Annotated in this window: 48 protein-coding genes (1 of these 48 running past the window's edge); 19 read left to right on the plus strand and 29 right to left on the minus strand. The window is 69.8% G+C overall.

Going from position 1 to position 55,868, the window contains the following annotated elements:
• Window positions 1-77 precede the first annotated feature (77 nt).
• The 4 genes from ACDP63_RS14890 to ACDP63_RS14905 all read right to left on the minus strand — a co-directional run bounded on the left by ACDP63_RS14890 (window position 78) and on the right by ACDP63_RS14905 (window position 3,060).
• Window positions 78-431, minus strand: a complete 354-nt coding sequence (locus ACDP63_RS14890; protein WP_409928199.1) for a zinc ribbon domain-containing protein YjdM — start codon at window positions 429-431, stop codon at window positions 78-80.
• 94 nt (window positions 432-525) lie between these two features.
• Window positions 526-1,164, minus strand: coding sequence for a response regulator transcription factor (locus ACDP63_RS14895; RefSeq protein WP_024843884.1), 639 nt, complete (start codon window positions 1,162-1,164; stop codon window positions 526-528).
• Entirely contained in the window at window positions 1,118-2,542 is a 1,425-nt protein-coding gene (locus tag ACDP63_RS14900; RefSeq protein WP_028710236.1) for a sensor histidine kinase, read from the minus strand. Before ACDP63_RS14900 ends, ACDP63_RS14895 begins: the two co-directional genes overlap by 47 nt.
• The gene (locus tag ACDP63_RS14905) at window positions 2,542-3,060 is read right to left on the minus strand and encodes a molybdopterin-dependent oxidoreductase (RefSeq protein WP_024843886.1); all 519 of its coding nucleotides are present in this window, start codon (window positions 3,058-3,060) and stop codon (window positions 2,542-2,544) included. Before ACDP63_RS14905 ends, ACDP63_RS14900 begins: the two co-directional genes overlap by 1 nt.
• 1,326 nt (window positions 3,061-4,386) lie before the next feature.
• Between ACDP63_RS14905 and ACDP63_RS14910 the strand changes: the two genes are divergently transcribed.
• On the plus strand, window positions 4,387-5,220 hold the full coding sequence (locus ACDP63_RS14910; protein WP_409928200.1) for a peptidoglycan-binding protein: 834 nt from the start codon (window positions 4,387-4,389) through the stop codon (window positions 5,218-5,220).
• A 9-nt stretch (window positions 5,221-5,229) separates the two neighbouring features.
• Here ACDP63_RS14910 and ACDP63_RS14915 read toward each other — a convergent pair whose 3' ends face one another.
• From ACDP63_RS14915 to ACDP63_RS14930, 4 genes are all read right to left on the minus strand, one after another.
• Window positions 5,230-6,465, minus strand: a complete 1,236-nt coding sequence (locus ACDP63_RS14915) for a hypothetical protein (protein WP_028710239.1) — start codon at window positions 6,463-6,465, stop codon at window positions 5,230-5,232.
• Entirely contained in the window at window positions 6,462-8,006 is a 1,545-nt protein-coding gene (locus ACDP63_RS14920; protein WP_024843888.1) for a sel1 repeat family protein, read from the minus strand. The genes ACDP63_RS14915 and ACDP63_RS14920 overlap by 4 nt, the downstream gene beginning before the upstream one ends.
• A gap of 81 nt (window positions 8,007-8,087) precedes the next feature.
• The gene (locus tag ACDP63_RS14925; protein ID WP_024843889.1) at window positions 8,088-8,435 is read right to left on the minus strand and encodes a hypothetical protein; all 348 of its coding nucleotides are present in this window, start codon (window positions 8,433-8,435) and stop codon (window positions 8,088-8,090) included.
• Window positions 8,436-8,984: 549 nt separating this feature from the next.
• Window positions 8,985-10,340, minus strand: a complete 1,356-nt coding sequence (locus tag ACDP63_RS14930) for an esterase-like activity of phytase family protein (protein ID WP_024843890.1) — start codon at window positions 10,338-10,340, stop codon at window positions 8,985-8,987.
• Window positions 10,341-10,603: 263 nt separating this feature from the next.
• Between ACDP63_RS14930 and ACDP63_RS14935 the strand changes: the two genes are divergently transcribed.
• Window positions 10,604-18,907, plus strand: a complete 8,304-nt coding sequence (locus ACDP63_RS14935; protein ID WP_409928201.1) for a GH36-type glycosyl hydrolase domain-containing protein — start codon at window positions 10,604-10,606, stop codon at window positions 18,905-18,907.
• Window positions 18,908-18,966: 59 nt separating this feature from the next.
• Here the strand turns inward: ACDP63_RS14935 and ACDP63_RS14940 are convergent, their stop codons facing one another.
• Window positions 18,967-19,464, minus strand: a complete 498-nt coding sequence (locus ACDP63_RS14940) for an Lrp/AsnC family transcriptional regulator (RefSeq protein WP_024843891.1) — start codon at window positions 19,462-19,464, stop codon at window positions 18,967-18,969.
• Between the two features lie 108 nt (window positions 19,465-19,572).
• Here ACDP63_RS14940 and ACDP63_RS14945 point away from each other — a divergent pair, with 108 nt between their 5' ends.
• The 7 genes from ACDP63_RS14945 (at window position 19,573) to ACDP63_RS14975 (ending at window position 26,660) form a co-directional block, all read left to right on the plus strand.
• Window positions 19,573-19,833, plus strand: coding sequence for a hypothetical protein (locus ACDP63_RS14945; protein WP_147277960.1), 261 nt, complete (start codon window positions 19,573-19,575; stop codon window positions 19,831-19,833).
• Window positions 19,811-21,064, plus strand: coding sequence for a 3-methyl-2-oxobutanoate dehydrogenase (2-methylpropanoyl-transferring) subunit alpha (locus tag ACDP63_RS14950; RefSeq protein WP_024843892.1), 1,254 nt, complete (start codon window positions 19,811-19,813; stop codon window positions 21,062-21,064). The genes ACDP63_RS14945 and ACDP63_RS14950 overlap by 23 nt, the downstream gene beginning before the upstream one ends.
• A 1-nt stretch (window position 21,065) precedes the next feature.
• The gene (locus ACDP63_RS14955; RefSeq protein ID WP_024843893.1) at window positions 21,066-22,082 is read left to right on the plus strand and encodes an alpha-ketoacid dehydrogenase subunit beta; all 1,017 of its coding nucleotides are present in this window, start codon (window positions 21,066-21,068) and stop codon (window positions 22,080-22,082) included.
• A gap of 1 nt (window position 22,083) precedes the next feature.
• On the plus strand, window positions 22,084-23,391 hold the full coding sequence (locus tag ACDP63_RS14960) for a dihydrolipoamide acetyltransferase family protein (RefSeq protein WP_024843894.1): 1,308 nt from the start codon (window positions 22,084-22,086) through the stop codon (window positions 23,389-23,391).
• Window positions 23,392-23,394: 3 nt separating this feature from the next.
• On the plus strand, window positions 23,395-24,783 hold the full coding sequence (lpdA, locus tag ACDP63_RS14965) for a dihydrolipoyl dehydrogenase (RefSeq protein ID WP_024843895.1): 1,389 nt from the start codon (window positions 23,395-23,397) through the stop codon (window positions 24,781-24,783).
• Window positions 24,784-24,829: 46 nt separating this feature from the next.
• Window positions 24,830-25,540, plus strand: a complete 711-nt coding sequence (locus ACDP63_RS14970; protein ID WP_051419602.1) for an adenosylcobinamide amidohydrolase — start codon at window positions 24,830-24,832, stop codon at window positions 25,538-25,540.
• Between the two features lie 103 nt (window positions 25,541-25,643).
• Window positions 25,644-26,660 (plus strand): GSU2403 family nucleotidyltransferase fold protein, encoded by a 1,017-nt coding sequence (locus ACDP63_RS14975; protein ID WP_024843897.1) that lies wholly within the window; start codon window positions 25,644-25,646, stop codon window positions 26,658-26,660.
• Here the strand turns inward: ACDP63_RS14975 and ACDP63_RS14980 are convergent.
• Window positions 26,657-28,003: a sigma-54-dependent transcriptional regulator gene (locus ACDP63_RS14980; protein WP_024843898.1), complete on the minus strand. Its 1,347-nt coding sequence runs from the start codon at window positions 28,001-28,003 to the stop codon at window positions 26,657-26,659. The two genes, ACDP63_RS14975 and ACDP63_RS14980, sit on opposite strands and share 4 nt — an antisense overlap.
• Window positions 28,000-29,685, minus strand: coding sequence for an ATP-binding protein (locus tag ACDP63_RS14985; protein ID WP_024843899.1), 1,686 nt, complete (start codon window positions 29,683-29,685; stop codon window positions 28,000-28,002). Before ACDP63_RS14985 ends, ACDP63_RS14980 begins: the two co-directional genes overlap by 4 nt.
• A 206-nt stretch (window positions 29,686-29,891) precedes the next feature.
• On the opposite strand from ACDP63_RS14985, the gene ACDP63_RS14990 reads away from it, so the two are divergent.
• Window positions 29,892-31,259 (plus strand): dicarboxylate/amino acid:cation symporter, encoded by a 1,368-nt coding sequence (locus ACDP63_RS14990; RefSeq protein WP_024843900.1) that lies wholly within the window; start codon window positions 29,892-29,894, stop codon window positions 31,257-31,259.
• Window positions 31,260-31,311: 52 nt separating this feature from the next.
• Here the strand turns inward: ACDP63_RS14990 and ACDP63_RS14995 are convergent, their stop codons facing one another.
• Window positions 31,312-32,322, minus strand: coding sequence for a LacI family DNA-binding transcriptional regulator (locus tag ACDP63_RS14995; protein WP_024843901.1), 1,011 nt, complete (start codon window positions 32,320-32,322; stop codon window positions 31,312-31,314).
• Between the two features lie 97 nt (window positions 32,323-32,419).
• Here ACDP63_RS14995 and ACDP63_RS15000 point away from each other — a divergent pair, with 97 nt between their 5' ends.
• Genes ACDP63_RS15000 through ACDP63_RS15020 form a run of 5 tightly spaced genes read left to right on the plus strand, consistent with a single transcriptional unit; the run spans window position 32,420 to window position 37,987 of the window.
• Window positions 32,420-33,472, plus strand: coding sequence for a sugar phosphate isomerase/epimerase family protein (locus tag ACDP63_RS15000; protein ID WP_024843902.1), 1,053 nt, complete (start codon window positions 32,420-32,422; stop codon window positions 33,470-33,472).
• Window positions 33,469-34,563 (plus strand): Gfo/Idh/MocA family protein, encoded by a 1,095-nt coding sequence (locus ACDP63_RS15005; RefSeq protein WP_024843903.1) that lies wholly within the window; start codon window positions 33,469-33,471, stop codon window positions 34,561-34,563. Before ACDP63_RS15000 ends, ACDP63_RS15005 begins: the two co-directional genes overlap by 4 nt.
• The gene (locus ACDP63_RS15010) at window positions 34,560-36,044 is read left to right on the plus strand and encodes a sugar ABC transporter ATP-binding protein (protein ID WP_024843904.1); all 1,485 of its coding nucleotides are present in this window, start codon (window positions 34,560-34,562) and stop codon (window positions 36,042-36,044) included. The genes ACDP63_RS15005 and ACDP63_RS15010 overlap by 4 nt, the downstream gene beginning before the upstream one ends.
• Complete coding sequence (locus ACDP63_RS15015) at window positions 36,041-37,009, plus strand: ABC transporter permease (RefSeq protein ID WP_024843905.1); 969 nt, start codon at window positions 36,041-36,043, stop codon at window positions 37,007-37,009. Before ACDP63_RS15010 ends, ACDP63_RS15015 begins: the two co-directional genes overlap by 4 nt.
• Window positions 37,010-37,027: 18 nt before the next feature.
• Complete coding sequence (locus ACDP63_RS15020) at window positions 37,028-37,987, plus strand: ABC transporter substrate-binding protein (protein ID WP_024843906.1); 960 nt, start codon at window positions 37,028-37,030, stop codon at window positions 37,985-37,987.
• Here ACDP63_RS15020 and ACDP63_RS15025 read toward each other — a convergent pair.
• The 3 genes from ACDP63_RS15025 to ACDP63_RS15035 all read right to left on the minus strand — a co-directional run bounded on the left by ACDP63_RS15025 (window position 37,966) and on the right by ACDP63_RS15035 (window position 40,556).
• Window positions 37,966-38,850 carry a sigma-70 family RNA polymerase sigma factor gene (locus ACDP63_RS15025; protein WP_024843907.1) on the minus strand — a complete coding sequence of 295 codons (885 nt, stop codon included), beginning with the start codon at window positions 38,848-38,850 and terminating at the stop codon, window positions 37,966-37,968. The two genes, ACDP63_RS15020 and ACDP63_RS15025, sit on opposite strands and share 22 nt — an antisense overlap.
• Window positions 38,840-39,313: a carboxymuconolactone decarboxylase family protein gene (locus ACDP63_RS15030; RefSeq protein ID WP_024843908.1), complete on the minus strand. Its 474-nt coding sequence runs from the start codon at window positions 39,311-39,313 to the stop codon at window positions 38,840-38,842. Before ACDP63_RS15030 ends, ACDP63_RS15025 begins: the two co-directional genes overlap by 11 nt.
• Before the next feature lie 100 nt (window positions 39,314-39,413).
• Window positions 39,414-40,556, minus strand: a complete 1,143-nt coding sequence (locus tag ACDP63_RS15035) for an alpha-D-ribose 1-methylphosphonate 5-triphosphate diphosphatase (RefSeq protein ID WP_024843909.1) — start codon at window positions 40,554-40,556, stop codon at window positions 39,414-39,416.
• Window positions 40,557-40,651: 95 nt separating this feature from the next.
• Between ACDP63_RS15035 and ACDP63_RS15040 the strand changes: the two genes are divergently transcribed.
• On the plus strand, window positions 40,652-41,332 hold the full coding sequence (locus tag ACDP63_RS15040; protein WP_409928202.1) for a DUF1045 domain-containing protein: 681 nt from the start codon (window positions 40,652-40,654) through the stop codon (window positions 41,330-41,332).
• Here ACDP63_RS15040 and phnN read toward each other — a convergent pair.
• Genes phnN through phnG form a run of 7 tightly spaced genes read right to left on the minus strand, consistent with a single transcriptional unit; the run spans window position 41,314 to window position 46,276 of the window.
• Window positions 41,314-41,847 carry a phosphonate metabolism protein/1,5-bisphosphokinase (PRPP-forming) PhnN gene (gene phnN / locus ACDP63_RS15045; protein ID WP_024843911.1) on the minus strand — a complete coding sequence of 178 codons (534 nt, stop codon included), beginning with the start codon at window positions 41,845-41,847 and terminating at the stop codon, window positions 41,314-41,316. The two genes, ACDP63_RS15040 and phnN, sit on opposite strands and share 19 nt — an antisense overlap.
• Window positions 41,844-42,527: a phosphonate C-P lyase system protein PhnL gene (phnL, locus tag ACDP63_RS15050; protein WP_024843912.1), complete on the minus strand. Its 684-nt coding sequence runs from the start codon at window positions 42,525-42,527 to the stop codon at window positions 41,844-41,846. The genes phnN and phnL overlap by 4 nt, the downstream gene beginning before the upstream one ends.
• 3 nt (window positions 42,528-42,530) lie before the next feature.
• A complete protein-coding gene (gene phnK, locus ACDP63_RS15055) occupies window positions 42,531-43,313 on the minus strand; it encodes a phosphonate C-P lyase system protein PhnK (RefSeq protein ID WP_028710243.1) in 783 nt (260 codons plus the stop codon).
• The gene (locus tag ACDP63_RS15060) at window positions 43,310-44,182 is read right to left on the minus strand and encodes an alpha-D-ribose 1-methylphosphonate 5-phosphate C-P-lyase PhnJ (RefSeq protein ID WP_024843914.1); all 873 of its coding nucleotides are present in this window, start codon (window positions 44,180-44,182) and stop codon (window positions 43,310-43,312) included. Before ACDP63_RS15060 ends, phnK begins: the two co-directional genes overlap by 4 nt.
• Complete coding sequence (locus ACDP63_RS15065; protein ID WP_024843915.1) at window positions 44,179-45,261, minus strand: carbon-phosphorus lyase complex subunit PhnI; 1,083 nt, start codon at window positions 45,259-45,261, stop codon at window positions 44,179-44,181. Before ACDP63_RS15065 ends, ACDP63_RS15060 begins: the two co-directional genes overlap by 4 nt.
• Window positions 45,261-45,827: a phosphonate C-P lyase system protein PhnH gene (gene phnH / locus ACDP63_RS15070; RefSeq protein ID WP_024843916.1), complete on the minus strand. Its 567-nt coding sequence runs from the start codon at window positions 45,825-45,827 to the stop codon at window positions 45,261-45,263. Before phnH ends, ACDP63_RS15065 begins: the two co-directional genes overlap by 1 nt.
• Window positions 45,824-46,276, minus strand: a complete 453-nt coding sequence (gene phnG / locus ACDP63_RS15075; RefSeq protein WP_024843917.1) for a phosphonate C-P lyase system protein PhnG — start codon at window positions 46,274-46,276, stop codon at window positions 45,824-45,826. The genes phnH and phnG overlap by 4 nt, the downstream gene beginning before the upstream one ends.
• A gap of 118 nt (window positions 46,277-46,394) precedes the next feature.
• Between phnG and phnF the strand changes: the two genes are divergently transcribed.
• Window positions 46,395-47,114 carry a phosphonate metabolism transcriptional regulator PhnF gene (gene phnF, locus ACDP63_RS15080; protein WP_024843918.1) on the plus strand — a complete coding sequence of 240 codons (720 nt, stop codon included), beginning with the start codon at window positions 46,395-46,397 and terminating at the stop codon, window positions 47,112-47,114.
• On the opposite strand, the gene phnE (ACDP63_RS15085) is transcribed toward phnF, so the two are convergent.
• The 4 genes from phnE (ACDP63_RS15085) to phnC all read right to left on the minus strand — a co-directional run bounded on the left by phnE (ACDP63_RS15085) (window position 47,111) and on the right by phnC (window position 51,114).
• Window positions 47,111-48,436, minus strand: coding sequence for a phosphonate ABC transporter, permease protein PhnE (gene phnE / locus ACDP63_RS15085; RefSeq protein ID WP_024843919.1), 1,326 nt, complete (start codon window positions 48,434-48,436; stop codon window positions 47,111-47,113). The two genes, phnF and phnE (ACDP63_RS15085), sit on opposite strands and share 4 nt — an antisense overlap.
• 3 nt (window positions 48,437-48,439) lie before the next feature.
• The gene (gene phnE / locus ACDP63_RS15090; protein ID WP_024843920.1) at window positions 48,440-49,285 is read right to left on the minus strand and encodes a phosphonate ABC transporter, permease protein PhnE; all 846 of its coding nucleotides are present in this window, start codon (window positions 49,283-49,285) and stop codon (window positions 48,440-48,442) included.
• A 65-nt stretch (window positions 49,286-49,350) separates the two neighbouring features.
• Window positions 49,351-50,262: a phosphonate ABC transporter substrate-binding protein gene (gene phnD / locus ACDP63_RS15095; protein WP_024843921.1), complete on the minus strand. Its 912-nt coding sequence runs from the start codon at window positions 50,260-50,262 to the stop codon at window positions 49,351-49,353.
• Between the two features lie 33 nt (window positions 50,263-50,295).
• Window positions 50,296-51,114 (minus strand): phosphonate ABC transporter ATP-binding protein, encoded by an 819-nt coding sequence (gene phnC / locus ACDP63_RS15100; RefSeq protein ID WP_024843922.1) that lies wholly within the window; start codon window positions 51,112-51,114, stop codon window positions 50,296-50,298.
• A gap of 309 nt (window positions 51,115-51,423) precedes the next feature.
• Here phnC and ACDP63_RS15105 point away from each other — a divergent pair, with 309 nt between their 5' ends.
• On the plus strand, window positions 51,424-51,621 hold the full coding sequence (locus ACDP63_RS15105; RefSeq protein ID WP_024843923.1) for a hypothetical protein: 198 nt from the start codon (window positions 51,424-51,426) through the stop codon (window positions 51,619-51,621).
• Window positions 51,622-51,684: 63 nt separating this feature from the next.
• On the opposite strand, the gene ACDP63_RS15110 is transcribed toward ACDP63_RS15105, so the two are convergent.
• Together ACDP63_RS15110 and ACDP63_RS15115 are read right to left on the minus strand one after the other, a co-directional pair.
• Window positions 51,685-52,227: an NADPH-dependent FMN reductase gene (locus ACDP63_RS15110; protein WP_024843924.1), complete on the minus strand. Its 543-nt coding sequence runs from the start codon at window positions 52,225-52,227 to the stop codon at window positions 51,685-51,687.
• A 91-nt stretch (window positions 52,228-52,318) separates the two neighbouring features.
• Entirely contained in the window at window positions 52,319-53,020 is a 702-nt protein-coding gene (locus ACDP63_RS15115) for a 5-formyltetrahydrofolate cyclo-ligase (RefSeq protein WP_024843925.1), read from the minus strand.
• Between the two features lie 270 nt (window positions 53,021-53,290).
• Here ACDP63_RS15115 and ACDP63_RS15120 point away from each other — a divergent pair, with 270 nt between their 5' ends.
• Entirely contained in the window at window positions 53,291-54,355 is a 1,065-nt protein-coding gene (locus ACDP63_RS15120) for a 3-deoxy-7-phosphoheptulonate synthase (RefSeq protein ID WP_409928203.1), read from the plus strand.
• A 98-nt stretch (window positions 54,356-54,453) separates the two neighbouring features.
• Here ACDP63_RS15120 and ACDP63_RS15125 read toward each other — a convergent pair whose 3' ends face one another.
• Window positions 54,454-55,868: the 3' portion of a 3-hydroxyacyl-CoA dehydrogenase NAD-binding domain-containing protein gene (locus ACDP63_RS15125; protein WP_024843927.1), read on the minus strand. The gene runs 526 nt beyond the window's last position; only the last 1,415 of its 1,941 coding nucleotides appear in the window; its start codon lies beyond the right edge, outside the window; it ends in the stop codon at window positions 54,454-54,456.

Raw genomic sequence — 55,868 nt, forward strand, 5'->3', positions numbered from 1 at the left:
CACATCTCGCCCCTCGGATGGGCGCACATCTTACTCACAGGGGAGTACAGGTGGCCGAAAAGAGCTTAGCGTAGGATTTAGCACCGTCCGGCAGCAGACCCCTTCTTCACGAATTGCGATTTCAGGCCCATCTGCCCGATGCCCGGAATCCGGCAGTCGATGTCGTGGTCGCCCTCGACCAGGCGGATGCCGCGCACCTTGGTGCCGACCTTGACCACCGAGGACGACCCCTTGACCTTCAGATCCTTGATCACCGTCACCGTATCGCCGTCCTTCAGGACGTTTCCGACGCTGTCGCGCACTTCGTCGGCAGGCTGGGGCCCCGCGTCCCGGGACCATTCATGCCCGCATTCCGGGCAGACAAGCAGGGCGTCCACCTGATAGGCATAGGTGGAGGAACATTCGGGGCACGGCGGCAGGCTCTGGGTCATGGCCGCCACTCTAGCCTTGGGCCTTGCGCTTGGCCATCGGGAAAACTGCGGCATTCCGGGGCCTTCCGCCGCAGGCGGCGTGCCACGGCAGCGCCTAGACCTTGCTCGTCGTGCCGAGCCCCAGCGCGATCGCCACGCGGGCGGCATCGGCACGGTTGTTGATGCCCAGCTTGCGGTAAAGTTCCTTGATATAGTGGCTGACCGTATGTTCGGAAATCGCCAGCCGCGAGGCGATGGCGCAGGTCCGCTCGCCCTGCCCCAGCAAGGACAGGACCTGCTCCTCGCGCCGGGAAAGCCGCACGTCCAGCGGCTCGCCCGCGGGAACCATGCCTTCGCGAAGCCGCTGCGCGAAAGCCAGGGTGTTCTCGATCTTGAGATGCAGCAGGTCCAGGTCGATCGGCTTGGCCAGGTAATCGTCGGCCCCGGCGCGCAGCCCGGCCAGATGCGGCTCGCGATCCGACAGCGCGGTCAGGAAGATGAAGGCGGTGCTTTCCGCCAGCTTGCCCGAGGCGCGCAGGTCGCTCAGCAGTTCGAAGCCGTTGCGGCCGGGCAGCATGACATCGCACAGCACGATGTCGGGCCGGTTTTGCGCCAGCAGAGCCTCGGCCTCGTCGCCGTTGCGCGCGCTCAGAACCTTGTAGCCCCTGGATGCGAGTTCTTCTTGCAGTTCCTCGAGGATGAACAGCTCATCCTCGACACAAAGAATGGTCGCCGGCCCGCGCTGCCGATTCATCGTCCTGTTCCCCCTTGGCAGGCACGGCAACGACGAACTCGGACCCCTCACCCAGGCGCGAGGTGAACGTGACCTCGCCGCCGTGCAGCGCAACAATATCACGAACCAGGCTCAGGCCAACCCCGACTCCGGGCAATCGGTGAACATTCGGCGCGCGGTAGAACCGGTCGAAAACCGCGCCCCGCGCCCCCGGCGGGATGCCGGCGCCGCGATCCTTGACGCGACAGAAGATCCGGCCGCCGTCCCGCCATGTCTCCAGGCTGACCGGCGACGGCGCCTCGGAATATTTCATCGCATTCGACAGCAGGTTCAGCACGGCCTGTTCCAGCAGCACGGGATCGGCATCCGCCTGCAGCGGCGTTTCCGACAGGGCGACCTCCAGCACCCTGCCGGGATTGGCCTGCCGCGTCTGCTCGGCGGCGATGCGGGCGATCTGGTTGAAATCGACGATGCGGCGCGACAGCGCGATGTCCTTGCCCTCGACGCTGGCCGAGGCGAGAAAGCCGCTCAGCAGCCGCTCCAGCCGTTCCGCCGCATCCAGGATCCGGCTGAACTTGCGCCTGAGCGTTTCGGAAAGCGGCGTTTCCTCGTCGCGCAACTGCCTCTGCGCGATCATGTGGATGATGGAAACCGGCGTGCGGAACTGGTGCGAGACGGTAACGATGAAGCTGCGATAGACCTCTTTGGCCCGGCGCTCGACCTCCAGCGCCTCCTGCAGCTCGGTCGTGCGCGCGGCGACCGTCCGTTCCAGTTCCGCGCGATGCTCTTGCAATTCCGCCTGCGCACGCATGGCACGGCGCATGTTGCGCCACAGCAGGCCGGCCATCACCACCCCGGTCAGGAAGGCGCCGCCGACCGCCAGCAGCAGCAATTGCATGACCCGCAACAGGGCTTCGCGGCGGACATGGCGGGCAAGCCTTTCCTCCAGCGCGGTGGCGTTGGTGATCTCGCGCAGGACCGAGGCAAGCACGACGACGCGCGGCATCAGCGCGGCGACATCGGTGGGGTCGAAATCCTGTGCCTGGAAAGCCGCGTCGAGTTCCTCCAGCAGGCTCCTGGCCTGGGCGACCAGGTCGCCGGCCCCGATCTCGCGGAAATAGTCGATCTGCGGCCGATCCGCCATCAGCGCGATGCGGCTGTAGAGAATGTCGAAGCGCAGCAACACGTCTTCGACATCCCGGTCCAGGCTGACGCGATACAGGGTCAGCATCAGGTTCTGCGCCTCGCGATCCGCCTGGTTCGCCGCCCACAGGTTGCGCTCGACAAGTTCCTCGCGAAAAGCGTGGTCGATATTGACCAATTGGAACAGAGAATAGACGAACAGCAGGACGAAGCTGGCAATCGTCAGCAGCGCGAAATGAGACCCGCGCAGGCGCATCAGAGGATGGTGATCTCGAACAGCTGCCAGACCCAGCGTTCGTCCATGACGGCGCGTTGCAGTTCCGGCCGCTGGTCGCGCGGATAGACCAGCCAGAGCGGCCCCTTGTCGCGCACGCGCATGGGCTTGCCGTTCATCTCGCGCGCCAGGATGGGCGCGTAGTCCCAGGCATCGCCGGCAGGAAGCACGATGCCGTAATCGTTCAGCGCCTTCACCAGGAGCTTGCGCCCGGCCAGGTCCGACCGCGACATCCCGCCGCCGGTCAGCACGTCCCGAAGGAAGGGGCCGCGAAAGGTCTGGACGCCCTCGGTCCAGCGGGTCCGCGTGGCGATCTGATGCCAGGGCAGCGCCGCGATGTCCTCGTCCTCCAATTCCCTGACGCGGCCCGAAGGCTCGGTGATCGTCAGCATCGGCCGGGCCGCGTGCGCGAAAAGCGGCGAGGCGGGCGCAAGGGCCGCGATCGAGGCGGACAGGACAAGGGTTCTTCTGCTGAGGAACGTCTCGGGCGCGCGATGCATGGGCTATCTCCAGGGCCAGAACATAGCAACGGAGTATGGCATGCGCGAACCGGGGTATAGCCCGCGCATGCCATTTCATCACCTCCGGCCCGCAGGCCGGCGTACTCGTTACGATAATGAATTTTATAAAAATAGCGTCCCCGAGCTTTCTCGCGACAATCACACGAGCCCGAATGGACACCGGCATTCCTGACAGTTCCGGCGGCATGGCGCCATTCCCCAAAATCGGGGAATGGCCCGCGCCTCGACCGGCTGGGGTGCGATTCGGCCGCGCCGGACGCCTCGGCGGAGCCCTGCCGAGCGCACGCGCTGCTCGCGCCCATGTGTCCTGCCTCGGCTTGTCCGGTCGCTGCCGCGCCGCTAACCGGGAACGAATCCGCTGTTCGGCGATTATGGCCGGGAGCATCGCGATAAAGGAGAAAGCCATGCGTCACCTGTCGCTCTTTCTGGCCGCCCTGCTTGTGGCGGGTCCGGCCCTGGCCGAGAACCGCGGCGTGGTGATCGCCAATGCGCGCTACCAGAACGCACCGGACCTGGCCGATGCCGATGCCGGCGCCGCCGCGGCCGCGATGAGGGCGGCCGGCTTTCGCACCGTGACCGGCGCCGACCTGGTGGTGCGTGACGTGCGCCAGGCGGTTGCCGACCTGCTGCGGCCCGACGATTCGCCCGGCGCGCGGATCGTGCTGCTGAACGGGCGTTTCCTGCATGGCGGCAACGACAGCTGGTATATGGGCACCGATGCCGACAAGCCCGACCTGGTCGGCGCCGGGGCGCAGGGCGTGCCGCTTTCCATGGTGCTGGACCTGATGAAAGAGGCGCGGCCGGGCGCGGTGCTGCTCCTGGGTTCGGACGAGGCCGAAATGGAACATGCGACCGGGCTGGAGAACGGCATCGGCCCGCTGACCCCGCCCGAGGGGGTAACGGTGATCTCGGGGCCGCCCGCGGCAACCAGTGCGGCGGCGGCGGCGCTGCTCGAGCCGGGCACCTCGGTCGGCACGGTGGTCGGCGCCGATGACCGGCTGGTCATGGCCGAGGGCGGCGATGCGCAGCTGGTGCTGGTCGCGGCCGGGCCGCAGGCCGATGCCCCGGCCGGGCCGCTGGAGGCCGACCGCGACCTTTGGGCCCAGGCCGCGGCCGAGGATACGGCGGCGGCCTATCGCGGCTATCTCGACCGCTATCCCGGCGGGCTCTACTCGGCGGCGGCCAAGGCGCGGCTGGATGCGCTGGGGGCGGCGCAGGCGGACCGCGATCTTTGGGCCGAGGCCGCGGCGGCCAATACGGTCGCGGCCTATCAGGATTACCTGGCCCGCTATCCGCAGGGCGAGTTTGCCCAGGCCGCGCAGAACCGGCTGGCCGAATTGCGCCCTGCCCCGGCCCCGGCGNGATCTTTGGGCCGAGGCCGCGGCGGCCAATACGGTCGCGGCCTATCAGGATTACCTGGCCCGCTATCCGCAGGGCGAGTTTGCCCAGGCCGCGCAGAACCGGCTGGCCGAATTGCGCCCTGCCCCGGCCCCGGCGCCGGCGCCGGCCCCCGAGATCCAGCAGCCGCGCCAGGTCACGCCGCCGCGCCAGGTCTCGCAGGCCGAACTGACCGAGAACCGGCTGAACCTGTCGCGGGGCGACCGGGTGGCGATCCAGCGCCGGCTGAACACGCTGGGCTATTCGACCGGCGGCGCGGACGGGATCTTCGGCTCGCGCTCGCGCTCGGCCATCCGCGGCTGGCAGCAGCGCAACGGCTATGCGGTGACGGGCTATCTGACCGGGCCGCAGGTGGACGCCATGCGGGCGCAGGCCAATGCAGCCGCCCCCAGCCGCGACCAGCAGGACCGCGCCTATTGGCAACAGACCGGCGCCAAGGGCGGGGTGCGCAACCTGCGCGCCTATCTGGACCGCTATCCCGACGGCATCTATGCCCAGACCGCCCGGCAGCGGCTGGCCCAGGCCGACCGGGACAACCCGCGCCGCGACCGCGAGGACCAGGCCTGGCAGCGCGCGCGGCAGGTCGATACCGTGCAATCCTATACGCAATACCTTCAGAACTTCCCGCGCGGCGAACATGCCGAGCAGGCCCGCCAGCGCCGCAACCGGCTGATCAACCAGGGCCAGATCGGCAATGGCGTCATCGGGCTGGACACGATCATCCGCGAACTGGTGAAGTGACCCGCCCGCTCAGTTCAGCATCACCATGGCCAGGAACGGCCCCGTCTCCAGCAGCATGTCCGAAAAGCGGCGGAAGCTTTCCGGGCTGACCGGCGGCGCGTCCGAAAAGTAATCGGCCAGCGCCCAGCCCTGGATCACCCCGTCCACCGGCAGCGGCGCCGGGTCTTCCAGCCAGGCGCCCAGGTCGATGCCCATCGGCCCGCGCCAGAACGGGATGGTCCTGTCGCCCGCCAGCAGCGCCTCGCCATCGGCCAGCACCGCCTGCCAGGCCGCGCCGGTGCCGGGCGGAAAGGCGATGCCGGTGGCCGAGATCTGGCGGTCGTTCGGGATCCATTCGCCGGCATTGTCGCTTTCCTGCCCGACCAGCGCCCAGAAGCGGCGGTTCTGGTCGATGGTCTGCTGCCAGTGCGCGCGGGCGGCGCGGGTGCGCCCGGCATCGGGCTGGCGGCGCAGCATGTCGATGGCGACGGCCAGCGGGTCGATGAAATCGTCCAGCATCGGCGGCAGCGCAGCCTCGCCCCCGGCCAGGCGGCTTTCGTCGATCCGGGCCCGCATGGCAAAGACCTTTTCCAGGCTGGGCGTCGGGTCGAAGGCCAGCAGCAGTTCGGCACCGCCCGAGACCAGGTGCGTATAGGCCGCAAGCCAGGCCGCATCGGCGCGGTCGAAGCGGATCACCGGCGGCGCGGGCGGCGGGGCCGCTTGGCCGGTCTCGGGGTCAAAGGCCGGCATGCCGGACCAGACGATGCCGGCCAGCAGTTCCGCCGCGCCCTCGCCCATCCCGCGCCGGCCGTCGGCATCCAGGTCGAACCACAGATCGCCCAGCGAGATCGCCAGCCCGAAATCCTCGTCCTCGGCCAGCCCCTCCAGCGCGGCGCGGCTGCGCGCCATCGCCTCCAGCGTGGCCTGGGTCTGCTCGGCCAGCGCCTCGGGCGGCATCGGCTGCGGCGGCACGGATTGCGGCAACTCGGCGGCCGAGCCGAAGATCATCCCGCCAAAGGGCGCGACGCCATAGGTCACGCGCCAGCGCCAGGCCGCCTCGACCGCGCCCAGGAACTCCAGCCCGGCAATGGCGAAACGCTCGTCGGGCGCCGGGTCGGACAGCGCGTGCAGCCGCGCCAGCGTGGGCGCGATGCCCTGCTGCGCGATCTCCCGCGACAGGGCCGAAGGATCGACCGGTTGCCGCGCCAGGGCGGGCGCGGCGGGCGCGGCAAGAACAAGCGCCAGCGAAAGAACCAGCCGCCTCATGGCCGGCCCTCCGCCAGGCGCTGCGCCAGCTTGCGCCGCGTCCAGTCCTCCAGCGCCAGTTCCTCTGCCCGGTCGCGGGCGCGCAGCCAGATCGGATCGGCGCCGAAGCGCGCCTCCAGCCGCGCCATCAGCGCCTGCGCCGGCCCGTCGCCCGCAGCCGCGGCCAGCGTGGCAAGCCGCCAGGCCAGCGCATAGCTGCGCGTCACGCCCTCGCCCCGCTCATGAGCCAGCGCCGCGTCGCGCAGCGCCTGGGTCGAGGCGAAGCTGCCCTCGGGCGGGGCGGTTTCGGCCGCCTCCTGCGCCGCCAGCAGATCGGCGGTGCCGAGCCGCGCCTCGATCCGCTCCAGCACCCCGGCCGCACCCGTCACCCCTTGCGCCGCCGCCCGCAGCGCATGGCCATAGGCAAGCGCGGGATCGGTGTCGGCCGTCAACCGCGCCAGGGCCAGCGCCACCTCGGCATCCTCGCGCAAGGGGGTCAGCAACTCGACGGCCCGGCGGCTGTTCTGCGGCACCCCCCTGCCCTCGGCCAGTGCCAGGCCCAGGGCGCGGTTGTCCTGATGCGTCGCGGGATCGGCGATCAGCGCCACCGGCGGCGTGGGCAACCCGTTCGAGAAGCGCGGCCGGAACAGCGTCGCCGCATCTTCGGGCCCCGCCCAAAGCGTCGTGTCGAAGGCTACCGGCTCGGCCGGGCGGATCTCGGCGGTGACACGGCCCGGCTCGGCCATGAAGGCGCGCAGGGCACGCACCAGCCCCTGCTGGGACTGGTGCAGGGCGCTGCCCGGCTCGGCGGTCAGCAGCGCCTGCAAGGCCTCGGGACTGCTGGCCTCGGGCGGCAAAAGCGGCTTCAGCCTTTCCCAGACACCCAGGTTCTCGACCGACAGATGCGCCGCGCGCAGCGTGCCGCGCAGGCCGATCTGCGGCGTCTCGTCCGTCTCGGCCCCGGCCTCGTCAGCCTGGCTCGCCGCCGTGATCTTTTCGAAGAAATCCGGAGAAAACAATGAAACATAATCGAAATCTGCGCTCGCCTCGATCCGGGCGATGCCGGGGCTGATCGCCCGGATGTCGGCGCTCAGCGCGCCGCTGCCCGCAGCCTGGCGCAGATCGACCGACAGCGCCGCCAGGGGGATGCTGGCCCCGCCCGTCACCACGCCGATCATGGCCGCGTCGGCGCCGAAGCAGTTGTTGGCGATCGACAGTTCGGCGGCATCCAGGCGCAGCCGCGATTCCGCGTCGCTCCAGAGGCTCAGGCCCGAGACCTGCAACCGCCCCAGCGCAACCCGGCAATTCCTGTGCCGGCCCAGCCCGGCGATTTGCAGGTCGCGCAACACCAGCCCGCCGCGGGCCGCGTCGATCTCCAGCCCGTCATAGCGGATGTCGGCCACCATCCGCGCATAGGAAATCGCCCCGCGCACCAGCCCCGCCGCGATATTTGCGGGGGAAAAGACGCTGGTCGTCGCCGGCGCAGGCTCGGCAGGGGCGGCGCCGGCCAGGGCCAGCGAAAGGACGGTGCCGGCGGCAAGGCGTCGGGCAAGCGGGCGCATGGTCTTTCTCCTCTTGCTGCTTGGGCAAGAAGGGAAAGCATCGGCGCGGAACTTGCAAGCCGCTTCGCCGCCGGGGCCGCCCTATTCGGTCAGCACGTGCCAGACGCCGCCCCGGCCGTCGCCGGTCGTCTCGCCCGCAGCCTTGTCACCGGCATAGTAATAGAGCGGCTTGCCGTCATAGGCCCATTGCAGCGCACCGTCGTTGCGCTCGACCAGGGTCCAGCCCTCGCCCTTGTCCTCGTCGCTGCTGCCCAGATAGGGCGGCCAGTTTCGGGCGCAATCGTCGTAGCAGGCGGATTTTCCCTCGGCATCCCGGTCGAAGGTGTAAAGCGTCATGCCGCCATCGCCCGTGACCACGGTCTGGGCCTGCGCCGCGCCAAAGGACAGCAGGGCAAGCCCCGCCGCCATGCAGATCGAAACCATCTTCATGATCGACACCCCGGAGCATCTTGCATCGGACAGCGGCCGGTCAGGCGCATGGCCCGCCTGCTCCCTTGCGGGACGCATGACTGCCGGCCGCGGACATGATAGGCGCGTCCCCGGCCGGCGTCGATGGGTTTTGCGCGGATCAGCCGGCGCGGCGCACCCGGCAGGATCGCATCGGCGCCCCTGGCGCAGGTGCCTTCGGCCGGGGCGATGGAATGGCACGGGTGCCGCCCTCCCCGCGCCCGGTGACGAAGCGCGCCAGAGCCAGCCGTCCCTCGGCCGTCCCGGCATGGTTCCCGCCGGTCCCGCCGCCGCCCGCCGCGCGACCAGATCGGTGCGCGCGTCGCAATCGATCGCGCCATCGGCCTGGAGGGGCGATGACAGGCGTTCGGATGCCATCCAGAACCCTGCGGGAGCGTCATGTCGCAGCCCTTCCCCACGGGTTTTTCCTGTCCCGTGGCAGGGCGGGGCACCCGCCCCGCCGCACAGGAGAATGTTCAGGCATGAGGCATCAGGAAGGCCGCGCCATCCGTCGCGCCGCCCTCTGCCCGGCTATTGCGCCGCCAGCAGTTCCGGCACCGACAGCAGGATGAATTCGTTATCCGCCGCCGTGCCGATCCGCCGCCCGCCCGAGAAGGGCAGGTTGTTGTCATTGGCCAGCATGATGTGGTTCTCGTCCACCCGCGCCACGTCCTCGATGGTGAAGAAGGGGAAGGTGAAATTCCCCTGCTCGGGCTTGTGGTCCGGCAGCGCCCTGCCCTCCGGGTCGGCGATGTCCAAGAGGTCGACATGGCCGATGCGGCGCAGATAGCCCTCGGCATCCGGGCTGGCGGTATCGACCAGCACCACCCGTTTCAGCCGCGCGGGCAGCGGATAGCAGGCCGACATGTCCACCGCGCCCTCGGGGCAGGCACGGGCGGCATCGCCCTCGCCATTGTCGCGTTCGATCACCAGGGCGCGGGTCTCGTCGATGAAGTTGAAATCGCCGATGGCCGTGGCGCCCTCGGACAGCCTGAAGCGGTAATGCTCGCCGGTCCAGTCGGCCTTGCCGGTGTCGAAACTCATCACCCGCAGGAAATCGCCCTCGGGCTGGCCGTCATCGCCCAGAAGCGGCTTTTCCAGCATCGCCCAAAGCAGGCCGGTGCCGGGTTGCAGGGCCATGCCCTCATAGCCGCCCGACCGCTGGACGCGGAAATCGCGGCCCGGCTGGGCGGGCACGGCGATGCCGGGCGTGTCGGGGCCGGCCAGCGCCTCGCCCTCCAGCCGGGTCGGATGCACCGACAGCACCCGCCCGTCCATGGCCACGCGCAGGATATAAGGGCCGAACTCGTCGCCGATCCAGATCTCGCCGTCCAGATACTGGATGCTTTCGGGGTCGAAATCGGCGCCGGTCAGATAGCGGCTTTCGGTCGTCTCGTTGGCGATGCGGAACGGCACCTTGCGGTCGGGGTCGCGCAGGAACACGGTCTCCAGCCGCTCGACGGTGCCGGCGGCGAAATCCGGCTGCATGCGGTGAAAGAACAGCATGGCGTCGGGGCTGTTGGCCTTGGAGCCGAAGCCGTTGTCGGTCAGGGTGAACCAGCTGCCGTCCGGGGCACGATTCATGGCAAAGCCCGACATGCCCTGGACCGGCTGGCCCAGGAAGGGCAGCGCGATGCCCGTCTTGTGGCTGCCATAGGTCGGGCCGGTATCGCCCTCGACCGACATCGGCGCATCGTTGCGCGCCGCGCCGGTGAAGCGGCCCGACAGCCACAGCTCGCGCGGCGCATCCGCCGGCGGCGGGACCATGGTAAAGGCGGGCAGCACCGCATGGCCCGCCAGCCGGGCCGGAAAGGTCTCTTCGGCAAGGGCAGCGGGGGCCATGGGGGCGGCGATGGAGCAGGCAAGCAAGGCAAGGCCAAGGCGCATGGTTCGAAATCCTTTGTCGTCGCGATGCCGCCGCTTTAGGCTGGGCAGGTGACAGCGATGCGGCAGGTCGGTGTCAGATCCGTGATGCCGTCCCGCCCGAATGCCGGGCAATGCCGGGTCACCGGGCGGTGCGTGCAGGTTTTTGGGAACCCTGCCGCCGCCCGGGCCCTTCCTTACCGGGAGGCGACAGCGAGAAGCGACGGGACGGAGACGGAACCATGCAGGCAGACGGCGCCGGTGTCGGGAGCCCGGAGGGCGGCGGAATGGGGGCGACCGCAGCGTCGATCTTCGAGGCGGCCGGGCGCGCGGTCCTGGAGCAGCAGCGGCTGCAAACGACCGGCTTCGACCCCCGCGCCGCGCGCTTCGACCTGGCGCAGGCGGCGCGGGACCAGCGCGTGCTGTATCAGGCCGCGCTGCGCGCCGATGCCGAGAGCGAGCATATCACCACCGCGACGCGCTGGCTGCTGGACAATTACCACACCATCGCCGAGACCTATCGCCACCTGACCCGCGACCTCAGCCCGGCCTTCCTGCGCTCGCTGCCGCGCGGGCAGTTCCAGCCGGTGGCCGAGCCGATCCCCCGCGTGCTGGCCCTGGCCTGGGACTATGTCACCATGACCGACGGCGACCTGCGCGAACGCAGCTTCGCCGATTTCATCGCCGGGGCGCAGCAGGTGGATTGGCTGACCATCGGCGAGCTGTGGTCGCTGCCCTCGATGCTGCGCTATGCGCTTTTGCTGCGCATGCTGCGGCTGAGCGAGGAGACCGAGCGCGCCCGCCGCGGCCGGCGCGAGGCCAATGCCGCCATGGACCGGCTGATGGCCATGGACGAGCCGGGGCCTGCGGATTTCGACCTGGCGGTGCCCGGTCCCGCCCTGCAGGACGCGGCCTTCGTCGCGCAGGTGATCTATCGCGTCCATGCCGGCCTCGACCGCACCCATGCCATCACCGAACAGCTCGCCCGCCGGCTTGCAGCGCAGGGCCGCACCGCCGAGCAGGTGATGGCCGGCGAACAGACGCGCCAGACCGCGAACAACGTCACCGCCGCCCATATCATCCGCGCGCTGAAGCGCCTGGACGAGATCAACTGGCGCGAATGGTTCGAGGCCACCAGCCGCACCGAGGCGATCCTGCGCGAGGATCCCGACCACCAGCGCCTTGCCCCCCAGACCCGCAACGCGATCCGCAACCGCATCGAGATGATCGCCCGCCATTCCGACCTGGCCGAGCCCGAGGTGGCCGAGCGCGCGCTGGCGGCGGCCGGGCGGCGGGACATCCCGGTCTCGGTCGTGCTGCTGGGCGACGACGCGCCGCGCTTCGAGGCCGATTGCGGCTATCGCCCGGTCTGGCGCGAGCGGCTGGCCCGGCTGGCCCGGCGCCACGGCATCCTCAGCCTGATCCTGCCGCTGGCGGCTCTGATGCTGCTGGCGGTGCTGCTGTGCCTGGCCTATGTGCCGGCACAGACCGGCGGCTTCCTGGCCGCCACGCTGATCGTGCTGTCGCTGGCGGCCTTTCTCGATGCGGGGCTGGCGCTCTTGCGCTTCATGGCCAGCCGGCTGATCGCGCCGGCGCAGCTGCCCGCCTATGAGTTCAAGGACGGCATCCCGCCCGACCATGCCACGCTGGTCGCCATCCCCTGCCTGCTGACCAGCCTCGACACCATCGACGACCTGCTGAGCAATCTCGAGGTGCATTACCTTGCGAACCCCGATCCGGCGCTCAGCTTCGCGCTGCTCACGGATTTCACCGATGCGCCCGAGGAGACGACGCCGCGCGACGCCGAACTCTTGGCCTATGCCCGCCAGGGCATCGCGGCGCTGTCCGAGAAATACGCCCATATCGGGCGGCGCTTCTACCTGCTGCACCGGCGCCGGCAATGGAACGAGGCCGAGGGCGCCTGGATGGGATGGGAGCGCAAGCGCGGCAAGCTGGTCGAGCTGAACGCGCTTCTGCGCGGCAGCCCCGACACCAGCTTCGTCGATACCGGCCCGCGCCCGCCCGAGGGCATCCGCTATGTGGTGACGCTGGACGCCGACACGCGGATGCCGCGCGACACGGTGCGGATGCTGGTCGGCATGATGGCGCATCCGGTCAACCGCCCGGTCTACGACCCGGCGCGGCAGCGCGTCATCCGCGGCCACGGGCTGATCCAGCCGCGCGTCACCTCGCTTCTGAAACACGGCAGCCAGACCTCGCCCTTCCAGCGCATCCTGTCGCAGGACAAGGGGATCGACCCCTATGTCTTCACCGTCTCGGACCTGTACCAGGATCTTTTCGGCCAGGGCACCTATACCGGCAAGGGCATCTATGACGTCGATGCCTTCGCCATCGCCGCCCAGGACGGCATCCGCGAGAACTCGGTCCTCAGCCACGACCTGATCGAGGGCGCCTGGTTGCGCGCGGCGCTGGCGACCGACGTGAACTTCATCGAGGAATACCCCAAGCGCTTCGACGTGGACCTGTCGCGCCAGCACCGCTGGGCGCGCGGGGACTGGCAGTTGCTGCCCTATCTGCTGGACCTGCGCAACGGGCTGGATGCGCTGGCACGGTTCCGCATCGTGGACAACCTGCGCCGCAGCCTGCTGCCGGTCTCGCTGATGCTGGCGGGGCTGGTGGCGGTGATCGGCCTGCCCCATGCCGATGCACTGTTCTGGCTGGGCCTGCTGGGCGTCTCGGTCGGGCTGTCGCAGTTGCTGGGCTGGCTGATGGGGCTGATGCCGCGCCAGTCCGGGGTGGCGCGGCTGCGGCACATGCTGGTCATCGGCAACGAGCTGATAGACCAGATCACCGCCTTCATGATGCGGCTGACGCTTTTGCCGCAGATGGCCTTCAGCATGGTCGATGCGATGGTGCGCAGCCTGTGCCGGGTCTATGTGTCGCGGCGGCACCTGCTGGAATGGACCACCGCCGACGCCATGGCCCGCCGCGCGCACGAGACGCTGCCCGGCCATTTCCTGCTGATGCGCGGCGGGCTGGCGCTGGCGCTTGGCTTCGTCGCGCTGGCGGCGCTGCTGCGCCCCGAGAACCTGGCGCCGGCGCTGGTGCTGGGCGTGCTGTGGCTGGGCGCGCCGCTGATCGCCTGGGTCAGTGCCCGCCCGATCGAGCATGAGGGCGCCCGCCCCCTGACCGCCGAGGAGCGGCTGGAATGGCGGGCCGAGGCGCGGCTGATCTGGCGCTTTTTCGAGACCTTCGTGGACGCGCGCACCAATCACCTGCCCCCCGACAACTACCAGGACCATCCGCAGCCCAAGCTGGCCGAGCGCACCTCGCCCACCAATATCGGGCTATACCTGCTTTCGACCGTGACCGCGCATGAGTTCCGCTGGATCACCCTGCGCGAGGCGCTGGACCGCATCGAGGCCACGCTGAGCACCATCGAGCGGCTGGAACGGCATCGCGGCCATCTCTACAACTGGTATGCGACCGATACCTTGCAGCCCCTGGGCACCCGCTATGTCTCGGCGGTGGACAGCGGCAATCTGGCGGGGCATCTGATCACGCTGTCCTCGACGCTCAAGGAGTGGACGCGCAACCCGGCGCTTTATCATCTGCCGGAACTGTCGGGCGCGGTGGACATCCTGTCGCTGATGCGCCGCCTGCATGCGGCCATCCCGCGCGAGCGGCGCAGCCTGAACCCGCTGCGCGACTGCATCGAGGAACGCATCGCCGGGCTGTGGCACAGCATGGCCAGCGCCCAGGCGCCGCATCTCGCGCCCCTGCATGTGCAAAGCTACGCCCGCGCCGCCGCGAACCTGCAGGTGCTGATCCAGGGCCTCGTGACCGAGATCCCCACCGCCGCCGCACGCGAGCTGGATTGGTGGACGAGCCGGCTGGTCTCGACCTGCGACGAGATGGAAAACCTGGGCCGCATCGACCCCGACGAGGTGGCCCTGTCGGCCCGGCGCATGGCGGCGCTGGCCGAACGCGCCCGCGCCTTCGCCTTCGAGATGGATTTCGCCTTCCTCCTGGACCCCGAGCGCCAGCTGCTCGCCATCGGCTACAATTGCGTCGAGGGCGCGCCGGACCAGTCCTTCTACGACCTCCTGGCCTCGGAGGCGCGGCTCGCCTCGCTTTTCGCCATCGCCAAGGGCGACCTGCCGACCGAGCACTGGAACCGGCTCGGCCGGCCGATGACGGTGATGCCCTATGGCTCGACGCTGGTCAGCTGGTCGGGCTCGATGTTCGAATACCTGATGGCGCCCCTGGTGATGGACGAACCGCCCGGCTCGATCCTGCACAGTTCCTGCGATGTCGCGGTCGAGGCGCAGATCCGCGACGGCTGGCGCGCCGGCCGGCCCTGGGGCGTGTCGGAAAGCGCCTATAACGCCCGCGACGCGCAGATGAACTATCAGTATTACGCCTTCGGCGTGCCGGAACTGGCGCTGCGGCGCTGGCTGCGCGACGACCAGGTGGTCGCACCCTATGCCAGCTTCATCGCCGCCGGCTTCCGCCCGCGCAGCGCGCTGAAGAACCTGCACCGGCTGGCGAATCTTGGCGCGCGCGGCGAATACGGCTTTTTCGACGCGGTGGACTTCACCCCCTCGCGCCTGCCGCAGGGGCATAAATGCGCCGTGGTGCGCAGCGTGATGGCCCATCACCAGGGCATGAGCCTGATCGCCATCGCCAATTGCCTGATGGACGGGCTGCACCGCAACCGCTTCAACGCCGATCCGGTGATCGAAAGCGTCTCGACGCTGTTGCAGCAGAAGACCCCGCGCGAGGTCTCGCCGCTCCTGCGCGAGACGATGCGCCGCCGCCTGCCCGGCCCGTCCGAACTGGGCCAGACCGAGATCGTCGAGGTGGCCGATGCCGCCGCCGCGCCCCATACCGTCGCGGTCATGTCGAACGGGCGGCTGTCGATGCTGCTGGATGCCAGTGGCGCCGGGCGGCTGCGCATGGACGGCACTGCCATCACCCGCTGGCGGCCCGACCCGGCGGCGGATGCCTGGGGCGAGTTCCTGTTCATCCGCGACCTGGCCTCGGGGCGCTGGTGGTCGGCCACCGCCGCGCCCGGCTTCGACCCCGAGATCGCCTATGCCGCCCGGCTGTTCGACTACAAGGCGAATTTCGCCGCCCTGGGCGAGGGCATCCATTGCGAGACCGAGGTGATCCTGTCCGACGACCTGGACGCGCGCGGCGCGCGGGTCAAGCTGCGCAACCTGTCGGACCGGCCGCGCCAGCTGGCGCTGACCAGCTATGGCGAGATCGTGCTGGACCAGAACGACGCCGACCGCGCCCATACCGCCTTCTCGCGCATGTTCGTCGCGACCGAGGCCCAGCCCGAGCGCGGCCGCATCTTCGCCCGCCGCAACAAGCGCAACCCGCATGACCCAGACCGCCACCTGATGCATCTGAGCGCCGGGGCCGGCGTGCCCGATGGCGCGGCCACCGACCGGCGGCTGTTCATCGGCCGCGGCCGCTCGATCCGCGCGCCGCAGGCGCTGGACGATCCCGACCTGCTGACCCAGGTCGCGCCGGGCGAAAGCTATACGCTGGACCCGATCTTCTCGCTCAGCCGGCGGCTGACCCTGGATCCTGGGAAAGAGGCGGTCGTGACCTTCTGGACCGTCGCCGCCGCCAGCCGCGAGGCGCTGGAAGAGGCGCATCTGCACCTGGCCGACGAAGCCAGCTATGACAACGAACACCAGATGGCCTGGACCCGCAGCCAGGTGCAGCTGCATCATGCCAGCATCACCCCCGAGGAGGCGGCGCTGTTCCGCCGCTATGCCGCGCTGCTGGTCTATCCCAACCAGATGCTGGCCTCGCAGGTGCGCCATGTCATGGGACCGCAATCGGCGCTCTGGCCGATGTCGGTCTCGGGCGACAATCCGATCATGGTGCTGCGCATCAACGACCCCGACCTGATGCCGGTGGCCCGCCAGGCGATCCGCATGCAGGAATACCTGCGCATGCGCGGCCTCGAATGCGACCTGGTGATCCTGAACGAGCAGCGCGTGAGCTATGCCGCCCATCTGCACGAGGCGCTGAACAACCTGTGCCACAGCATGCAGTTGCTGCATTCGCGCCCCTCGGTCTTTGCCGTCGATGCCAACGGGCTTTCGGCCGAGACGCGCGACACGCTGCTGGCCGTGGCGCGCGTGGTGATCCATGCCCAGAACGGCAGCCTGGCCGGGCAGATCCAGCGGCTGGAGGCGGCCGAGCTGCGCCGCGGCATCGCCCGTCCGCCGGCCCGGCCCCTGCAGCGCCCCGCGCTGCGCAGCGATTTCCCTCCCGAGGATCTGCATTTCTGGAACGGCACCGGCGGCTTCGACGCGCAGGGCAATTACGTCATCCGCCTGCGCCATGGCGAGGCGACGCCGAACCCCTGGATCAATGTTGTGGCCCGCAGCGATTTCGGCTTTCACATCTCGGCCGAGGGCGCGGGCTTTACCTGGTCGGCCAATTCGCGCGACCACCAGCTGACGCCCTGGTCGAACGACGCGGTCAGCAACCCGCCGGGCGAGGGCATCCTGATCCGCGACCTGGGCACCGGCGCGATCCACACCCCCTATGCGGCGCTGTCGAGCCAGCGCGAGGCACTTTACCAATGCCGCCACGGCGCCGGGTTTTCCGAATTCACCGCCTGGTCGGGCGAGCTGGAGATCACCGCGCTGCACAGCCTGACGCCCGATGCGGCCCTGCGGGTGATCGGGCTGCGGCTGACCAACCACGGCACGCGCCGGCTGACGCTGGACGTGGCACATTTCCTGGAGCCGGTGATGGGCGGCGCCCGCGCCAAGACCGCGCCCTATCTGCAGCTGCGCTACCTGCCCGAGGCGCGGGCGGTGGAATGCGAGAACCCCTATTCCATCGACTATGCCGGCCAGCGCATGATCCTGTCGGTGGACCGCGAGGTGACGGGGCTATGCCTGTCGCGGCTGATCTGGCAGGGCCGCAACCGCGACGCCGGCCTGCCGGCCTGGTTCGACGCCACGCTGAGCCGCCGCTTCGTGCATCGCCACGACGGCGACCCGGTGATGATGCTGGAAACCCGCATCGAGATCGAGCCGGGCGAAAGCCAGAACGTGACCTTCCGGCTGGCCGCCGCGCCCGGCGCCGCCGCAGCCCCGCTGCTGGCCCGCACCGACACCGCCCGGCAGGCCGCCACCGCCCAGACCGAGCATTGGCAGCACATCTTCGACCGCCTGCAGGTGCAGACCCCCGACCCGGCCTTCGACCTGATGGTGAACCGCTGGCTGCCCTATCAGGCCATCGCCTGCCGGATCCGGGCGCGCTCGGCCTTCTACCAGGCTTCTGGGGCCTACGGGTTCCGCGACCAGTTGCAGGACACCTCGGCCATGCTGGTCTATGATCCGGCGCTGGCCCGCGCCCAGTTGCTGGAAGCCGGCTCGCGCCAGTTCCCCGAAGGCGACGTGCAGCATTGGTGGCTGCCCGGCACCGGCGCGGGCGTGCGCACCCTGATCGCCGACGACGTGGTCTGGCTGGGCCATGCGCTGGCGCGCTATGTCGAGGTGACGGGCGACCGGAGCGTCCTGGACGAGCCCCTGCCCTTCATCCTGGGCCGCGCGCTGGAGCCGGGCGAACACGATGCCTTCTACCGGCCCGAGACCAGCGACCGCATGGCCCCGCTTTACGACCATGCCGCGCTGGCGCTGGAACTGGCCATCGCGCGCACCGGCGAACAGGGCCTGCCGCTGTTCCTGGGCGGCGACTGGAACGACGGCATGAACCGCGTCGGCGCGGCGGGGCGCGGCCAGTCGGTCTGGATGGGCTGGTTCCTGGCCCAGACCATCGCCATGATGGCCCCCCTGGCCGAGGCGCGCGGCGAGGACGGGCGCGCGAAACGCTGGCGCGCCCATGCCGCCAAGCTGTCCCGCGCGCTGGACCGGCACGGCTGGGACGGCGGCTGGTATCTGCGCGGCATTTATGACGACGGCACACCGCTGGGCTCGGCCGCGTCGCAGGAATGCCGCATCGATTCCATCGCGCAAAGCTGGTCGGTGATCTCGGGCGCCGGGCGCAGGGACCGCCGCGACCCGGCGCTGGACGCGGCGCTGGAGCATCTGCTGGACGAGGACGGCATGCTCTTGCGGCTGTTCACCCCGCCCTTTGCCCGCGCGCCGCAGGATCCCGGCTATATCAAGGGCTATCCGCCCGGCGTGCGCGAGAACGGCGGGCAATATACCCATGCCGCGATCTGGATGGTGCAGGCGCTGTGCATGGCGGGCCGCGCCGACGACGCCTGGCGGGTGTTCCGGCTGCTCAACCCGATCAGCCATGCCAGCGACACCGCCACCCTGCAGGTCTATCGCGGCGAGCCCTATGTCGTCGCCGCCGATGTCTATGGCGCCGAGGAAAAGACCGGCCGCGCCGGCTGGACCTGGTATACCGGCTCGGCCGGCTGGCTGCACCGCGTCGCGGTCGAGCATATCCTGGGCCTGCGCATCAAGGACGGCGAAAGGCTGGAGGTGGCGCCCGCCCTGCCCTCGCATTGGCCGGGCTTCCGCGCCAAGGTGATGATCGGCAATCGCCGGCACGAGGTCGAGGTGACGCGCGACCAGGCCGGCACCCCGCGTATCCGCATCGACGCCGAGGGGGCGGCATGACGGCCCGCTTCTGGCAGGCGACACGGCCCAAGGCCCGTCGCGGCGGTGCCCGCGCCGCGTCAATCCGTTTCGGCCAGCAGCGGCAGGATGCTGCCGCGTTCCTTCAGGCAGCGCAGGGTGAAGATCGAGCGGGCGTTGCGGATCCCCGGCACCCGGTAAAGCTTGCGGCGCAGAAACTCCTCGTAGCCGCGGGTGCCGCTGACCGCGACCTTCAGCAGGTAGTCGTATTCGCCGGTGGTCAGCCAGACCTCCTGCACCTCGGGGATGGCGGCCATGGCGCGGCCGAACTCCTCCAGCACCTTGTCGTCGTGCCGCTCCAGCGTGATCTCGATGATGACGGTTTCGGCGGCGCCCAGGCGCGACTGGTCCAGGATGGCGCTGTAGCCCTTGATGACGCCCTCGGCCTCCAGCCGGCGGGTGCGCTGCCAGCAGGGGCTGGGCGACAGGCCGACCTTTTCGGCAAGCTGGCTGTTGGACAGCCGCCCGTCGCGACTCAGCGCCCGCAGGATCCTGAGGTCGATCGCGTCAAGCTGGCGCGTGGCAGAAGGTCCACTCATGTCTTACCGGGTTTATCAGAAGAATCTTTTGCATTTTGGCTGATAGCCGGAAACAAAGAAAGAAGATTTTGCGACGATCTGTGGCATCATCCGCTTGGGAGGAACGGGATGGAACATCTTCACGTCGTCAGTTTTCCGACCGGCGCGCCGCCGGAACACCTGGCGCGCGCGCCGGGCGCATTGCACCGCAACGGCGACCGGCAATACAGCCGGGCGCTGCATAGGGCGTGCCGCTCTGCGGCGGGCATCCCGGCGCAGACCGGCCTGGCCCGGATACCCGGCATCCGCGACATCCGCGGCAGCGTGGCCCGATCCCATCCCGTTCCCCAAGGCAAAGGAGGTGCCGATGCAGAGGCCAGACCCGAATGACTATCCACCGCTTGGCCTTGTGGTGCCCGAGCCCGAGGTGCGGCCCGGCGGGCAGCCGGATTTCTCGCATGTCGCGATCCCGCGCGCCGGCACGGTGCGCCGCCCGCCGGTCGATGTCGATCCCGAGGAGATCCGCGACCTGGCCTTCACCATCATCCGCGTCCTGAACCGCGAGGGCCAGGCCGTCGGGCCCTGGGCCGAGGCGCTGGAGATCACCCCCGACGACCTGCTGGAGGGGCTGCGCCACATGATGACGCTGCGCATCTATGACGCGCGGATGCTGAACGCGCAGCGCCAGCAAAAGACCAGCTTCTACATGCAGCACCTGGGCGAGGAAGCGATTTCCTGCGCCTTCCAGCGGGCCCTGGCGCCGGGCGACATGAACTTCCCGACCTATCGCCAGGCCGGGCTGCTGATCACCGCCGGTTATCCGCTCAGCTCGATGATGAACCAGATCTTCTCGAATTCCGAGGATCCGATGCGCGGCCGGCAGTTGCCGGTCTGCTATTCCTCGCGCGAGCATGGCTTCTTCACCATCTCGGGCAACCTGGCCACGCAGTTCATCCAGGCGGTCGGCTGGGCCATGGCCTCGGCCATCTCGGGCGACCGCAAGATCTCGGCGGCCTGGATCGGCGACGGCTCGACGGCAGAGAGCGACTTCCATGCCGCGCTGGTCTTTGCCTCGACCTACAAGGCACCGGTGATCCTGAACATCGTCAACAACCAGTGGGCGATCTCGACCTTCCAGGGCATTGCGCGCGGAGGTTCGGGCACCTTTGCGGCGCGCGGGCACGGCTTCGGCATCCCCTCGCTGCGCGTCGACGGCAATGACTACCTGGCGGTGCTGGCGGTGGCGAAATGGGCGGCGGAACGCGCCCGGCGCAACCTGGGCCCGACGCTGATCGAATACGTCACCTATCGCGCTGGCGGGCATTCGACCTCGGACGATCCCTCGGCCTATCGCCCGGCCGAGGAAAGCGCGGCCTGGCCGCTGGGCGACCCGATCCTGCGGCTGAAAAACCACCTGATCGCGCTTGGCGTCTGGAGCGACGAACGCCACCAGCAGGCCGAGGCCCAGATCCTGGCCGAGATCACCGAACAGCAGAAGCGCGCCGAGGCCATCGGCACCCTGCACCACGGCCAGCACCCCAGCCCCGCGGACATGTTCGAGGATGTCTATGCCGAGATGCCGCCGCATCTTCTGAAGCAACGTCACGAGGCGGGGTTCTGACATGGCACGCATGACGATGATCGAGGCCATCCGCGACGCGCTGGACGTGGCCATGGGCGCCGACCCCTCCGTCGTGGTCTTCGGCGAGGATGTGGGCTATTTCGGCGGCGTCTTCCGCTGCACCGCCGGCTTGCAGGCGAAATACGGCAAGACCCGCTGCTTCGACACGCCGATCAACGAATCCGGCATCGTCGGCGCCGGCATCGGCATGGCCGCATACGGGCTGAAGCCGGTGGTCGAGATCCAGTTCGCCGACTACATGTATCCCGCCTATGACCAGATCGTGTCCGAGGCGGCGCGGCTGCGCTATCGCTCGGCCGGGCAGTTCACCTGCCCGATGGTGGTCAGGATGCCCACCGGCGGCGGCATCTTCGGCGGCCAGACCCACAGCCAGAGCCCCGAGGCGCTGTTCACCCATGTCACGGGGCTCAAGACCGTGGTGCCCTCGAACCCGCGCGACGCCAAGGGGCTGCTGCTGGCCGCCATCGAGGATCCCGACCCGGTGATCTTCATGGAGCCGAAGCGGCTTTACAACGGGCCCTTCGACGGCCATCACGACCGGCCGGTCACGGCCTGGAAAAGCCATGAGCTGGGCGAGGTGCCCGAGGGGCATTACACCGTCCCGCTGGGCAAGGCGGTGCTGCGTCGGCAGGGCCGGGCGGCCACGGTGCTGACCTATGGCACCATGGTCCATGTCGCGCTGGCCGCAGCCGAGGAATCCGGCGTCGATGCCGAGGTGATCGACCTGCGCACCCTGCTGCCCTTGGACATGGAAACCATCCTGGCCTCGGTCAACAAGACCGGCCGCTGCCTGGTGCTGCACGAGGCGACGCTGACCTCGGGCTATGGCGCGGAGCTGGCGGCGCTGGTGCAGGCGGAGTGCTTCTGGCACTTGGAAGCGCCGGTCCGGCGGGTGGCGGGCTGGGACACGCCCTATCCGCATACGCATGAATGGAGCTATTTCCCCGGCCCCGCACGGGTGGCCGAGGCATTGCGTCAACTGGTCGAGGTGGCCTGAGATGGGTATTCACGCAATCCGCATGCCCGATATCGGCGAAGGCATTGCCGAGGCCGAGATTTCCGAATGGCTGGTCAAGCCCGGCGATGTCCTGCGCGAGGACGACCCGATGGTCGCCGTGATGACTGACAAGGCGACGGTGGAAATCCCCTCGCCCGTCACCGGCACGGTGGTCTGGCAGGCCGGGCAGCCCGGCGACGTGATCGCCGTCGGCGCCGAGCTGATCCGGCTGGAGGTGGACGGGCCGGGCAACGTGGCCGGCGACGCGACCGGCGACGCCGCCCCCCCGGCACCGGCGACGGCCGAAGCATCGGGCCCATCGCGACAGGCCGAGACAGCGCCGCCCGATCCAGAGCCGGCGGAGGCGAAGGCCGAAGCCGCGACAGAGCAGCCCGCCCCGAAACCGGCAGCACGCCCCGCCGCCACCGCCGCGCCCCTGCGCCCCGAGGGCGAAAGGCCCATCGCCTCGCCCGCCGTGCGGGCGCGGGCCCGCGAGGCGGGGGTGGACCTGCGGCTGGTGCGCGGCTCGGGTCCGGCGGGCCGGATCGGGCACGAGGATCTGGACGCCTTCATCGCCTCGGGCGGCATCCCCGCCCCCTCGGGTCCGCAGCCCGACAATTCGGTCGAGGAGATCCGCGTCATCGGCCTGCGCCGCAAGATCGCCGAGCGGATGGAGGCCGCGAACAGCATCCCGCAGATCACCATCGTCGAGGAAATCGACGCCACGGCGGTCGAGGATCTGCGCGGCCGGATGAATGCGCAGGCCAAGGGCGCGCGGCTGACGCTGCTGCCCTTCATCGCCCGCGCCATCGTGCGCGCCGTGCACGACCAGCCGCTGATGAACGCGCATTACGATGCCGCGGCCGGGCTGATCCGCCGCTTTGGCGGGGTGCATATCGGCATCGCCGCGCAGACGCCCTCGGGGCTGATGGTGCCGGTGGTCCGCCATGCCGAGGCGCTGGACCTGCGCAGCCTCGCCTCCGAGATCGGGCGGCTGGGCACGGCCGCCAAGGAGGGCACGGCAAAACGCGACGAGTTGGCCGGCTCGACCATCACCATCACCTCGCTGGGGCCATTGGGCGCCATCGCCTCGACCCCGATCCTGAACGTGCCCGAGGTCGCCATCGTCGGCGTCAACCGGCTGGCGGTCCGGCCCCACTGGAACGGCGCCGCCTTCGAGCCGCGCAAGATGATGAACCTGTCGTGCAGCTTCGACCACCGGGTGATCGACGGCTGGGACGCCGCCGTCTTCGTGGCGCGGCTGAAAGAACTGCTGGAAACCCCGGCGCTGATCTTCGTGGAGGGCTGAGCGATGCGCGAGATCCAATGCAGGCTGCTGGTAATCGGCGCCGGTCCGGGCGGCTATGTCTGCGCCATCCGCGCCGGGCAACTGGGCGTCGATACGGTGGTGGTTGATGCCGAGCCGCCCGGGGGAACCTGCCTGAATGTGGGCTGCATCCCCTCGAAGGCGCTGATCCATGCGGCCGAGGAGTTTCATCGTCTTGCGCAGCTTTCCTCGGCGCCTTCGATGGGAATTTCGGCCGGTCCGGCCCGGCTGGACCTGGGGGCGACGATGGCCTGGAAGGACGGCATCGTCGAGCGGCTGACCGGCGGGGTCGCCACGCTCTTGCGCAAGGCCAAGGTGCGGCTGGTGACGGGCCGGGCGACGGTGCGCGACGGCAAGACCGTGCTGGTCGAGACGCCCGAAGGTCCGGTGCAGATCCGCACCGAGGTGCTGGTCATCGCCACCGGCTCGGAGCCGATCGAGATCCCGGCGCTGCCTTTCGGCGGCAAGGTCATCTCCTCGACCGACGCGCTGGCGCTGACCGAGGTGCCGGGCCGGCTGGCCGTGGTCGGCGGTGGCTATATCGGGCTGGAGCTGGGCATCGCCTATGCCAAGCTGGGCGCCGAAGTGACGGTGGTCGAGGCCGCGCCGCGCATCCTGCCGCAATACGATGCCGAACTGACGCGGCCGGTGGCGCAACGCCTGACCCAGCTGGGCGTGCGGGTGCTGACCGGGGCGCGGGCCGGGGGGCTGTCGGACAGCGGCGCGCTGCGCGTCGCCGGCGTGGACGGGGCCGAGGACATCCAGGCCGACAAGGTGCTGGTGACGGTGGGCCGCCGCCCGCGCGCGACCGGTGCGGGGGTGGCGGGGCTGCGGCTGGAGATGGCCGGCCCCTTCATCCGCATCGACGAGCGCTGCCGCACCTCGATGACCGGCGTGCTGGCCATCGGCGACGTGACCGGCGAGCCGATGCTGGCCCATCGCGCCATGGCCCAGGGCGAGATGGTGGCCGAGCTGGTCGCCGGCCAGCGCCGCGCCTGGGACAAGCGGGCGATCCCGGCGGTCTGCTTTACCGACCCCGAGATCGTCAGCGTCGGCATTTCCCCCGAGGAGGCCGCGGCGGCCGGGCGCGAGGTCGTGACCGGCCTTTTCCCCTTTGCTGCCAACGGCCGGGCGATGACGGCGGGCGACGAGGCGGGCTTCATCCGCGTCACCGCCCGGCCCGATACGCATGAGGTGCTGGGCATCCAGGCGGTCGGCGCCGGCGTGGCCGAGATGGCCGGCGGCTTTGCCCTGGCGCTGGAGATGGGCGCCCGGCTGGAGGACATCGCCGGCACCATCCACGCCCATCCGACCCGCGGCGAGGCGCTGCACGAAGCCTGCCTGCGCGCGCTTGGCCACGCGCTGCATATCTGAAAGGGGCATTGATCGCCGCCCCGCGATGGCGCAAACCCCTGCCGGCATGGGCACAGGAGGGATTGCGGTGGCACGGGTGGATTTGCGGGTCACGCTGGCCTCGCCCTGGCTGGGGGCCGATCTGGGACGGGTGCGGCGCGTGCTGTCCTTTGCCCCGCATCGCCCCGGCTTTCGCAGCGCCCGGCATATCCTGATCCGCCAGGTCCGCGACGCCGACCTGGCCCCGGACCTGGATGCCATGGGCTGGCTGGGGGCCGAGATGGCGCGGATCGGCCATGGCGGCGACGTGGGCATGATGACCTCGCGCGGCTTGCACCATCACCGGCTGGCCCATGCCGGGCCGGTGGCCTGCCTGGCCACCGTCGGCCTGGGCAATGCCGAGCGGGTGGGCCGGCGCCGCATGGTTTCGCCCGGCGGCTACGGCACGATCAACATCGCCCTGCTGGTCGAGGAGGGGCTGACCGATGCCGCCATGATCGAGGCGCTGAGCATCGCGGCCGAGGCCCGCACCGCCGCGGTGATGGATGCCGGGATCGCGTTGCCGACCGGGCGTGCGACCGGCACCGGCACGGATTGCATCGCGGTCGCCTGCGATGCGGGCGGTGTCGCATTCGCCGGGCTGCACACCGCCTTGGGCGAGGCCATCGGCGCCGCGGTGCACGAGGCCGTGCTGGCAGGCGCCCTGGCCTGGGTTGCCGAGCATGGCGCCGAGCCGGCCCTGGCAGTGCCAGGTTGCACGGGAGCATTGGGTATTTAAGGAACGAAGAAGATGGGCTTGACTACCCCACATATTTTTTCTTGTGGGGCAGGTTTTGGGGCGCTATCCTGCCCCACGGGAAAAAATCCGTGGGGTAGCCTTCATGGCGCAGCATCTTTCGCCGGTGGCGGTGGCGGCCTGGACCGATCTGCTGCGGCATCTCAAGGATGCGGCGGTCAGCGAGCTGCGCGGCGTGCCGCGGCTGAAGAAGGTCGGGCGGAAGGGGTATTGGTATGACCATTTCCGCATCGGCGACCGCACCCTCGACCGCTATATCGGCGAGGACGGCGAGGAATTGCGCGCGCGGCTGGAGCGGCTGGAGAGCCTGCGCGAGGCCGAGAAGCAGAGCCAGCGCGAACGCGCGCGCCTGATGCGCATCCTGCGGGCCGAGGGCTGCCTGATGACCGACCGCGGCTCGGGGCAGGTGATCTCGGCCATGGCGCGGGCGGGGGTATTCCGCCTGGGCGGCACGCTGGTCGGCACCCAAGCCTTCCGCTGCTACGAGGGCGAGTTGGGCGTGCGCATCGGCTTCGACCAGGCGGCGATGACCGACGATATCGACATCGCCAGTTTCGAACGGCTGTCCCTGGTGCTGGGCGACCAGGTGACCGAACCGCTGGCCGAAGTGTTCCGCGAGTTGCGCTTTGCCCCCCTGCCCTCGGTCGAGGGGCAGCGGGTCTGGCGCTGGCGCCAGGGCGAGCAGCAGACGCTGGTCGAGTTCCTGACCCCCTGTTTCGACGGCACCGAGGGGCTGCGCGACCTGCCGGCGCTTGGCGTCTCGGCGCAGAGCCTGCATTACCTGAACTTCCTGATCGCCGAGCCGATCCGGGTGCCGCTGCTTTACCGCGCCGGTTTCCTGATCCAGGTGCCGCGGCCCGAGCGTTACGCCATCCACAAGCTGATCGTCGCCGACCGCCGCCGCGACGGGCCCGATACGCTGAAGGCGCGCAAGGACCGGGCGCAGGCCGAGTTCCTGATCGAGGTTCTGGCCGAGGAGCGCCCCGAGGAATTGCACGACGCCTATGAGACGGCGATGGCGCAGGGCCCGTCCTGGCGCGCACGGCTGGCCGCGACGCTGGCGCGGATGCCGCATCTGCGCCAGCGGCTGGCTGCGCTTTAGCCGGGGCGGAAGTCGGCGGGCTTGATGCCGTGGCGCGCCAGCTTGTCGTAGAAGGTCTTGCGCGGCAGGCGCAGCCGCGCCATCGCCTGGGTGGCATTGCCCTGCGCGAGCCGCAGCGCCTCGCGGATCAGTTCGGCCTCGTATTCCGCGACCAGATCCGACAGGCCCGGCGCGTCGCCGCCTTCGGCCGGCGGATCGAAGGGGGTCAGGCCGAGCGCATGGCTTTCGGCGAATTGCCGCAATTCGCGCAGGTTGCCGGGCCAGCCATGGCCGGCCAGCCGAGCCTTGACCGCGCCCGTGACCGGCGCCACCGGCAGGTTCAGCCGCGCCGCCGCTGCCAGCAGGAAATGCCTAAACAGCGCGGGGATGTCCTCGCGCCGCTCGGCCAGCGGCGGCAGGGTCAGGACGGCGCCCGACAGCCGGTAGTAGAGGTCGCTGCGAAATGCCCCCTCGCGCATCAGCCGTTCCAGGTCGGCACGGCTCGAGGCGATGACGCGCAGGTCCAGCGGCCGCGGCGCGGCGCTGCCGGGGGGCTGGATCTGGCCCACCTCGATCAGCGCCAGCAGGCGGGCTTGCAGCGCGGGGGCAAGCGCGTCGATCTCGTCCAGATAGAGCGTGCCGCGATGCGCGGCCTCGAGCCGGCCGGGCGCGCGCGGGGTGCGGCCCTGCGGCTCGGCGCCCAGCATCTCGGATTCGAAACGCGCCTCGTCCAGCGCGGCGCAGGCGACAGGAACGAAGGCGCGGGCGCGGCGCGGACCCTGGCGGTGGATGGCGCGGGCCACGGTTTCCTTGCCCGAGCCGCCGGGGCCCAGGATCAGCACGTCGCCCCCCGCCTCGGCCAGCCGCGCCACGGTCTCGCGCAGGTGCTGCATGAAGGGGCTTTGCCCGATCAGCCGGGTCTCGCGCGCGGCGCTGTCCTGTTGCTGGCGGCGCAGGGCGCGGTTTTCCAGCACCAGGGCCCGGCTGGAGGCCGCACGCGCCAGCGCCGCCGCCAGCGTGCCGCCGCCGACCGGCTTGGCCAGGAAGTCATAGACCCCCTGCTTCAGCGCCGCGACCGCCATCGGCACATCGCCATGCCCGGTCAGCAGGATCACCGGCAGGTCGGGGTCGAGCGCGCGGATGCGTTCGAACAGCTGGAACCCGTCCATGCCGGGCATGCGCACGTCCGACAGCACCACGCCGGGCCAGTCCGGGCCAAGCCCGCCAAGCGCCGCGGCCGCATCGGTGAAGGCTTCGGCGCGAAAACCCGCCAGGTGCAGCGCCTGCATCTGCGCCTCGAGCAGGTCGGGATCGTCATCGACAAGGCGGACAAGCGGGGTATCGGGGGTGGGTGTATCGGTCATGCGGCTTTCGGCAGGTCCAGGTGGAAAGTGGCGCCCTGCCCTTCGCGCTGCGGCCCGGCCGTCAGGCTGCCGCCGAAATCCCGCGCGATCTCTTGCGAGATCACCAGGCCCAGGCCCAGCCCCTCGGGCTTGCTGGTGGCGAAAGGGGTGAAAAGCTGGGCGGCGATCTGCGGCGACAGCCCCGGCCCGTTGTCCGATATGCTGAGCCGCAGCACCGGCCCGTCGTCCTGCAGCGCGATGCGGATTTCCGGCTCGGGCCGGCCCTCCAGCGCCTCTTGCGCGTTCTGGATCAGGTTCACCAGCACCTGCTCCAGCCGCACGGTCTCGGCCATGACCCGCAGGCCGGGCGGGATCTGGGGCAGGACCAGGCGGATGTCCTGCGCCCGCCGCCGGCTGGCGGTCAGAAGCAGCGCCGCATCCAGCGCATCCTTGAGCGCGACCGGACCCAGCTCGCCCGTAGCCTTGCGGGCAAAGCCGCGCAGCTCGGTGGTGATCTGGGCGATGCGGTCGGTCATGCGCAGGATCTGGCCCAGGTTGCGGTCCAGGTCGGGCGCCTCTGCCGGCAGCATCTGCCGGCCGTTCTCGGCCAGAAGGCGGATGGTGGCCAGGGGGGTGTTCACCTCATGCGCGACGCCGGCGGTGATCTGGCCCAGCGTCGCCAGCTTGTTGGCCTGCACCATCTCGCTCTGCAATTGCGCCAGCCGCTGCTCGGCCGTGCGGCGCTCGCGCATCTCGGCGGTCAGGTCGCGGGTGCGTTCCTCGACCGCGCGCTCCAGGTCGGCGCGATAGCGGCGCTCGGCGTCCATGCGGCGGGCGGCGCGGGTGCGGGCCCGCGCGGCCGAAACCCCGCCCGCCAGCAGCAGCGTGAACAGGAAGCCGACGGTGCCCATCGCCAGCAGCCCCGCCCGCACCGCCTCGGTCCCCGGCGCGTGGATCCACAGCACCCAGCCCGCCCCCGGCACCGCGCGCCGGGCCGAGACCTGCCCGGCCGGGATCGGCGGCAGGGGCGCAAAGCGCAATTGCGGCGCGCTGGACAGGATCACCTGCCCGGCCGCGTCCGCAACCAGCGTGGTCTCGGCCGCCTGCGCCCAGCCCTGTTCCATCGCGTCGAATTCCACCTTCACCACGATGACGCCCAGGGGCTCGCCCCTCTGCGGCACGTCGTGAGACAGGTAGAGCCCCGGCCGGCGGCTGACGGTGCCAAGCGCGAATTGCGTCGCCTCGCCCCGCAGCAGCGCCTCGCTGAAATAGCTGCGGAAGCTGTAGTCCGAGCCGACGAAACTGTCGGGATCGTGCCAGTTCGAGGCAGCGATGGCCATGCCGTCGCGATCCAGCAGGTAGATCACCGCGCTGCTGGTCTGTTCCTGCAACCGCTCCAGCTTTTCCGACACCCGCGCGACATTGGCGGGCGACGGCTCGGCCAGCGCCTGAAGCACGGCGGCATCGTCGGACAGGACCGTGGCCACCGCGCGCTGCTTGGCCAGCACGCTTTCCAGCGTCTGCACCCGGCTTTGCGCGCTGATCTCCAGCCGCTCGATCAGGGCGCGGGCGGCATTGCCATGGGCCAGCCGAAAGGTCAGCGCCATCGCCGCCAGCAGGGCCAGCGCCACGGCGACGGCGAGCGTCAGCCGCCACAGCATCGGGCTGGGTCTCTCGCCTTGCGAATCGGTTGTGGCAGCCATGGATTCCCTTGCGGTCGGGCTTTGTGCGGATTTCCACACTAGCAGATCCGCACTGTGCGGAAAACCACACGGATTTGACCGGCGCCCTTGGACAAAAAGCCATGATTACAATGCATTGCTGTCATGCGCCGGGTTTTTGGGCGCCGCGGCCCGCGAATTTATCATGGCGGTCACATCATCGTCATACGCAGGTTGGAGGAGGCCCCATGCACATCGACACCACGGCCGCGCCGGTCGCTCACGCACCGCGGCCCTTTTACAGGCATCTCTATTTCCAAGTCCTTTGCGCCATCGCCGCCGGCGCACTGATCGGGCATTTCTATCCCGAGACCGGCGAGGCGCTGAAGCCGCTGGGCGACGCCTTCATCAAGCTGGTCAAGATGATCATCGCCCCGGTCATCTTCCTGACCATCGTCACCGGCCTGGCCGGCATGGGCACGCTGAAGGGCGTGGGTTCGGTCGTCGGCAAGGCCTTCGGCTATTTCCTGACCTTCTCGACCCTGGCGCTGATCGTCGGGCTGATCACCGCCAATGTCATCCGGCCCGGTGCCGGCATGAACATCGACCCGGCGACGCTGGATGCCAGCAAGGTCTCGGATTACGCCGCCAAGGCGCATGAATCCTCGCTGACCGGCTTTGTCATGGACATCATCCCGTCCACGATCACCTCGGCCTTCGTCGACGGCAATATCCTGCAGGTGCTGTTCGTCGCCATCCTGTTCGGCATCGGCCTGATCCTGATCGGCGACAAGGGCAAGCCGGTCGTGGCGCTGTTCGAGGCGATCAGCCATGCCGTGTTCCGCATGGTCGACATCCTGATGAAGGCCGCGCCCATCGGCGCCTTCGGCGCCTTCGCCTTCACCATCGGCAAATACGGCATCGCCTCGGTGGTGAACCTGGCGACGCTGGTCGGCACCTTCTACCTGACCTCGGCCCTGTTCGTCATCGTGATCCTGGGCACGGTCTGCATGCTCAACGGCTTTTCGATCTTCCGGCTGATCTCCTATCTCAAGGCCGAGATCCTGCTGGTGCTGGGCACCTCCTCCTCGGAATCCGCCCTGCCCTCGCTGATGGAGAAGATGGAGAAGGCCGGCTGCAAGCGTTCCGTCGTCGGTCTGGTCGTGCCCACCGGCTACAGCTTCAACCTGGACGGCACCAACATCTACATGACGCTGGCGGCGCTGTTCATCGCCCAGGCCACCAATACCGACCTGACGCTGCAACAGCAGATCCTGCTCTTGCTGGTCGCCATGCTGTCGTCGAAAGGCGCGGCGGGCGTGACCGGGGCGGGCTTCATCACCCTGGCCGCGACGCTGTCGGTGGTGCCCACGGTGCCGGTCGCCGGCATGGCGCTGATCCTGGGCGTGGACCGCTTCATGTCGGAATGCCGCTCGATCACCAATTTCATCGGCAATGCGGTGGCCACGGTCGTCGTCAGCCGCTGGGAAGGCGCGCTGGACCGCGAACAGTTCGACCGCGTGCTGGCCGGCGAGGCCGGGGCCGAGGTCGCCCCGATCCACGACCTGCACGGCGCCCCCGCCGGGCTGCGCCTGAACGAGGCCAGCGCCGACTGAACCGACCCATATCGCAGCAAGGGGGGCGTCCGCAGGGGCGCCCTTTGGCCATTCAGGGCGGCGGCGCCGTCGTCTCGCGCGCCATCATCAGCGGCGCCAGCAGGGTCACGGCCGGGATCTCGCACCCGGCGATGCGGTCCAGGATGGTCCGCGCCGCCTTGCGGCCGATCTCGCGCTTGGGCTGGCGGATGGTGGTCAGTGCCGGGGCCAGGTGCGAGACCAGCTCGATATCGTCAAAGCCGACAATGGACACGTCGCGCGGCACAAGATGCCCGGCGCGCTGAAGCCCGGCCATGAAGGCGCAGGCCATCTCGTCGGAAAAGGCGAAGATGCCGGTCGGGCGGTCCAAGGGCGGCAGGGCCTGCCAGGCCAGCGCCGCCTGCTGCCCCGATTGCAGGGTGAAGTCGCCGGGAAACTCGGTGATCCGCGCGTCGCCCGCCGCCTCCATCGCGCCCTCGCGCCGGGCCTTGTGCAGCACGTTGCCGGGCGGGCCGCCGATCAGGCCGATATGCGCGTGGCCAAGCGCGCGCAGATGCGCCACGGCCAGCCGCCCGCCCTCGCGATTGTCCAGCATGACGCGGGGCAGGTCCGCGCCCTCGATCCATTCGCAGGCGGTGATCACCGGCGGCAGGTCCGCGCGCCCGGCCAGGTCGCCAAAGGGCGCGAGCCCGTCCAGCAGGATGATCCCGTCCGCCCGCGAGGGGTCGAGGAACCGGTCCAGCCGCCTATGCCGCCCGCTATCCTCCAGCGTATCGGCGACCAGCAGGTCATAGCCGGCGCCGGCCAGTTCCCGGCCCATGCCGTCCAGGATCTTGGCAAAGAACGGGTTGCCCAGATTGGGCACCAGCGCCACGACGCAGCCGGTCCTTTGCTTGCGCAGGTTTCGCGCGGCGTGGTTCATGCGATAGCCGGTCTCGGCCACCGCCTGCATCACCGCCTCGCGCGTGGCCTCGGCCACCACGCCCGGATTGGACAGCACCCGGCTGACGGTCGAGGCCGACACGCCCGCGCGCCGCGCGACATCCGACAATCTGGCCCGTCCGGGCGGGGTCCGGCTTTCCATCACCCAAGGTTACGCGCCCGGCGCGGCCCGGCGCAAGAAAATGTTTGCAATCGATTGCAGACAAGTGCAGCCTGACCCTTGAGGAGAGAGGGAAACCATGCGGACCATCAAGGGACCGGCGCTGTTCCTGGCGCAGTTCATCGGCGAGACGGCGCCCTTCGACAGTTGGGACGGCATCACCCGCTGGGCCGCCGATTGCGGCTATCTGGGCGTGCAGGTACCGACCAACGACCCGCGCATCCTGGACCTGGCGCGCGCCGGGGAGTCGCAGGATTACCGCGACGAATTCCTGGGCATCGCCCGGCAGAACGGCGTCGATGTGACCGAGCTTTCGACGCATCTGCAGGGCCAGCTTGTCGCCGTGCATCCGGCCTATGACGCGGGTTTCGACGCCTTTGCGCCGCCGGCCCTGCGCGGCAATCCCCGCGCGCGGCAGGAATGGGCGGTCGATCAGGTCGCCCGCGCCATCCGGGTCAGCCGGCTGTTGGGGCTGGACCGGATGGCGACCTTCTCGGGCGCCCTGGCCTGGCCCTATCTTTACCCCTGGCCGCAGCGCGCGCCGGGGCTGATCGAGGCCGCCTTCGACACGCTGGCCGCACGCTGGCGTCCGCTGCTGGACCTGGCCGAGGAAAACGGGGTGGATCTCTGCTATGAGATCCATCCGGGCGAGGATCTGCACGACGGCGTGACATTCGAGATGTTCCTCGACCGCGTGGACGGGCACCGCCGGGCGAACATGCTTTACGACCCTTCGCATTATGTCCTGCAACAGCTTGATTACCTTCAGAACATCGACATCTATCGCGACCGCATCCGCATGTTCCACGTCAAGGATGCCGAGTTCCGCCCGACCGGCCGGCAGGGGGTCTATGGCGGCTATCAGGGTTGGGCCGAACGCGCGGGCCGTTTCCGCAGTCCCGGCGACGGTCAGGTGGATTTCGGCGCGGTGTTTTCCAAGCTGACGCAATACGGTTTCGACGGCTGGGCGGTGGTCGAATGGGAATGCGCGCTGAAGCACCCCGAGGACGGCGCGCGCGAAGGCGCGCGTTTCGTGCGCGACCACATCATCCGGGTGACGCCGCACGCCTTCGACGATTTCGCCGCCAGCCGCGTCGACCGAGCGGCCATCGACAGGGCGCTGGGGCTATGAGGCCGGTTCGCCTGGGCATGGTCGGCGGCGGCAGCGGCGCCTTCATCGGCGCCATCCATCGCATCGCGGCGCGCATGGACGGGCAATTCGTGCTGGTCGCGGGGGCGCTGTCCTCGGACCCCGCGCGCGCGGCGGCCAGCGCCGCCGAACTGGGCATCCGCGGCTATGACGACTTCGCCGAGATGGCGCGGGCCGAGGCCGCCCGCGAGGACGGGATCGAGGCGGTCAGCATCGTCACCCCGAACCACCTGCACGCCGCCCCCGCCGCGGCCTTTCTGCGCGCCGGCATCCATGTGATCTGCGACAAGCCGCTGGCCGCGACGCCCGAACAGGCGCGCGAGATCGCCGAGGCAGCGCGGGCCAGCGGCGCGCGGTTCTTCCTGACCCATAACTATTGCGCGATGCCCATGGTGCGCGAGGCCCGTGCGCTGGTGGCCGAGGGCGCGCTGGGGGATATCCGCCTGGTGCAGGCCGAATATCTGCAGGGCTGGCTGGCCGACCGCGCCGACAGCAAGCAGGCCGAATGGCGCACCGATCCCGCCCGCGCCGGTGCCGGGGCCATCGGCGACATCGGCACCCATGCCTGGCAGTTGGCGCAATTCGTCACCGGCCAGACGCCCGCGTCCCTGTCGGCGGAACTCTCCAGCATGGTGCCGAGCCGCACGGTCGATGACGATGCCCGCATCGCGCTGCGCTACGGCTCGGGCGCGCGGGGCGGCATCTGGGTCAGCCAGGTCGCCGTCGGCCAGGAAAACGGACTGTCGCTGCGCGTCTTCGGCACCGAGGCGGCGCTGGAATGGCGCCTGACCGACCCCGAGCGGCTGATCCTGTCGCCCAAGGACGGCCCGGCCCGCATCCTGACCCGGGCGCAGGACCGCAGCGCCTCATATCGCACGCCGCCGGGACATCCCGAGGGATATTTGGAAGGTTTCGCCAATCTTTACCGAGATATAGCCTCGATTATTCGAGGCGACTCCAGCCTCTCCGACCGCGTGCCGGGTCTGGAGGCCGGGCTGTCCGGCATGGCGTTCATCGCTGCCGCGCAGGCTTCCTCGGCACGCGGCGGCGCCTGGGTCGAGGTCCGGCCGTGACCGTGCTGGCGCTCGACAACGTCTCGAAAAGCTTCGGCCCGATCGAAGTGCTGCACGGCGTCGGACTGGCACTGGAGCCGGGCGAGGTCCATGCCCTGATCGGCGAGAACGGCGCCGGAAAATCCACGATCATGAAGATCCTGGGCGGTTTCCTTGACCCGACATCGGGCCAGATCCTGCTGGACGGCCAGCCCGTCCATTTCGCCAGCGGGCCCGAGGCCGAGGCGCAGGGCATCGTCGTCATCCACCAGGAATTCAACCTTGCCCCCGACCTGACCGTGGCGGCGAATGTGTTCCTGGGCCGCGAGATCGGCGGCTGGCGGCTGGACCATGCCGCGATGCGGGACGCGACCGCCGCGCTGCTCAAGCGGCTGGACACCCGCATCGACCCCGAGGCGCGCATCCGCGACCTGTCCGTGCCCGACCGCCAGATGGTCGAGATCGCCAAGGCCCTGTCGCGCAAGGCCCGCGTGCTGATCATGGACGAACCCAGCGCCGTCTTGACCCATCGCGAGGTCGGCGCGCTTTACGCCCAGATCGACCGGCTGCGGGCCGAGGGGGTGGCGATCCTTTACTGCTCTCACCGGCTGGACGAGGTGGCGCATCTGGCCGACCGCATCACCGTGCTGCGCGACGGCCGCGTCGTGCGGCAGGCGCTGCGCGGCGAGCTGACCGAGGACGGCATGGCCACCGCCATGGTCGGCCGCGAATTGCAGGATTTCTACCCGCCCAAGGGCCAGCCGGGCGACGCGCCTGCGCTGGAGGTCCGGGGCCTGTCCGTGCCCGGCCGGGTCCGCGACGTCAGCTTTACCCTGCGCCGGGGCGAGGTGCTGGGCATCGCCGGCCTTGTCGGGTCCGGCCGCACCGAACTGGCCGAGGGGCTGGTCGGGCTGCGTCCCTCGACCGGCGAGATCCGGGTCGAGGGCCGGCCCGTCGCCATCCGCAGCCTGCGCGACGCCTTTGCCGCCGGCCTCGCCTATCTGACCGAGGACCGCAAGGAGGCGGGGCTGCTGCTCGACAAGGGGCTGCGCGAGAACCTGACGCTGGCGACGCTGGAACGCTTCGGCGGATGGCGACTGGACACCAGGGCCGAAGATGCCGCGCTGGACAGCGCGACGCGGGAATTCGACATCCGCGCCCCGCGCCGCGACATGCCGGCCGGAAAGCTGTCGGGAGGAAACCAGCAAAAGCTGTTGATGGCCAAGGTGATGCTTCCAGATCCTCGAATCATTCTCATTGACGAGCCGACGCGCGGCATCGACGTGGGCACCAAGCGGCAGATCTATGCCTTCATCCGCAAGCTTGCCGCCGAGGGACGCAGCCTGATCGTCATCAGCAGCGAGATGACCGAGGTGATCGGCCTGGCCGACCGCGTGCTGGTGATGCGCGAGGGGCGGCTGGCCGGCGAACTGGCCGGCGAGGACATGACCGAGGACCGCATCGTCCGCCTTGCCATGGGCGTGACCGGAGAAGCCGCATGAAGATCGACCTGCATACCCTTGGCCCACTTGTCGCTTTGGTCGCCCTGGTGATCCTGGGCGCGGCGCTGAACAGCGCCTTCCTGGCGCCGGCGAACATCACCAACGTGCTGGCGCGCTCGGCCTTCATCGGGCTGATCGCGGTCGGCATGACCTTCGTCATCACCGCGGGCGGGCTGGACCTGTCGGTGGGGTCCATGGCCGCGTTTCTGGCCGGCATCGCCATCATCGCCATGAACGCCGCCCTGCCGACGACCGGCCTGAACTGGGGCACGGTCCTGGTCGGCATGGGCGTGGCGATCCTTGGCGGCGTCGCCGCCGGATACCTGAACGGCGCGCTGGTCACCAAGGCGCGGATCGAGCCCTTCATCGTCACGCTGGGCACCATGGGCATCTTCCGCTCGCTGGTCACATGGCTGGCCGATGGCGGCACGCTGTCGCTGGATTACGGGCTGCGCACGCTTTACCGGCCGGTCTATTACAGCGGCATCGGCTGGATCACCTGGCCGATCATCACCTTTGCCATCGTCGCGGTCCTTGGCGAATGGACCATGCGCCATTCCCGCTTTGGCCGCCATGTCGAGGCCATCGGCTCGAACGACCGGGTCGCGCGCTATTCGGCCATCGACGTGAATCGCATGCGGCTTCTGACCTATGTGCTGCTGGGCGTGCTGGTCGGGCTGGCGGTTGTGCTTTACGTGCCGCGGCTGGGCTCGGCCTCGGGCTCGACCGGGGTTCTGTGGGAGCTTGAGGCCATCGCCGCGGTCATCATCGGCGGCACGGCGCTGAAGGGCGGCCGCGGCCGGGTCTGGGGCACGGTGGTCGGCGTGCTGATCCTGTCGCTGATCGACAACATCCTGAATCTGGCCGATCTGGTCAGCCCCTATCTGAACGGGGCGATCCAGGGGGTCATCATCGTTCTTGCTGTCGTCTTGCAGCGGGAGAAACGCACCGCCGAGGAGCGGTGACTGGGGAGGAAGCAACAGATGAAACGCAGAAGCCTGATGAAAGCCGCGGCCCTGATGGCGGCGATGGGGATCGCCGCCCCTGCCGTCGCGCAGGAGGCCGAGAAGAAGATCATCGGCGTGTCGATCCCGTCCGCCACGCATGGGTTCATGGGCGGGCTGAACTGGCACGCGCAGGACACGATCAAGCGGCTGGGCGCCGCCTATCCCAACCTTGAATTCGTGCTCTCCACCGCCGGCGACCCGGCCAAGCAGGTCAACGACATCGAGGACATGATGGCCACGCGCAACATCGACGCGCTGGTGGTGCTGCCCTTCGAATCCGAGCCGCTGACCGCGCCGGTCAAGGCGGTCAAGGATGCGGGCAAGTTCGTGACCGTGGTGGATCGCGGGCTGAGCCAGGAGGGGATCGAGGATCTTTACGTCGCCGGCGACAACACCGCCTTCGGCCGCGTCGCGGGGGAGTACTTCAAGGAGAACCTTGAGCCCGGCGCCAAGGTCGTGGTGCTGCGCGGCATCCCGACCACGCTGGACAACGAGCGCGTCGATGCGTTCCGGGCGGCGCTGGAGGGGTCCGAGGTCGAGATCCTCGACATGCAGCACGGCAACTGGAACCGCGACGACGCCTTTGCGGTGATGCAGGACTATCTGGCGAAATATCCGCAGATCGACGCGGTCTGGGCGGCCGACGACGACATGGCCATCGGCGTGCTCGAAGCGATCTCGGCCGCGAACCGGCAGGACGAGATGTGGGTGATCGGCGGCGCCGGCATGAAGGAAATCGTCAAGCGCATCATGGAGGGCGACAAGCAGCTGCCGGTGAACGTGACCTATCCGCCGGCGCTGATCTCCTCGGCCATCGAGATGACGGCGCTGAACTTCGTGTCGAATGCGCCGATGACCGGGCGCTTCATCATCAGCAGCCAGCTCATCACCCCCGAGAACGCCGAGCAGTTCTATTATCCCGACAGCCCGTTCTGAACGGCCGGCCGCAGCCCCGCCAGCTTGTCGGGGTTGCGGGTGATGAAGATGGCGGCGATGCGGCCGTCGTCCCTGATCTGCAGGGCGGTGGTTTGCAGGTGGCCGCCGACCCGGCTGAGGAAACCGGGCAGGCCGTCGATGGTGACGGCGCCCAGGAACTCGGGCGGCGGGCCGGGCTTGCGCGCCAGCCCGGCATAGAGCCGGGCGACGCGCTCGGCCCCCGCGATCACGTTGAGGAAGGCCACCACCTTGCCGCCGCCGTCGGAATAGATCCGCACGTCGCGGGCAAGGATCCGGCCCAGCACCGCCGGATCGCCTTGCCGGCAGGCCTCGAAGAAGGCGCGGGCCAGCGCCTCGCCGGTCTCTTTCGGCAGGGCATGGCGGGGCCGGTCGATGCGCACATGCGCCCGCGCCCGTGCGGCCAGCTGCCGCGTCGCGGCCGGGCTGCGGCCGATGGTTTCCGCGACCTCGTCCAGCCTTTCGCCAAAGACGTCGTGCAGCAGGAAGGCGGCGCGTTCCAGCGGCGTCAGCCGCTCCAGCGCCATCATCAGGGTCAGCGTCAGGTTGTCGGCGCGCAGGCTGTCGTCCTGGGGTTCGATCAGCGGCTCGGGCAGCCAGGTGCCGGGATAGGACTCGCGCCGGGCGCGGGCGGATTTCATCTGGTCGAGGCACAGGCGCGAGACGACCCGCGTCAGCCATGCCGCCGGCTCGGCGATCCCCGTCCGGTCGCTGCGGTTCCAGCGCAGCCAGGCCTCTTGCAGGATGTCCTCGGCCTCGGCATGGCTGCCGAGCATGCGATAGGCCAGGCGCAGCAGACGGGGCCGCTGCGCCTGAAAGGTTTGCGTGGCGCGGTCAGGCCGCATCGGCCCGTTCTGCCGGCAGGCCCATCGCATGCGGGGCGCGCAGGCCGACCTGCACGCGGTTCCACAGGTTGATCGCGCCGATGGCCAGCGTCAGCCAGGCGCGCTCGTCCGGGGAAAAGGCCGCCTCGACCGCCTGCCAATCCGCATCCGGCGCCCCGGTCTGGGCGATCAGCGTCAGCGCCTCGGTCCAGGCCAGCGCCGCGCGCTCGCGGTCGGAAAACAGCGGGCTGTCGCGCCAGCCGGCGACCATGTGCAGGCGCAGATGGGTCTCGCCGTCCTGCAACGCCTCGGCCACGTGCATCTGGATGCAGAAGGCGCAGCCATTGATCTGCGAGGCGCGCAGCTTGACCAGATGCAGCAGCTTCGGCTCCAGCGGGCCGGCCTGCAGCGCGGCCTCGAAGCCTGTCAGCGCGCGATAGCCGGTCCTGGCGCGGTCGAAATGATCGGTCATGCGGGGTGTCATCGGTTGCTCCGTTCTGCTGTTGCACCGGCTTGACGAGGCAGCGCCCGGAAATGTGACATCGGCCCGCAAGAATATCCACGGCCGCCGCCAGTCCGCCCGGTCAGGCCACGCGCCTGCCCTGCACCCAGGCGCCGCGCAGCGCCCCCGCCTCGCCGATGCGGGCGACGCGGATCACGTCGGCGCGCGCCCCGGCCGCAAGCCGGCCGCGATCCCCGAGCCCGGTCGCCTCGGCCGGGGCCTGGGTCACGGTGGCGATGCCGCGCGCCATGTCGCCCCAGAGATCGCCCAAAAGCAGCGCCGCCGACAGCAGCGACGAGGGCACGTAGTCCGAGGACAGGATGTCCAGAAGCCCCGCCTCGGCCAGATCCGCCGCCGCGACATTGCCGGAATGGCTGCCGCCGCGGATCAGGTTCGGCGCCCCCATCATCACCCGGATGCCGTGGTCGCGGCAGGCCCGCGCCGCCTCGGCCGTGGTCGGGAATTCGGCGAAATGCGCGCCATGCCCGGCCGAAACCGCGACCTGCGCCGCCGTGGTGTCGTCATGGCTGGCCAGCACCGCGCCATAGCGCCGCGCCTCGGCCACCGCCGTTTCCTCGTGCAGCGCGCCCAGCCGGTCGCGCAGGGCGCGCTGGCTGGCGACATGGTCGGCAAAGCCCTCGTCCGACAGGCCGTGCTTGCCGCAGACGTAGTCCTTGAGCTTGGAGAGGTCGCGGAACTGCCGCTCTCCGGGCGTGTGGTCCATCAGGCTGACGATGCCGATGCGGTCCCGGGGGCCGAATTTCGCCATCTCGGCCACCAGGGTTTCGGAACAGACCTCGGCCCGCAGGTGCAGGAAATGGCTGATCTTCAGCGCGCCCATGGCGCGCAGCTCCAGGATCTCGTCGGCCAGCGCCCGGGCATATTCGCCATAGTTCGCCTTGCCGTCCGACACGACCGAGCCGACGCGCAGCGCGTCGAAGACCGTGGTGATGCCCACGCTGGCCAGTTCGCCGTCATGGGCCAGGATCGCCGCCTGATGCGGCCAATGCACCCGAGGCCGCGGCTGGATGTGCCGCTCCAGATTGTCGGTATGCAGTTCGATCAGGCCCGGCAGCACCAGATCGCCTTCGCAATCCAGCGCGCCCGTCGGCACCGTCCGGCCCGGATCGATGGCGGCGATGCGGCCATCCGCCATGCGCAGCGCGCCGCGGATCACCTCGCCCGGCAGGATAAGCGTGGCATTGGCAAGGATCGTCTCGGTCATTTCGTGCTGTCCTGTCTTGCGTCTGGCTCCATGGGCGGGCTGAATGCCAGCGCCGTGTCACAAGCCTGTGACATGCCAGCGATAAGAGCCTGCGCATGGAAATCATGAAGCGTTACGCCGTCTATTACGCCCCGCCCGAGGGGGAATTCGCCCGCCGCGCCGATGCATGGCTGGGCTGGGATGCCACCACGGGCCAGCCGCTGACCCCGCCGGAACTGGGCCTGCCGGCCGAGGAGATCACCCGCGATCCGCGCCGATACGGCTTTCACGGCACGCTGAAGCCGCCCTTCCGGCTGGCCGAGGGCCGGGATGCCGAAGCATTGCACCGGGCGGTCGAGGCTCTGGCGGCGCGGCTTTCGCCGGTGATCCTGCCCGGGCTGCGGCTGGCGAGCCTTGGCGGCTTTCTGGCCTTGGTGCCCGAGGGCGACACCGCGCCGCTGCAAACCCTGGCCGCGACGGTGGTGGCGGCGCTGGACGGCTTTCGCGCGCCCCTGACCGAGGCCGAGATCGCCCGCCGCCGCCCCGAGCAGCTGACGCCGCGGCAGCGCGAGCTGCTGGAGCTTTGGGGCTATCCCTATGTGATGGAGGAATTCCGCTTCCACCTGACCCTGACCGACCGGCTGGAGGAACCGCTGGCCGCCGAGGCGGCGCGGATCCTGGAGGCGCATTTCGCCCCGGTCCTGCCCCGGCCCTTCAAGGTCTCGGACCTGTGCCTGTTCGGCGAGGCCGAGGACGGGCGCTTTCACCTGCTGCATCGCTATACCCTTTCCGGCTGAAGCGCGGCCAGGAACCGGGCAAGCCCCTGTTCCGGCGTGCCGTCGTTCACCACCACGCGCGGCACGATGCCGGGCGGCAGCGGAAAGCCCGCCCGCGCCAGCCGCGCCGCCTGATCCGCGCCGCTTTCGCGGCCTCGCCCGGCAAGCCGCCGCGCCAGCACCTCGGGCGGCGCCGTCACCAGCAGCACCGTCAGGCCGGGGAAGCGCGCCCGCGCCTCGGCCAGCACGGCGCGGCTGGCATTGATGAGCAGCGTCCCCTGCCCGGCCAAGGCCGCGGCCGGGATGCCATAGCCCAGCCCATGCGCGCGCCAATGCAGGGCAAAGGCGCCTGCCCGCTCGCGCGCGGCGAATTCGGCCTCGGTGACGCCGTCGAAATCCTCGCCGCCCGCCTCGGCCGGGCGGGTGACGACGCGGCGGGCGGCGCGGATGTCAGGCCGCGCGGCGCAGGCCAGCGCCATCAGCGTGTCCTTGCCCGCGCCCGAGGGGCCGACCACGGCGACCAGCCGCCGGCTCATGCCGCCAGCCCCGGCGTAAAGCCGGTCACGTCGACCAGCCGGTCGCAGACCCGGTCCCGCGCCCCCTCGTCGTGGAAGATGCCCAGGATCGCCGCGCCGCGGGCCTTGGCCTCCTCGATCAGGCGCAGCACCACCTCGCGGTTCTGCGCGTCGAGGCTCGCGGTCGGCTCGTCCAGCAGCAGCGCCGGATAGTCATGGGCGAAGCCGCGGGCGATGTTGACCCGCTGCTGCTCGCCGCCCGAAAAGGTGGTGGGCGACAGCCGCCACAGCCGCTCGGGGATGTTCAGCCGCGCCAGCAGATCCGCGGCACGCGCCCGCGCCTGCGGGGCCGGGGTGCCCAGCCGCAACAGCGGCTCGGCCACCACCTCCAGCGTCGGCACGCGCGGCACCACGCGCAGGAACTGGCTGACATGGCCCAGAACCGCGCGGCGCAAGGCCAGGATCTGCCGCGGCTCGGCCGTGACCACATCGACCTCGCCGATGCGGATCGAGCCGGCCTCGGCCAGGTAATTGCCATAGACCATGCGCATCAGCGTCGATTTGCCGGCGCCGGACCGGCCGACCAGCCCAACGCATTCGCCGCCGGCCACGCGCAGATGCGCTCCCGCCATCACCGGGATCGCCACGCCGCCCTGATTGTGCAGGGTAAAGCTTTTCGAAAGGTTCCGGATCTCGATCATGGGCTACACCTGAAGGACAGAGGACACGAGAAGCTGGGTATAGGCATGCTGCGGATCGTCCAGCACCTGGTCGGTCAGCCCGCATTCCACCACGCGGCCGGATTTCATCACCATCAGCCGGTCCGCAAGCAGCCGCACCACGGCAAGGTCATGGGTCACGATCACCACCGACAGGCCAAGGTCGCGCACCAGCCCGCGCAACAGGTCCAGCAGCCGCGCCTGCACGCTGACGTCAAGCCCGCCGGTGGGTTCGTCCATGAACACCAGCCGCGGCCCCGTCACCAGGTTGCGGGCGATCTGCAAGCGTTGCTGCATGCCGCCCGAGAAGGCCGAGGGGCGGTCGTCGATCCGGTCCGCCGCGATCTCGACCCGACCCAGCCAGTCGGTGGCACTCTCGCGGATGGTGGCATAGTTGCGCCCCCCCACGGCCATCAGCCGCTCGCCGACATTGCCGCCGGCCGAGACGCCCATGCGCAGCCCGTCGCGCGGGTTCTGGTGGACATAGGCCCAGTCGCCGCGCAACAGCCGGCGCCGCTCGGCCTCGGAGAAAGCCAGCACATCGGCGCCGTCGAACAGGATCCGCCCCTCGTCCGGGCGCTGGTGCCCGGCAAGGCAGGACAGCAACGTCGATTTCCCCGAACCGCTTTCGCCGACGATGCCCAGCACCTCGCCGGGATAAAGGTCGAAGCCGACGCCCATGCAGCCGATCCGGGCACCGTAGCGTTTCGTCAGGCCCTGCACCGACAGCAGTGGTGCGGCGGTGATGGCGTTCTGCATCAGGGTCATGGCGTGGCTCCTTGCGGCGACAGGCGGCCGCGATGCCCCTGCGCCCGGCGCGAGGCGCAGAAATCGGTGTCGGAACAGACGAACATGCGCGTGCCGCGGTCGTCGGTGATGACCTCGTCCAGATAGCTGCCGGCCGAGCCGCAGAGGTCGCATGCGTGATCGGCCTTCGAGGCGACAAAGGGATGGTCCTCGAAATCCAGGCTGACCACATCCGAATATGGCGGCACGGCATAGATGCGCGCCTCGCGCCCGGCGCCGAACAGCTGGATCGCCGGGTTGCCGGCCAGCTTCGGATTGTCGAATTTCGGGATCGGCGAGGGGTCCATGACATAGCGCCCCTCGACCCGCACCGGATAGGCATAGGCGGTCGCGATCTCGCCATGCCGGGCGATGTCCTCGTAAAGCTTGACATGCATCAGCCCGTATTCCTCAAGCTCGTGCATCTTGCGCGTCTCGGTCTCTCGCGGCTCCAGAAAGCGCAGGGGCTCGGGGATCGGCACCTGGTAGACCAGGATCTGCCCCTCGGCCAGCGGCTGCTCGGGGATGCGGTGGCGGGTCTGGATCACCGTGGCCTCCGCAGTGCGCTCGGTGGTCTCGACCCCCGCCGTGCGCTGGAAGAAGCGGCGGATCGACACGGCATTGGTGGTGTCGTCGGCGCCCTGGTCGATGACCTTCAGCCGGTCGTCCGGGGTCAGGCAGGCCGCCGTCACCTGCACGCCGCCAGTGCCCCAGCCATAGGGCATGGGCATCTCGCGGCTGGCGAAGGGCACCTGATAGCCGGGCACCGCCAACGCCTTCAGAAGCGCGCGGCGGATCATCCGCTTGGTCTGTTCGTCCAGATAGGCGAAATTATAGGCTTGGTCGGTCATTCCGCCGCCTCCTGCATCTGCACGGCCTCGCGCCGCATGCGCCGGACCAGTTCCAGCTCGGCCTGGAAATCGACGTAATGCGGCAGCTTGATATGTTCGAGGAAACCCGTCGACTGGATGTTGTCGCAATGGCTTAGCACGAATTCCTCATCCTGCGCGGGGGCGCCGGTGAAATCCTCGCCCAGTTCCTGCCAGCGCAGGGCGCGGTCGACCAGCGACATGGAAATCGCCTTGCGTTCCGACTGGCCCATGACCAGGCCATAGCCGCGGGTGAATTGCGGCGGCTCGGTCTTCGAGCCCTTGAACTGGTTCACCGTGTCGCATTCGGTCAGCTCGACCTCGCCGATCTCGACGGCGAAACCCAGCTCGGGCAGCTCCACCTCGACCGCGACGCGGCCGATGCGCAATTCGCCGACAAAGGCATGGGTGCGGCCATAGCCGCGCTGCGTGGAATAGGCCAGCGACAGGGTGAAGCCCTCGTCCGCCCGCGCCAGCGCCTGCAGGCGCAGCGCGCGCGAGGCCGGCAGTTCCAGCGGCTGGCGGGTCAGGTCGGGGGCGGGCGTGTCCTCGGCCGGCTGCTGCTCGATCAGCCCGTCGCGGTCCAGCAGGCCGGTGACATGCGGCACCGGCTCGTCCGAGACAGGCGCCATGGGGGCGGGCGGCGGCGTGCCTTCGGCGGCCAGCGCGAAGTCCAGCAGGCGGTGGGTATAGTCGAAGGTCGGGCCCAGCACCTGCCCGCCCGGCAGATCCTTGAAGGTGGCCGAGACGCGGCGATCGACCGCCATCGCCGCCGTATCGACCGGGCGCGAGGCGCCGAAACGCGGCAATGTGGTGCGATAGGCGCGGATCAGGAACACCGCCTCGATCAGGTCGCCGCGCGCCTGCTTGATCGCCAGCGCGGCGAGGTCGGGATCGTAAAGCGAGCCCTCGGCCATCACCCGGTTTACCGCCAGCGCCATCTGCTCGCGGATCTGGGCCACGGTCAGCTCGGGGACCGCGGGATCGCCGCGGCGTTCCTCGGCCAGCCAGGCATGGGCGGCGTCGATGGCGCGCTCGCCCCCTTTGACGGCGACATACATCAGGCGTCCTCCACGATGGTGCTGCGCGGCAGGGCGGCAAGGCGCGCGCCGCAGGTCAGGATGCAATCGAGGCCCAGCGGGAACAGCGCCCGGTTGGCGCGGAAGCCGGCAGTTTCGGGCAGCGAAAGCCGCGCCTCGGTTTCGATGCCAGGGCCGGTCAGGCGGGCGCCCTCTGCCTCCAGCCGGTCCAGATCCACGATCAGCGTGGCCGAGCGGTCGGGATAGGACGGCTCGCCGATGCGAAAGCGGCTGACCGGTTGCAGCGCATCCCAGCGGCCAAGCGCGAATTGCGCCTGATCGGCCGCAACCAGCGGCGCGCCGGTGTGAAAGCCGATCCAGCCGCGCAGCGCCTCGCAATCCGCGGCGCCGGCCAGATGCAGCGGCGTGGTGGCGTCGGTCAGGGTCAAGAGCGCCACCCCGGCCGCGACCGAGATCGGCGCGGGCGGCCGGGCGCCCTGCACGGCAAAGATGCGGCCGGGCCGGGCCATGGCCTCCAAGAGCGCGCGAAAGGCATGGGCGGATTGGGTCGAGGGGTCGGCGAAACCGCCGGTCAGGATGGCGTTCATGCGTCCTCTCCGCGCAGCATGGTGAAGAATTCGACGCGGGTGGCGGCGGCCTTGGCGGCGCGGGTGGCGCGGGCTTCGGCGGCCTCCTGGCGCAGCGGGCCCAGCACCTGCGCCGCAATCTGCGGCGCCGCATCGGTCTGCATCAGCGCATCGGCGACGGCGGCGCGGGCGGCATGGGCCTTGTCGCGGCCCTGCACGCAGGCATGGCCCACCGCCCCGCCCGACAACCGGACCGAGCAGCGGGTCACGGTCATCTCGCCCAGGTTGAAGGGCGCGCCGGTGCCGCCGATGCGGCCCTGCACCATCACGGTGCCGATCTCGGGCGCACGCAGCATCTCATGCGCCGGCAATTCGGGCAGCAGCGCCGCCAGCCGCCCCGGCGGCGCCTTGGCCAGCGCCGAGATCCAGTCGCGGCGCGCAGCGGTTTCAGGATGGGGAGAGTGGGACATTCCGGGCCTCGACAAGCTTGCGGGTTTGTCTAGTTTTCTATACAACTAGACAAGTAATAGCCCGACCGCCGATTCGGCTCAAGGTCCGGCCTCGTGAATTTTTGGTGACGGAGGCGAGATGGCCCGCAGTCCGATCTGGAAATCCATCGCCGACACGCTGGCCGGTGAAATCGCCGGGGGGCATTACCACCCCGGCGACAAGCTGCCCTCCGAGGCGGTGCTGGCGGCGCGTTTCGGCGTCAATCGCCATACCGTGCGCCACGCGCTGGCCGCGCTGGCCGAGGCGGGGACGGTGCGCTCGCGTCGCGGGGCCGGGGTTTTCGTCGCGGCGCGGCCCACCGATTATCCGCTGGGCCTGCGGGTGCGGTTTCACCAGAACATCACCGCCTCGGGCCGCACGCCCTCGCGCCGGCTGACGCTGACCGAGACGCGCGCCGCCAATGCCGAGGAGGCCGAGGCGCTGCGCCTTGGCCCCGGCAGCCCGGTGCATGTGGTCGAGGGCGTGTCGCTGGTCGATGGCCAGCCGGTGGCGGTGTTCCGCTCGGTCTTCGATGCCGGACGCTTCCCCGGGCTTTTGCGGCATGTGGTGGCGATCCCCTCGGTCACGGCGGCGCTGGCGGAATGCGGGCTGAGGGACTACACCCGCGCCTCGACCCGGCTGACGGCGGAACTGGCGCCGGCGGTGATGGCGCTGGCGCTGGAGGTGCCGGAGGGCGCACCGGTGCTGCGTTCGGTGGCGGTGAACGTGGACGCGGGCGGCGTGCCGGTGGAATACGGCACCACCTGGTTCGCCGGCGACCGCGTCACGCTGACCCTGCGCCCCGAGGATGCCCTCTAGCCCCGGATCAGCCTGCGCCGCAGCCAGCCCGAGAAGCTGTCCATCGCCATCACCATCAGCACGATCAGCACCATGTAATAGGCCACGTCCTCCCAGTCCTTCTGGGTCTGGATCGCCTGGGTCAGCAACAGGCCGATGCCGCCGCCGACGATGGCGCCGATCACCGTGGCGCCGCGCGTGTTCGATTCCAGGAAATACAGCACCTGCGACAGCAGCACCGGCGTCACCTGCGGGATCACCCCGAAGCGCGCGCGCTGCACCGCACCCGCGCCGGTCGAGCGGATGCCCTCGACCTGCTTTTCGTCGATGTTTTCCAAGGCTTCCGAGAACATCTTGCCGAAGCTTCCCGTGTCGGTCAGCAGGATCGCCAGCGCGCCGGTCATCGGGCCGGGACCGAAGGCGCGGGCCAGCACGATGGTCCAGATCAGCCCGTCCACGCCGCGGATGAAGTCGAAGATCCGCCGCAGCCCGAAGCGCAGCGCGCCCAGCGGCATCATGTTGCGCGCCGCCATGAAGCCCAGCGGCAGCGCCACGAGCGCCGCGCCGAACGTGCCCAGAAAGGCCATCAGCACCGTCTCGAACATGGCCCAGATCACGTCGCCATGCCGCCACATCGCGTTGGTCCAGAAATCGCGCGCCATGGCGGCGATGTTGGGCAGATCGGGATCGACGCGCGGCCCCCAAAGCGCGCTGGCGGCGATCTCGGGCCAGCTCATGTAGTGAAACGGGCTGTCCAGGGTAAAGAAGAACAGCGCCCAGCCCGGCTGATAGCGGAAGGTCTCGACCTTGGCGCGGGTATAGGCAAAGCGCCCGGCCTCGGTGGTGACGCTGACCCGGCTGCCCGAGGCGTTGATCCAGTCCGGCAGCGGCTCGGGCGCGGTCAGGCGCAGCCCGCCATCCTGCTGGCGGATGTCGATCAGGCCGTAGCCCGGCACGTCGTAGCGCGCGCCCTCCGCGTCATAGGTGACGACATGGCCGTGGCCCAGGTCGATGCGGGTCGCATCGCCCTCGGTGGCGATCCAGGCAGGCAGGCGATCCGGCGGATAGGTGCCCTTGGCCTCGCCGTCGATGGCGACGCGCAGCGCGCCCGTGCGGTTGTCGCGCGTCACATGGGTCTTGTGCTGCCAGAAATCCGCCAGCAGCACGGCGGCATTGTCCATCCGCGCCCGCCCGGCCAGCCCGGCGATGTCGAAGGCGATGGCGGCATAGGCCAGATAGCCAAGGATCGCCAGCGGCACCGCAAAGGCTGCCAGCCGGCGGCGGGCGAAACGGGTCAACACGGTATCGGTCAGCGCGGGGGAAAGCGTGGCGGTGGTCGTCATGGTTCAGCCCCTGACCAGCCGGCTGCGCGCGTGGTCGGACAGCCGGTCGATGGCGACGATGGCCACGAACAGCAGCAGGAAGATCGCCACCACTTGGTCATAGCGGCCCGTGCCCCATTGCATCGCCAGCTTCAGGTCGTAGCCGATGCCGCCCGAGCCGACGAAGCCCAGGATGGCGCTGGCGCGCAGGTTGATCTCGAAGCGCATCAGCGCATAGGACAGCCAGTTCGGCGCGACCTGCGGCAGCACGCCCAGCCCGACCTGCTGGCCCCAGCCGGCGCCGACCGAGGCCAGCCCCTCGACCGGCTTCAGGTCGGCATTCTCGGCCACTTCGGAAAACAGCTTGCCGAGCGCGCCGGCAGTATGCAGCGAGATGGCGATGACCGCCGGCACCGGCCCGCCGCCGAGGATATAGATCAGCACCAGAGCGATCACGATCTCGGGCACGGCGCGCAGCGCGTCCATCAGCCGGCGGAACAGCCCGGTCAGCCGCGGCCAGCGCGCCAGCCCGCGCGTCGACAGAAGCGCCAGCCCCATCGCCATCAGCCCGCCCAAAAGCGTCGAGACCGCGGCGATGTTCAGCGTCTCGACCAGCGAGGGCAGGTGCTTGGCCAGCAGGCCCGGCAGGTTCGCGCGCTTCTGCCATGCCTCGGCCAGCACCTCGGAGGGGAAGGCCAGCACCATCGGCAGCCCGTCGACGAAGCCGCCGGCATTGCGGCTTTCGGCCAGCCGGAACCCGGCCGCCATCATGGCGACGAAGATCACCAGCAACAGCCCGCCGTAAAGCCGGCGGCGGCGGGCCAGTTCCAGATAGGCATCGCGGATATGGTCCGGGGCAAGGGCGGCCATGAGAGTCCTGCGGCTGAATTGCGGATGCCGCGCCCCGGCACGGGGACGCGGCCGGGAAGAGGCGCTTACTGCGCCGTTTCCTGCAGCTTGCGGGCGGCGACCACGCCCAGATAGGCGTCATGCGTCACCGGCACGAAATCCTTGGCCTCGCCATGCGCAACGCCATAGGCGCAGGCCTTGTCGGTCTCGTGCAGGTCGGCGGTCAGTTTCGTGACCTTGTCCTTGACCTCCTGCGGCAGGGCCTTGCGCAGCACCATCGGCCCTTCCGGGATCAGCTTGGATTTCCAGATCTCGACCAGGTCGTTCATCTCGACCAGCCCGGCATCGGCGGCCTTGCGGAAGGCGCCCGAGTTATAGCCGTCCTCCCAATCGCCCAGACCGTCGGCCCAGCTGACGCCGGCATCGAAATCGCCATTGGCCACGCCGATGATGGCCTGTTCATGCCCGCCGGCGAAACGGACCTGGCCGAAGAAATCCTCCAGCTTGCCATGGGTCTCGGCCAGTTCGGCGCCCGGCACCAGATAGCCCGAGGTCGAGTTCGGCTCGGCAAAGGCGAAGGACTTGCCCCTGGCATCCTCGATCGAGGCGATGCCGCTGTCCTTGCGCGCGAAGCCGATGGCGTAATAGCCGGTCGAGCCGTCCATGTTCTGCTTGGTCAGCACCGGCTCGACCGCCTCGGCATCGGTCAGATGGATCTTGGCATAGCCCGAGGCGCCCAGCCAGGCCATGTCCAGCGTGCCGCCCAGCAGGCCCTGGATGACGCCGTCGTAATCGGCGGGGGTGAAGACCTTGACCGGCACGCCCAGCTCGGCCTCGATGGCGGCGCGGTAGCATTCGTTCGAGGTCATGCGGTCCTGCGCGTTCTCGCCGCCCATGATCCCGAGGTTGAAGCCGGTGATCGGCTGGGCGGTGGCGGCCGAGGTCAGGCCGGAGCTGAGGGCGGTGGCGGCGGCAAGCGCCAGGGCAAGCGGTTTCATGGTCTCTCCATGGGTTGCGGTATTGCGGGGCCGTCAGGCCATCAACCGCGCGGCATAGGCCGCATCGGCCGCGGCGTCGGCGGGGATGGCGGTCGAGGTCGCGGCCTCGTTGAAGCTGTGGTCGGCGCCATAGATGTCGCGGGCGACGCCGGTCGAAAGCTGCGCGGGCGTGCCGTCGAAGACGATGCGGCCGTCGCGCATGCCGATCACCCGGTCGCAATAGCGCCGCGCCGTGTCCAGCGTGTGCAGGTTGGCGATGACCATGCGCCCGTCCTCGACATTGATGCGCTTGAGCGTGTCCATGACGATCTGCGCGTTCATCGGGTCGAGACTGGCGATGGGCTCGTCGGCCAGGATGATCCGGGGATCCTGCATCAGGGCGCGGGCGATGGCGACGCGCTGCTGCTGGCCGCCCGACAGCGCCTCGGCCCGCTTGGGCGCCTGTTCGGCGATGCCGAGCCGGTCGAGGATCTCCAGCGCGCGCAGGATGTCGGCGCGCGGCCAGAGGTTGAACAGCGTCGCCAGCACCGGCCGGCGGTTCAGCAGCCCGTGCAGCACGTTCGAGACCACGTCCATGCGCGGCACCAGGTTGAATTGCTGGAAGATCATCGCGCATTGGCTTTGCCAGGCGCGGCGGTCGCGGCCGCGCAGCGCCAGGATGTCGCGCCCGTCCACGCAGATCCGCCCGGCCGAGGCGTCGGTCAGCCGGTTCATCATCCGCAGGAAGGTGGACTTGCCCGCCCCCGACCGGCCGATGATGCCGACGAAGGCCGGGCCGTCCACGGAAAAGCTGATATCGTCCACCGCGGCACGCCCGGAAAAGACGCGGGTGACGTTCTGAACTGCAAGCAAGGCGGGCCCTCCATGAGCGGTTGGGGGGCTCATAGCCGGGATCGGTGACGAAAACGGCTCAGTTCGGTGAAGCTTTCTTGACGCCGCGCCGCCACCCGCCTTTCCCGAGCGTTTTTCACAGGACGCAAAATCCAAATCCGAGTGTTCGGATCGGGATCATAACACCAAGAACTTCTATCAACTATATGTTTTTACAAGATTATTTCTTGACCCCTCGCGAATCGCCCGCTATATCCGGGCCAAGGTCGCCAGCCAGCCGAAACGCCAGCCAGCCACCCCAGAGACAGCCAGCCAGACAGGAGAACAGCCATGACGAAAACCGCTTGCAGCGCCTGCGCGTTCTATGAGGATCACGTCGCCAACTCCGCCAGCACGCTTTCGGATTCCGGCCTGTGCCGCGCCAACCCCCCCGTCAACCAGAAGGATGCGGACACCAGGGGCTATTGGCCGGTCGTCAAGTCGAACGATTGGTGCGGGCAGTTCGCCGCCACCTTCGCGGCCGAATAATCGTCCACCGCATCGACGCAAGAAGGCAGCCCTCGGGCTGCCTTTCGCATGACCCGTCCCGGATCAGAGGCGCGCGGCAAAGCCCTCCAGGAATTTCCGCAGCTGCGCGCGCGTCTTGTCGTCGGTCAGGTTGCCCTGGTCGTCGAAGACCGATCCCGCGCGCGACACCATCAGCCGCCCCTCGGTCCACAGCGCGGCCTTGAGCGTGCGCAGCACCGGCAGCCAGTGGTTCTGCGCCAGGATGGTGCCGAACCCGCCGGGCGAGGCGCCGATCACCGCCACCGGCTTGCCCACGAACAGCGCCAGCCCCTCGCCGCGCGACATCCAGTCGATGGCGTTCTTGAACACGCCCGGCACGCCGTTGTTGTATTCCGGCGTCACCATCAGCAACCCGTCCGCCGCCGCAAGCTGCGCTTGCAGGGCGCGTACCGGCTGCGGCAGGCCCGACTCGGCCTCCAGATCGCCGTCGTAAAGCGGCACCTCGCGGATCGAACCGGTCTGGATGCGCACCCCCTCGGGCGCCAGGTCGGCCGCGGCGCGCAGCAGCCCGGCATTAAACGAGGCGCGCCGCAGGCTGCCGCTGAGGCCCAGGATTGTCTTGGTCATCGGTGCTTGTCCCTTGCTGCCCGCCGGCCCCTGCCGGCTGTCGCTCAACGTCGCGGGCACGGAAATCGATGCCATGCCCGACGGGATTTTTTCACGCCCTGTCCCGATATTGCAGACCGCATTCGGTGACGATGGCGGCCAGCCGGATGTCGTGTGGCTGCGGATAGATCGTCGCCAGCCGGGCCGCCTGCAAGCCGACCCCGACGGCCAGCGGCTGCCGCGCGGCCAGCGTGCGGTCGAAATAGCCGCCGCCATAACCCAGCCGATAGCCGGCGCCGTCCCAGCCGACCAGCGGGGCCAGAACCACATCCGGCTCGACCGTTTCGGTGTTCGCCGGCACCGGGATGTTCCAATGCCCGCGCCGCATCGCCGCGCCGGGATGCCAGGGGCGAAAGACCAGCGGGTTGGCCGGCCGCTCGACCTCGGGCAGGGCCAGAAGGGCGCCGCGATCATGCAGGCGGGCCAGCCAGGGGCGCAGGTCGGGTTCCGACCGGATCGGCCAATAGCCGGCGACCACACGGCCGCGGGGATCGGGCAGATGCGCGGCCAGCAGCGCGTCCAGGCCGCGGGCGATGGCCGCGGCGATGGCCTGGCGCGCGGCGATGCTCAGGCCCGCGCGGCTGGCCAGCAATTCCTCGCGCCGCGCCCTGCGCCAGCGCGCCACGTCGCGGGCCTGCCCTGCATCGACGGCCAAGGGATCGAAGTAGTCCGGCGCGATCCGCTCGGCCTGGCAAGGGGGCGAGCCGCCCTGCTCCCCATCGGCCCTGTCCGATCCCGCGGTGGGAGGCTGCATCCTGGTCATGCGCGGCAGGGTAGCATGGCGCGGCGCACCGCCAAAGCCCGCGCGCAAGAATCGGCGTGACAGCGCGCTGCGCAGCGGTTATGGAGGCCGCATGTCGCATCGAATGCCCTGCACCGTCTCGTTTTATTGGTTCCGCTATCCAGCGGAGCCGGGTGTAGCGCGAACCGCGCGATAACGAACCCCCGAAGCCGCTGGCCCAAGACCGGCGGCTTTTTCAGTTCCATGCGCTTCCGGTCCGGCCCTTTGCAGAAAGAAAGAGCCATGCCCATCCAGACCGAGAACCTGCGCATCGCCGCATTACGCCCCCTGCCCGCCCCCGCCGCCCTGGCCGAATCGCTGCCGCGGGACGAGGCGGTGTCGCGCATCGTCGCCGACAGCCGCGCCGCCATCCGCGCCATCCTGGCCGGGCGCGACGACCGGCTGCTGGTCGTCGCCGGCCCCTGCTCGATCCACGACCCCGCGGCGGCGCTGGATTATGCCGCGCGCCTGGCCGAGTTGCGCCGCGCGCTCTCCGACCGGCTGGAGATCGTCATGCGGGTCTATTTCGAGAAGCCGCGCACCACCGTCGGCTGGAAGGGGCTGATCAACGATCCGCATCTGGACGGTTCGGACCGGATCGAGGACGGGCTGCCACTGGCCCGCCGCCTGCTGCTGGAGATCAACCGCATAGGCCTGCCGGCGGCGACCGAGTTCCTGGACCCGATCCTGCCGCAATATTTCGCCGACCTGATCGCCTGGGGCGCCATCGGCGCGCGCACCACGGAAAGCCAGATCCACCGCCAGCTGGCCTCGGGCCTGTCCTGCCCGGTGGGGTTCAAGAACGGCACCGACGGCGGGGTGCAGGTGGCGCTGGACGCGATCCGCTCGGCCGCGCGGCCGCACAGTTTCCCGGCGATCACCGCCGAGGGGGCGGCGGCCATCGCCACCACCACCGGCAACGATGCCTGCCATGTCGTGCTGCGCGGCGGCCATGACGGGCCGAATTACGGTGCCGAACATGTCGCGGCGGTGGCGGCGGCCGCGGCCAAGGCCGAGGTCGAGCCCGGCATCGTCATCGACGCAAGCCACGCCAACAGCGGCAAGGATCCGGCGCGTCAGTCCCTGGTCATCGCCGATGTCGCGGCGCAGGTCCGCACCGGCGAGACGCGCATCCGCGGCGTCATGCTGGAAAGCAACCTGGTGGCGGGGCGGCAGGATCTGCGGCCCGGCCAGGCGCCAACCTATGGGCAAAGCATCACCGACGGCTGCCTGGGCTGGGAAGAAAGCCGCGCCCTGCTCTTGGACCTGGCCGGGGCCGCGGCGACGCGATTGCGCTGCGCCGCCTGAGGCGGGCGTCGGACGGGCGGCGAAAATCGCCGGGCTTCGCGCAGGGCAAGGCGGGCCGCATGGTTTCAAGCGGCCCCATCCAGCCCGGCCCCGGTGCTTCAGCCGCGGATGCCGGTGGCAAACATCGGCCCGCCGCGCCAGCGCGGGAAACCGTAGCCGTGGATCTCGACCAGGTCGATGTCGGCGGGCGCCTGCGCGATGCCCTCGTCCAGGATCGCCTGCCCCTCGGCGGCCATTTCGGCGACAAGGGCCTGGGCGATTTCCTCGCGGCCCATGGCCGGGCCGGGCCGGATGTGGCCCGCCAGCAGTTCGGCCACCGCCGCCGAGGGCTGCGGCTTGCGCTCGCCCGGCGCATAGTCATACCAGCCGCCGCCGGTCTTTTGCCCCTTGCGGCCGGCGCGCACCAGGATGTCGCCCAGCGTCTCGGGCACCGCCTGCCCGGCCGCCCGCGCGCCCTCGCGTTGCAGGAAGGCGATGTCGAGCCCGCCCAGATCCTGCGCCTCGAACGGGCCCATGGCAAAGCCGTGGCCGCGCATGGCGGCGTCGATTTCTGCGATCGGCACGCCTTGGCGGACCAGCGCCTCGGCCGCCGCGCGATAGCGTTTCAGGATGCGGTTGCCGATGAAGCCCTCGCAGATACCGGCGCGGACCGGGATCTTCTTCAGCAGCCGCGCCAGCGCGAAGCCGGTGGCCAGGGTGCGGTCGGAGGTTTCGGGCACCGGCACGATCTCTAGGAGCTTCATCACATTGGCTGGGCTGAAGAAATGCAGGCCGATGAAACGCTCGGGCTCGGGCAGCACCTCGGCGATGGCGCGCGGGTCGAGATAGGAGGTATTGGTCGCCAGCACCGCATCCGGGCGGCAGACCCGGGCCAGTTGCTCGAACACGGCGCGCTTGACGCCGATTTCCTCGAACACCGCCTCGATGACCAGATCGGCATCGGCAAGGCTGGCGTAATCCGTCGTCCCGGTGACGCCGACCGCCAGGCCCTCGGCCTGCGCCTCGGTCAGCTTGCCGCGCTTGACGCCGCCCGCGAAGATGCCGCGCAGATTGGCAAGGCCGCGCGCCACCGCCTCGTCGTCGCGCTCGACCAGAGTGACGGGCAGGCCGGCCTCGCGCAGGGCGGCGACGATCCCCGCGCCCATGGTGCCGCCGCCGATGACCGCCGCGCGGCGCAGGGGCAAGGGCTCCACCTCGCGCAGGGCGGCCGGGCGCGGCGCGGCGCGCTCGGCGAAGAAGACATGGCGTAGCGCCGCCGCCTGATCCGAGCCGCGCAGTTCCAGGAAGGTCTGGCGCTCGAAGGCCATGGCCTCGGCGAAGGGCGCTTCGACGGCCTTGCGCAGGCAGGCCAGCGCCCGCAGCGGCGCGGCAGCGCCCTTGGCGGATTTGGCCACGGCCTTCTCCTGCTCGGCCCAGAAACCGGCATCGGGCGCGGCGACGGGACGGGCCGAGACCGGCGCGGGCAAGGGCTGGGCCAGCGCCTGCCGGGCGAAGGCTGTGGCGCCTTCCAGCA

Source organism: Paracoccus sp. P2, from assembly GCF_046335115.1.
Classification (GTDB): domain Bacteria; phylum Pseudomonadota; class Alphaproteobacteria; order Rhodobacterales; family Rhodobacteraceae; genus Paracoccus; species Paracoccus pantotrophus.

What these genes read in the sequence shown, in the direction of transcription:
- ACDP63_RS14985 (WP_024843899.1), bottom strand. Translation starts at nt 29,685, where the DNA reads ATGGCTGCCACAACCGATTCGCAAGGCGAGAGACCCAGCCCGATGCTG.
- ACDP63_RS14905 (WP_024843886.1), bottom strand. Translation starts at nt 3,060, where the DNA reads ATGCATCGCGCGCCCGAGACGTTCCTCAGCAGAAGAACCCTTGTCCTG.
- ACDP63_RS15005 (WP_024843903.1), top strand. Translation starts at nt 33,469, where the DNA reads ATGAGGCCGGTTCGCCTGGGCATGGTCGGCGGCGGCAGCGGCGCCTTC.
- ACDP63_RS14890 (WP_409928199.1), bottom strand. Translation starts at nt 431, where the DNA reads ATGACCCAGAGCCTGCCGCCGTGCCCCGAATGTTCCTCCACCTATGCC.
- phnH (WP_024843916.1), bottom strand. Translation starts at nt 45,827, where the DNA reads ATGAACGCCATCCTGACCGGCGGTTTCGCCGACCCCTCGACCCAATCC.
- ACDP63_RS15060 (WP_024843914.1), bottom strand. Translation starts at nt 44,182, where the DNA reads ATGACCGACCAAGCCTATAATTTCGCCTATCTGGACGAACAGACCAAG.
- ACDP63_RS14980 (WP_024843898.1), bottom strand. Translation starts at nt 28,003, where the DNA reads ATGACCGATACACCCACCCCCGATACCCCGCTTGTCCGCCTTGTCGAT.
- ACDP63_RS14895 (WP_024843884.1), bottom strand. Translation starts at nt 1,164, where the DNA reads ATGAATCGGCAGCGCGGGCCGGCGACCATTCTTTGTGTCGAGGATGAG.
- ACDP63_RS15020 (WP_024843906.1), top strand. Translation starts at nt 37,028, where the DNA reads ATGAAACGCAGAAGCCTGATGAAAGCCGCGGCCCTGATGGCGGCGATG.
- phnF (WP_024843918.1), top strand. Translation starts at nt 46,395, where the DNA reads ATGGCCCGCAGTCCGATCTGGAAATCCATCGCCGACACGCTGGCCGGT.
- ACDP63_RS14940 (WP_024843891.1), bottom strand. Translation starts at nt 19,464, where the DNA reads ATGAGTGGACCTTCTGCCACGCGCCAGCTTGACGCGATCGACCTCAGG.
- ACDP63_RS14945 (WP_147277960.1), top strand. Translation starts at nt 19,573, where the DNA reads ATGGAACATCTTCACGTCGTCAGTTTTCCGACCGGCGCGCCGCCGGAA.
- ACDP63_RS14960 (WP_024843894.1), top strand. Translation starts at nt 22,084, where the DNA reads ATGGGTATTCACGCAATCCGCATGCCCGATATCGGCGAAGGCATTGCC.
- ACDP63_RS14935 (WP_409928201.1), top strand. Translation starts at nt 10,604, where the DNA reads ATGGGGGCGACCGCAGCGTCGATCTTCGAGGCGGCCGGGCGCGCGGTC.
- ACDP63_RS14970 (WP_051419602.1), top strand. Translation starts at nt 24,830, where the DNA reads ATGGGCACAGGAGGGATTGCGGTGGCACGGGTGGATTTGCGGGTCACG.
- ACDP63_RS14915 (WP_028710239.1), bottom strand. Translation starts at nt 6,465, where the DNA reads ATGAGGCGGCTGGTTCTTTCGCTGGCGCTTGTTCTTGCCGCGCCCGCC.
- phnG (WP_024843917.1), bottom strand. Translation starts at nt 46,276, where the DNA reads ATGTCCCACTCTCCCCATCCTGAAACCGCTGCGCGCCGCGACTGGATC.
- ACDP63_RS15025 (WP_024843907.1), bottom strand. Translation starts at nt 38,850, where the DNA reads ATGCGGCCTGACCGCGCCACGCAAACCTTTCAGGCGCAGCGGCCCCGT.
- ACDP63_RS15105 (WP_024843923.1), top strand. Translation starts at nt 51,424, where the DNA reads ATGACGAAAACCGCTTGCAGCGCCTGCGCGTTCTATGAGGATCACGTC.
- ACDP63_RS14930 (WP_024843890.1), bottom strand. Translation starts at nt 10,340, where the DNA reads ATGCGCCTTGGCCTTGCCTTGCTTGCCTGCTCCATCGCCGCCCCCATG.
- ACDP63_RS15040 (WP_409928202.1), top strand. Translation starts at nt 40,652, where the DNA reads ATGGAAATCATGAAGCGTTACGCCGTCTATTACGCCCCGCCCGAGGGG.
- ACDP63_RS15015 (WP_024843905.1), top strand. Translation starts at nt 36,041, where the DNA reads ATGAAGATCGACCTGCATACCCTTGGCCCACTTGTCGCTTTGGTCGCC.
- ACDP63_RS14955 (WP_024843893.1), top strand. Translation starts at nt 21,066, where the DNA reads ATGGCACGCATGACGATGATCGAGGCCATCCGCGACGCGCTGGACGTG.
- ACDP63_RS15120 (WP_409928203.1), top strand. Translation starts at nt 53,291, where the DNA reads ATGCCCATCCAGACCGAGAACCTGCGCATCGCCGCATTACGCCCCCTG.
- ACDP63_RS15035 (WP_024843909.1), bottom strand. Translation starts at nt 40,556, where the DNA reads ATGACCGAGACGATCCTTGCCAATGCCACGCTTATCCTGCCGGGCGAG.
- ACDP63_RS15000 (WP_024843902.1), top strand. Translation starts at nt 32,420, where the DNA reads ATGCGGACCATCAAGGGACCGGCGCTGTTCCTGGCGCAGTTCATCGGC.
- ACDP63_RS14975 (WP_024843897.1), top strand. Translation starts at nt 25,644, where the DNA reads ATGGCGCAGCATCTTTCGCCGGTGGCGGTGGCGGCCTGGACCGATCTG.
- lpdA (WP_024843895.1), top strand. Translation starts at nt 23,395, where the DNA reads ATGCGCGAGATCCAATGCAGGCTGCTGGTAATCGGCGCCGGTCCGGGC.
- ACDP63_RS15110 (WP_024843924.1), bottom strand. Translation starts at nt 52,227, where the DNA reads ATGACCAAGACAATCCTGGGCCTCAGCGGCAGCCTGCGGCGCGCCTCG.
- phnL (WP_024843912.1), bottom strand. Translation starts at nt 42,527, where the DNA reads ATGATCGAGATCCGGAACCTTTCGAAAAGCTTTACCCTGCACAATCAG.
- ACDP63_RS15115 (WP_024843925.1), bottom strand. Translation starts at nt 53,020, where the DNA reads ATGCAGCCTCCCACCGCGGGATCGGACAGGGCCGATGGGGAGCAGGGC.
- ACDP63_RS14950 (WP_024843892.1), top strand. Translation starts at nt 19,811, where the DNA reads ATGCAGAGGCCAGACCCGAATGACTATCCACCGCTTGGCCTTGTGGTG.
- ACDP63_RS14925 (WP_024843889.1), bottom strand. Translation starts at nt 8,435, where the DNA reads ATGAAGATGGTTTCGATCTGCATGGCGGCGGGGCTTGCCCTGCTGTCC.
- ACDP63_RS14995 (WP_024843901.1), bottom strand. Translation starts at nt 32,322, where the DNA reads ATGGAAAGCCGGACCCCGCCCGGACGGGCCAGATTGTCGGATGTCGCG.
- ACDP63_RS15030 (WP_024843908.1), bottom strand. Translation starts at nt 39,313, where the DNA reads ATGACACCCCGCATGACCGATCATTTCGACCGCGCCAGGACCGGCTAT.
- phnK (WP_028710243.1), bottom strand. Translation starts at nt 43,313, where the DNA reads ATGACCCTGATGCAGAACGCCATCACCGCCGCACCACTGCTGTCGGTG.
- ACDP63_RS15065 (WP_024843915.1), bottom strand. Translation starts at nt 45,261, where the DNA reads ATGTATGTCGCCGTCAAAGGGGGCGAGCGCGCCATCGACGCCGCCCAT.
- ACDP63_RS14900 (WP_028710236.1), bottom strand. Translation starts at nt 2,542, where the DNA reads ATGCGCCTGCGCGGGTCTCATTTCGCGCTGCTGACGATTGCCAGCTTC.
- phnE (WP_024843919.1), bottom strand. Translation starts at nt 48,436, where the DNA reads ATGACGACCACCGCCACGCTTTCCCCCGCGCTGACCGATACCGTGTTG.
- ACDP63_RS14990 (WP_024843900.1), top strand. Translation starts at nt 29,892, where the DNA reads ATGCACATCGACACCACGGCCGCGCCGGTCGCTCACGCACCGCGGCCC.
- phnE (WP_024843920.1), bottom strand. Translation starts at nt 49,285, where the DNA reads ATGGCCGCCCTTGCCCCGGACCATATCCGCGATGCCTATCTGGAACTG.
- phnN (WP_024843911.1), bottom strand. Translation starts at nt 41,847, where the DNA reads ATGAGCCGGCGGCTGGTCGCCGTGGTCGGCCCCTCGGGCGCGGGCAAG.
- phnD (WP_024843921.1), bottom strand. Translation starts at nt 50,262, where the DNA reads ATGAAACCGCTTGCCCTGGCGCTTGCCGCCGCCACCGCCCTCAGCTCC.
- ACDP63_RS14920 (WP_024843888.1), bottom strand. Translation starts at nt 8,006, where the DNA reads ATGCGCCCGCTTGCCCGACGCCTTGCCGCCGGCACCGTCCTTTCGCTG.